This is a genomic window from Bradyrhizobium sp. SRS-191, assembly GCF_024586915.1.
In the GTDB taxonomy this organism is placed as follows: Bacteria; Pseudomonadota; Alphaproteobacteria; order Rhizobiales; family Xanthobacteraceae; genus Bradyrhizobium.
Map to the genome: position 1 here is coordinate 1 of NZ_JANBVS010000005.1, position 56,224 is coordinate 56,224.

Consider the following 56,224-nt stretch of genomic DNA (forward strand, 5'->3'; position numbering starts at 1 on the left):
ATACCCATCGCAACCTCCTCATCGAGTGTTGCGACGACCGATTGAATCCGCCCCCGGCCTTCCCTGCGCGATGGTTTTCACGCTTACTTCGCGCTCTCCTCGGTGCACCGGCTTTTGGCCACCGTCGCCCTTGGGATCATCATCACCCGCCGGCTTGGCATCAGCATCGGGATGCCGGGACCACGCGACTTCACGTCCGCGCCATGCCGTTCGTCCGCGCAAGCCAAGCCTACGCTGCGACATGTCGCGGCCACCGCCTCCCTGCCCCAACGTTCGTGACGATCGCGAAGCGCCCCTCGTGGCGAAGCAGGATGGAGGGAGTGAAGCACAATTTCCGATAAATGGAAAGATAATTATTTTTTACGGCAGGACTGGACAGGACAGATCAGCTTGGGCGGACTGATGAAATTGGCTGTTCGAACATAAGATCTGCACCGCCCGAGCCGCTGCCCCTCACCCCAGCCCTCTCCCCGTGAAGAACGGGGAGAGGGAGCGCACCGTCGCCGCGGCGATGGCTCCTTTGGTAAAGCGCGCGGAAGATCAATTGAGCCCAGCCCCTTCCACGTCGTCATGGCCGGGCTTGTCCCGGCCATCCACGTCCGTCAGCAAGCGCGGACGACAACATGGATGCCCGGGCCTTTGCTACACCGAAGCGGCTTCGGCCGCCGTTGGCAAGCGGCGCACGAGAGCTCAAATCGAGACACCCTCGGCCGCTCGCTGTGGCACAAGCTCCGGCGCGGGATCTGGCGGCCGCGTGTCCAGCTCCTCGATCATGCCGCGCGCGATCTCGCGTTCGCCCATGATGACCATGTCGGCGCCGAGCGATTTGAGATGCTCGACCTCGGCGTCGGAATGCGCGCGGGCCACGATGTGCAGCGCGGGGTTGGCGGCGCGGGCCTGCTCGACGATCTGGCCGGCCTCGAACGCCTCGGGGATGGCGATGACGAGCGCATGCGCCGCCGATGGATTGGTCGCGCGCAGCACGTTGCTGCGCGCCGCATTGCCGGTGATGGTCTCGATGCCGGCGTCCTTCAGCTGCTTGAGGATATCCTCGGAGGTCTCCACCGCCACGAACGCATGGCCGCGCTGCTGCAGCGCCTCGCCGACGAGACGGCCGACACGGCCATAACCGACGACGATGGTGTGCTCGGTCAGCCCGGTCACCGGGATCTCGGCTGGTTTCGGCGCGGCCGGCGTCGCCGGATCGGCGCGTCGGCGCTCCAGCCGCGGCAGCAGCCAGTCGAGGGCGGCGAACATCAGCGGGTTGAGCATGATCGAGATGATCGCGCCGGCCAGGATCAGGTCGCGGCCGGCTTTCGGCAGCAGGTTGGTGGCGCCGCCGATCTCGGCGAGGATGAAGGAGAACTCGCCAATCTGCGCCAGGCTTGCGGAAATCGTCAGCGCGGTCGAGACCGGATGGCGGAAGGCGACCACGATCAGGAACGCGGCGAGCGACTTGCCGAACAGGATGATGAAGAGCGTCGCGAGCAGCGGCCAGGGCTCGCGGATGATGCTGGCGGGATCGAACAGCATGCCGGCGGAGACGAAGAACAGCACCGCGAAGGCATCGCGCAGCGGCAGCGATTCCTGCGCGGCGCGCTGGCTCAGCGGCGACTCGCCGAGCATCATGCCGGCGAAGAACGCGCCGAGCGCCAGCGACACGCCGAACAGTTTCGTCGAGCCGAAAGCGACGCCGAGCGCGATCGCCAGCACCGCCAGGCGAAACAGCTCGCGCGAGCCGGTGTGGGCGACATAGTGCAGGATCCACGGGATCAGGCGGCGTCCGACCACGAGCATCACGGCCATGAACACGCCGATCTTGGCGAAGGTCAGCAGCAGCACGCCGGTCAGCCCGAGGCCGAAGCGGGCGGCGAGCGGATCGGCGGCGGCGACGTCGCCATTGCCATTCTGCAGGCTGGCGAAGGCCGGGATCAGCACCAGCGCCAGGACCATCGCGAGGTCCTCGACGATCAGCCAGCCGACCGCGATGCGGCCGCGCTCGGTGTCCATCAGCCGCCGCTCCTGCAAGGCGCGCAGCAGCACCACGGTGCTGGCGACGGACAGCGCGAGACCAAAGACGAGGCCGCCGCCGATCGACCAGCCCATGGCCCAGCTCAGCGCCATGCCCATCAGGGTCGCCACCGTGATCTGCACGACCGCGCCGGGCACGGCGATGGCCCGCACCGACATCAGGTCCTTGAGCGAGAAATGCAGGCCGACACCGAACATCAAGAGGATGATGCCGAGCTCGGCGAGCTCCGTGGCCAGCGCCTGGTCGGCGACGAAGCCGGGCGTGAACGGACCTACGGCAACGCCGGCGAGAAGATAGCCGACCAGCGGCGGGAACCGGAACCGCTGCGCGAGCGCTCCGAAGACGAAGGCCAATCCGAGGCCGGCGACAATGGTCGCAATGAGGGGTGTGTCGTGCGGCATCTGAACTTATTGCACGGCAGGCCGGATGATGCACCGCGACCAATTGTGGCAGAGTTCCCTTACGCGGATGGGGATGATGGGCGGTTGCCTGTCAAAATCGGTGGTGAAGCGCGGGATCCGTTCCGTATGATCCGACACGAGCCATCACGGGGTGCCCTGTCCCAATGCCCGCCGATCTCGTCCAGACGTTTCGTGCCTTTGCCTACAACAATGCGTGGGCCAATCACCGGCTGCTCGCCGCCTGCGGCCAGCTCAGCGCCGACGACTTCGCCGCCGAGCGCACCGGCTTCTTTCCGAGCCTGCAGAAGACACTCAATCACATCTACATCATCGATTTGTTCTACGTCGACGCGATGGAGGGCGGCTGGCTCGGCCCGATGGCATGGCAGAACGAGGTGCCGTTCCCGCGTCTCTCCGATCTCGTCAAGGCGCAGGGCGCGATGGACCGCCGCCTGATCGGCTTCTGCGAGGCGCTGACGCCGGCTCGGCTCGATGAGACCGTGCGCATCAACCGCGAGACACGGGTGCAGAACGAACGCTGCGATCGCCTGCTGCTGCATCTGTTCCAGCACGACATCCACCACCGCGGCCAGGCGCATGCGATGCTGTCAGCAACGTCCGTGAAGCCGCCGCAGCTGGATGAGTTCTTTCCAGCTGATGATGCCGGCTTGCGGGCGAAGGATTTCGCTGAGCTCGGCTTCAGCGAGGAAAAGGTGTGGCGGAGCTGACGGTGCCGTAGGGTGGGCAAAGGCGCTGCCGTGCCCTCTCCTCATACGAGATTGCAGGGGCGCCGTGCCCACCGTCTCGCATCCGAACACGCCTCCCGACGGTGGGCACGCTGCCGCCTTCGGCGGCCGCTTTGCCCACCCTACGGCGCTTCGCCTTTGGCCCATATCTCACGCGGTAGCCGGTACATCACCTGCCGGCGCAGCGGGCTGTCCGGCTCGACGCGCGGATGATCGAAATCGGACGCCTCATCCCTGATCATGCCGAGCTTGCACATGACATTCTGCGACGCCTGGTTGGCCGGCGCGGCATAGGCGATGATCTCGTCGAGACCGAGCTGACCGAAGCCGAAAGCGAGCGAGGCGCGCGCCGCCTCCGTCGCAATCCCCTGCCCCCAGGCCGCGCGCGCCAGCCGCCAGCCGATCTCGACCGCCGGCGTGAACGGGGCATCGAAGAAGACGCGGAACAGACCGGTGGCGCCGAGAAAGGTGCCGGTGGCGCGGTCCTCGACCACCCAGAAGCCGAAGCCGTGCTCGGCAAAATGCTTGATCTGGAAGTCGATCCATTGATCGCAGGCCTGCCGCGTCGGCAGCGCGCGCAAGTATCGCATCACCGCGGGATCGGCCGACATGTCGGCAAACGGCGCACGATCTTCGTCGCGCCATTCGCGCAGGGTGAGGCGCTCGGTCTGGATGATCATGACAGCATCAAACGGTCCGGCAGATACGAGCGCTGCAGCTGAGCGGAAGGCCCTTGCGGGGCACCGTCATTGCGAGGAGCCAACGGGTCCGCGCAAAGCGTGGCCCGATGACAAGCTCAGCGACGCAATCCAGAGTCGCGCACGCGGCCCTGGATTGCGTCGCTGCGCTCGCAATGACGGAAGATAGAGCTTGGACTACTTCGCCGGCTCCAGGATCGACACGTAGTTGGCGACTGCGGCGCCGCCCATGTTGAAGATGCCGCCGAGCTTGGCGTTGGGGAGCTGCATGCCTTCCGGCGCTGACCCGGTGAGCTGCATGGCGGTCATCACGTGCATGGAGACGCCGGTGGCGCCGATCGGGTGGCCCTTGGCCTTGAGGCCGCCGGACGGATTGACCGGCAGCTTGCCGTCCTTGAGCGTCCAGCCTTCCTTGATGGCGCGGGCGCCCTGCCCGCGCGGGGTCAGGCCCATCGCCTCGTACTCGATCAGCTCGGCGACGGTGAAGCAGTCATGGGTCTCGACGAAGGAGAGATCGGACAGCGTGACGCCCGCCTTCTCCAGCGCGCGCTGCCAGGCGACCGTGCAGCCTTCGAAGGCCAGGATGTCGCGCTTGGACATCGGCAGGAAGTCCTGCGCATGCGCGGTCGCACGGACGTTCACCGCCTTGGCGAACGACTTCGCGGTCTCGCTGTCGGCCAGCACTAGGGCGGCGGCGCCGTCGGACACCAGCGAGCAGTCGGTGCGCTTCAGGGGGCCGGCGACGTAGGGGTTCTTCTCGCTCTCGGAGCGGCAGAACTCGAAGCCGAAATCCTTGCGCATCTGCGCATAGGGATTGGCGACGCCGTTCTTGTGGTTCTTGGCCGCGATCAGCGCCAGCGCGTCGGACTGGTCGCCGTACTTCTGGAAATAGCCCTGGGCGATCTTGCCGAAGACGCCGGCGAAGCCGCCGACGGTGTCGCCATCCTCCGGCAGGTAGGACGCCTTCAGGAGGTTCTTGCCGATCTCCGGGCCCGGCGTCCGCGTCATCTGCTCGACGCCGACGACGAGCACGATCTTCGCGGCACCGGCCGCGATGGCGCGGATGCCCTGGTGGACGGCGGCGGAGCCGGTAGCGCAGGCGTTCTCGACGCGGGTCGCCGGCTTGAAGCGCAGCGCCGGATCGGCCTGCAGCACCAGCGAGGCGGTGAAGTCCTGCGGTGAGAAGCCCGCGTTGAAATGACCGAGCACGATCTCGTCGACATCGCCGGCCGAGATTCCGGCGTCGGCGAGCGCCTCATTGGCGACCTTGACGACGAGGCTCTCGACGGTCTCGGCGTCGAACTTTCCAAACGGCGTGTGTGCCCATCCGACGATGCTGGCGGTCATGCTGTCTCTCCCGAATGTCTCGCTGCCCTCAAATGGCGCGTTGCGCCATGCGAGTCCAGAGGCTGGTGGCGGTCTCAGGCGACGAACTTGCCGCCGAGCTCATCCTCGATGTGAATCCGGATGATGTCGTCGAAGGTCTTTTCCTCGGTGGTGAAACCGAGTTCGCGGGCCCGCTTGGCCTCGAACGTCCGCGGCCAGCCGGCGACGATGCCGATGATGAAGGGATCCGGCTCCCGCTTGATGCGGTTGGCGACGGCGTCGCCGGCGACGCGGCGGAGCGCGGCGATCTGCTCGCCGACGGTGGCCGTCAGGCCGGGCATGGTCAGGTTCCGGCGCGGCCCGATCCTGGCGGTATCCATGGTCGCGGCATGCAGCAGGAAGCCGACCGCCGAGCGCGGCGTGGCGTGCCAGTGCTGGACGTCCTCGGACACCGGCAGCACGGCCTCCTTGCCGGCCAGCGGCTCGCGCAGGATGTTGGAGAAGAAGCCGGAGGCGGCCTTGTTCGGCGCGCCGGGACGGATGCAGATGGTCGGCAGGCGGATGCCGACGCCGTCGAAGAAGCCGCGGCGGCTGTAATCGGCCAGCAGCAGCTCGCCGATCGCCTTCTGGGTGCCGTAGCTGAGCAGCGGCGCATTGACGAACTCGTCGCCGATCGCGTCGGGGAACGGCGCGCCGAACACCGCGATCGACGAGGTGAAGACCAAGCGCGGCTTGTAGCCGTCGCCGATCAGCCTGACGGCGTCGAACAGCATCCGCGTGCCGTCGAGATTGATGCGGTAACCCTTGTCGAAATCGAGCTCGGCCTCGCCGGAGACGATCGCGGCGAGATGGAAGATGACGTCGGGACGCGGAGCGACAAGCTTCTCGGCAAAGCCGGGGACGGCGAAGTCGCCGGCGATGGTCTCGACGGCAATGCTGGTATCGGGCTTCGCCGGCGCGACGATGTCCTGCAGCGTCATGCGGGAGATGGCGGTGTCGCCGAGGCGGCCGTCGCGGACCAGCCGCTCCACCAGCTTGCGCCCGACCATGCCGGCGGCGCCGAGAACGAGAATATGCAAGGGGATGCTCCTTGTTTCTTATTGTTTCCCGCGGCCGCGATGATTATCGACGCGCTGCGGTGCTCATGACTGCGCCCTCTCCCCTTGTGGGAGAGGGCTACACTGTCGGTTCCGCATACTCGCTTGGGTGAGGGGTTGGTCCCACACGCACCGCCGTTGCGGAGAGAGACCCCTCACCCGGCGGCGCGCTTCGCGCGCCACCACCCTCTCCCACCCTGGCGAAGCTTTCGCTTCGCCTTGGGGGAGAGGGTACACCGCCGTTGGGGCAACATCGAAATCAATCAAACGCCCGCCCTACTCCTTCACCGCGCCGGTCATGGCGGACACATAATGCTCGACGAAGAAGGCGTAAAGGATCACGAGCGGCAGCGAGCCGACCAGGGCGCCGGCCATCAGCGATCCCCATTTGTAGATGTCGCCGTCGACGAACTCGTTGACGATCGCGACCGGCACCGTCTTGTTGGGCGTCGACTGCAGGAAGGTCAGCGCGTAGATGAACTCGTTCCAGCACAGGGTGAACGAGAAGATGAAGGCCGAGATCAGGCCGGGGATTGCCAGGGGCACCACGATCTTGACCAGGATCTGCCAGCGGCTGGCGCCGTCGATCAGGGCGCACTCCTCAAGCTCGAACGGGATGGTCTTGAAGTAGCCCATCAGCAGCCAGGTCGAGAACGGGATGAGCAAGGTCGGATAGACCAGGATCAGCGACAACGGCGAGTCGAACAGGCCGTAGGCCTGGATCACCGAGGCCAGCGGAATGAACAGGATCGACGGCGGCACGAGGTAGGCGAAGAAGATCAGCACGCCCACGGTGTCCGCGCCCTTGAAGCGCAGGCGCACGATCGCGTAGGCCGCGAGCACCGAGGCGAAGATCGACAGCGTGGTGGCGCCGACCGCGACATACATCGTGTTCCACAGCCAGCGCGGATACTGCGTCTCGAACAACAGCTTCGAGATATGCTTGAAGGTCGGATGCACCACCCAGAACGGGTTGTACTTCTCCATGTCGATCAGCTGCTCGTCGGGTTTGATCGACGTCAGGCCCATCCAATAGAACGGGAACAGCAGCACCAGGAGAATGATCCCGAGCGGCAGGTAGAGCGTGATCAGGCGCCGCGGCAGCGACTCCAGATAGCTCATGCCCTCGGAATCGTCGCCGGCGGCGAGCGCCGCGGCGGTCTTGGTCGCATTGGATTGCGTCTTGGGCGGCAGCGCGGTGTCGGTCATTGGTCGGATCCTTGCTGCCATTTGCGACGTTGCATGCCGAACCAGGAGATCGCGATCGCCGCCATCAGGAACGGGATCATCGCGGTCGCAATCGCGGCGCCCTCGCCGAGACGGCCCGAAATGATGCCGCGCTGGTAGCTGAGCGTCGCCATCAGGTGCGTGGCATTGACCGGGCCGCCGCGGGTCAGCGCCCAGATCAACTGGAAGTCGGTGAAGGTGAACAGCACCGAGAAGGTCATGACGACCGCGATGATCGGGGTCAGCAGCGGATAGGTGATGAAGCGGAAGCGCTGCCAGCTGGTGGCGCCGTCGAGCGTCGCGGCCTCATAGAGCGAGGGCGACACGGTCTGCAGGCCGGCCAAGAGCGTGATGGCGACGAACGGTACGCCGCGCCAGATGTTGGCGATGATCACCGAGGCGCGCGCCCAGGAGGTGTCGCCGAGGAAGTTGATGTTCTGGGTGATCAGGCCGAGCTTGATCAGCGACCAGGAGATGATCGAGAACTGCGCGTCGTAGATCCACCAGAACGCGATCGCCGACAGCACCGTCGGCACGATGAAGGGGATCAGCACGATGGCGCGGATCATGGCCTTGAAAGGCATGTGCCGGTTCAGAAGCAGCGCCAGATAAAGCCCGATCGCAAATTTGATGGCGGACGCCACGATCGTGTAGAGCAGCGTGTTGAACACCGACAGCCAGAAGATCGAATCGTCCCACAGCCATTCGTAGTTCTCGACGCCGACGAAGACGCCGGCGCGGCCGATCTTCTCGTCGGTGAAGCTCATCCAGACGCCCAAGCCCAGCGGATAGGCCAGGAACAGGATCAGGAACGCCGCGGCCGGCAGCATGAACCACAGCGCGATGACGTTGCGGTTGGTCTTCAGCCGTGTCCAGGCCGATGGCTCGCCGATGGCGGCGCCCGGGGGCAACGAGGTCTGAATGGTACTCATTCTTCGTGCAGCTCCCTTCGAAGCCTGTGATGGGCTGCGCAGCGGCCCAACGGCGTTCGGGACGGATCAACGTCAATTCCGTCATTGCGAGCGAAGCGAAGCAATCCAGGGCCAAGCAAGAAGTCTGGATTGCTTCGTCGCCTTCGGCTCCTCGCAATGACGGCCGTGAGTAAGCCGTAGGGTGGGCAAAAGGCCTCGGCGCGATGCGTGCAGCGCGCTGAGGTCCGTGCCCACCATCCGGTGGTTCGACGAAGTCGGTGGGCACGGCGCGGGAAAGATCTCGGATCTCTCACTTCGCTCTCGGCGCGCCTTTGCCCACCCTACGCGGTGAACCTCGCCTCAGCGGAAGATGCGCTTGGCGGAGCGCTCGGCGCTCGCCATCGCGGTCTTCACGTCCTCGCGGCCGGTGCAGTAGTTCGCGAACATGTCGACCAGGACGAAGTCGGCGATCGCGGCCGCGGCCGCCTCGCCGAGCTTGCCGAGGCCGGCCGGCGTCGTCGCCGTCGCCGCGACGTCGCGGTACGGCGTGTTCTTCGGATCGGCAGTCCAGATCGGGTTGGCGTCGTACCCCTTGAGGAAGTGCGAGAGATAGCCCTGCGCCGCCTCGATCCACGGGTTGAACTGCTCCGGCTCCAGCATGAAGGCGGTGAACGCCTTGCAGGTCTGCGGGTACTTGGAGAAGTTGAACACCAGGATCGGGAAGCCGAGATGCATCTCGCGGGTCTTGCCGTCCAAGCCAGCCGGCAGATGCGCGTGGTTCATGTCCTCGGCGATCTGCGGCGCTTCCTTCTTGGCGGTGACGTAGATCGAGATGCCGTTGACGGTGGTGTAGAGCTGGCCGGCCAGGAACGCCTTGTTGTTCGAGGAGTCGTTCCACGACGCGGTGCCGGGCACGAAATTGTCGTACAGGCCCTTGACGTATTCGAGCGCCTTGGCGGTCTCCGGCGAGTTGATGACGACCTTGTTGTCCTTGTCGATCAAATTGCCGCCATGCGCCCACAGCGCCCAGTGCACCCAGCCATTGGCGTCGCCGGAGGCGTGGCCGAGCGCCATGCCGCCGGGCGTGCCGTTCTTGTTCATGGCCTTGAAGAACTCGGACATGCCGGCGAGGTCCTTCGGGAACTCCTTGAAGCCGGCCTTCTCGGCAGCAGCGACGCGGTAGTTGATCAGGCCGCCGGTGGCCGCCACCGGGATGCCGATCCACTTGCCGTCGAGCATGCCGTAGGCCTTGCCGGAGTCGGTCCAGCCGCCGCACTTCTTGCCGAGGTAATCGGCGACGTCGGTCATGTCGACGCATTTGTTGGAGAACAGGAAGGGCAGCGTGTAGAGGCCCCACACCATGTCGAGCCCCTGCCCGGTGTTGGCCGCGACCGAGGCCTTGGGCTGAACGTCGTCATAGGATTCGTTGGAGATGTTGATGGTGACGTTGTTGGCCTTCTGGAAGGCGTCGACGATCTTCATGAAGGCCACGTCCTCGGCCTCGACGAAGCGCTTCCAGCGCATCATGTTGACCTTGGCGCCGGGCTCCGGCTTCCAAGGCGAGGTCTGCGCCCAGGCCTTGGCGTAGCCGAGCAGTTCGTCGGCCGACATCGTGGCTGCCGCCGCCAGCAACGTCGCGCCACCCTTGAGCAGAGACCGTCGATCCGCGAGGAATTTTGTCATCTGAAGTTTTCTCCCGTTGAATATTGCTTGTTTTGCTTATTGCCGATTTTTCGGTCGTTTAGTTCTTCTTCGTTCGGCGCCGTGCGGCCGGATCAAAGTCTCCGGCCACTATCCTTATCGAACAGATGCGCCGCCGACGCGCGCGGACGCAGATGGATCTTTGCCCCGGGAACGACCTCGTGGCGATCGCGAAACACCGCGATGATGTCCTGGGTGCCGATGCGGGCGACGATCTGGGTCTCCGACCCCGTCGGCTCGACCACGATTACCTCGGCCTCGATGCCGTCGTCAGCCAGTTCGAGATGCTCCGGCCTGACACCGTAGACGACGGGGCGGCCGTCGGAGGCCGCCGGCGCGGTCAGCAGCGGCAGCTTGGCGCCGTTGTCGGTCTCGACATAGACCGAGCCATTCGACTTCAGATGGCCGTTGAGGAAGTTCATGGCCGGCGAGCCGATGAAGCCGGCGACGAACTGATTGTCCGGCTTGTCATAGAGATCGAGCGGCGAGCCCATCTGCTCGACGATGCCGTCATGCATCACGACGATCTTGTCGGCCATGGTCATGGCCTCGATCTGGTCGTGGGTCACGTAGACGGTCGTGGTCTTGAGCCGCTGATGCAGCTCCTTGATCTCGGTCCGCATCGCCACGCGCAGCTTGGCGTCGAGGTTCGACAGCGGCTCGTCGAACAGGAACACCTGGGGATCGCGCACGATCGCGCGGCCCATGGCGACACGCTGGCGCTGACCGCCGGAGAGCTGGCGCGGATAGCGATCCAGCAGCGGCGTCAGTGCCAGGATCTCGGCGGCGCGCGCCACGCCCTTCTTGATGTCCTCGGGCCGCGCGCCACGCAGCTTCAGCGAGAAGCCCATGTTATCGGCGACGGTCATGTGCGGATACAGCGCGTAGTTCTGGAACACCATCGCGATGTCGCGCTCTTTCGGCTGCACGTTGTTGACGACGCGCTCGCCGATCGAGATGGTTCCGGAGGTGATGTTCTCGAGCCCTGCCAGCATGCGCAGCAGCGTCGACTTGCCGCAGCCGGACGGACCGACCAGCACGACGAACTCGCCATCCTCGATCGGAATGGTCACGCCGTGCAGGACCTCGAATCCGCCGAACGATTTGCGCACGTCGCGAATTTGCACCGACGACATCAATTTCCTCCTCAAAGACCGACTGCATTGGCTGCAGACCGGCGGCATTCTGACCGTTGTTCGCGGCTGTTTGCTTGGACCGCTTATCGTTGTGTAGTCTTCTAAGTGTAGTCTTTTTAAGCGTAGTCTTTTGATCCGTTCGGGCTGCGCGGACGGACCGTCAGCTCGGGACGCATTGTCGGCAGTTTAGTTCTCTTTCGCAATGCTTCGCTTAGCAACCGCGTGATAGCGCTGTCAATATCGCTTGTGTACCAGACCGCCTATGCTATGAGCGACGGATGGGACGGAAACGCATCACGCCGGGCAAAGTGCGGCTGACGGAAGTTGCTGCCTTGGCGGGCGTCAGCCCGATCACGGTGTCACGCTTCTTCCGCAATCCCGACACCGTCTCGGCGGGCCGCCGGCTGCGCATCGAGAGCGCCGCCAAGGATCTCGGCTACGTCCCCAACCTCGCCGCACGCGCGCTGGCATCGCAGCGCACCGAAGTGATCGGCGTGCTGATACCGTCACTCACCAACAACGTCTTTTCCGACGTGCTGCGCGGCATCTATGATGCCTTCGAAGGCAGCCGCTACAGCATCCAGCTGGCGAACACGCGCTACAGCGTCCTGCAGGAGGAACGCCTGCTGCGGCTGTTCCTGATGCAGAAGCCGGCCGGGCTGATCGTAACAGGCGTTGACCAGACCGCGGAAGGCCGCGCCATCACGCAGGCGGCCGACTGCCCTGTCGTGCAGATCATGGAGCTCGGCCCCGATCCGATCGACATGATGATCGGCTTTTCGCACGTCGATGCCTGTTATACGGCCATTTCTCACCTTCTCGCGCAGGGCTGCCGGCGCATCGGCTTCCTCGGCGCGCGCATGGACCCAAGGGTGCAGCGGCGCCTGCAGGGCTACCAGAACGCGATGAAGAATGCCGGTTTGTTCGACCCGCGACTGATCGTCACGACCGCCGTGCCGACCTCGACGACCATGGGCGGCAATCTGTTTTCGGACCTGATGCTGAAGGCGCCGGACATCGATGCGGTGTTCTGCGCCAATGACGATCTCGCGCTCGGCGTGCTGTTCGAATGCCAGCGTCGCCACATCGCCGTGCCCGAGCAGCTCGCGATCGTCGGCTTCAACGACATGGAGTTCATGGCCGCGGCGGTTCCGACGCTGACCAGCGTCCGCACCAATCGCTATGAGATGGGCCTGCGCGCGGCGACGATGATCATGGACGAGATCGAAGGGCGCCCCGTGACCGAGCGCGTCGTCGATCTCGGCTTCGAGGTCATGGAGCGCCAGAGCTCGACGATGCAACGTTCCGCGACAGCGCGGCCGGCGCAGGCCGATCGTGCCTCAGGAACAAAATGGTAGCGCAACCAAATCCGCTGATCTAGAACCACGCTGACGACGACTTGAACGAAAGACTCGAACGAAAGACTTGAACGAAAAGCGTGGGCGAATTCGACACCGGCCCATCGAACTCAGGCGCCTTGTTTCGCGCACGTCCTGAACCGACCGGCTCGCCACGTTCGCACTGCGGGAGGAAGCACATGACAAAATCCAACGGACATGCCGGCAACGGCGCTGACAAGAGCCGCAGGCTGCGCTCGCAGGAGTGGTTCAACGATCCCCACAATCCGGGCATGACTGCGCTCTATCTGGAGCGTTATCTGAACTTCGGCCTCACCCGCGCCGAGCTGCAATCGGGCAAGCCGATCATCGGCATTGCTCAGACCGGCAACGATCTGTCGCCGTGCAACCGCCACCATCTCGAACTGGCGCATCGCGTTCGCGAGGGCATCCGCGAGGCCGGCGGTATCGCGATGGAGTTTCCGACCCATCCGATCCAGGAGACCGGCAAGCGGCCGACCGCGGCCTTGGATCGCAACCTCGCTTATCTCGGCCTTGTGGAAATCCTGTTCGGCTATCCGCTCGATGGCGTCGTGTTGACCACCGGCTGCGACAAGACCACGCCCGCCTGCCTGATGGCGGCCGCGACCGTGAACATCCCCGCGATCGTGCTGTCGGGCGGACCGATGCTCAACGGCTGGCACGAGGGCCAGCGCACCGGCTCCGGCACGGTGGTTTGGAAGTCGCGCGAGCGGCTCGCCGCAGGCGAGATCGACTACGAGGAGTTCATGCAGATCGTCGCGTCGTCGGCGCCGTCGGTCGGGCATTGCAACACCATGGGCACGGCGTCGACCATGAACGCGCTGGCGGAATCGCTCGGCATGTCCCTGCCCGGTTGCGCCGCCATTCCGGCGCCGTATCGCGAGCGCGGCCAGATCGCCTATGAGACCGGCAAGCGCATCGTCGACATGGTGTGGGAGGATCTGAAGCCGTCGGACATCCTCACCCGCAAGGCGTTCGAGAACTGCATCGTCGCGAACTCCGCGATCGGCGGCTCGACCAACGCGCCGATCCACATCAACGCGCTGGCGCGCCATGTCGGTGTCGAGCTGGATATCGACGACTGGCAGAAGGTCGGCCACGACGTGCCGCTGCTGGTCAACATGCAGCCGGCCGGGTTCTATCTGGGCGAGGAATTCCACCGCGCCGGCGGCGTGCCGGCCGTGATCGGCGAATTGATGCGGCACAAGCGCATCCACGAGGACGTCATCACCGTCAACGGCCGCAGCATGGGCGACAATTGCCGCGCCGCGCCGAAGCCCGACAATGACGTGATCTGGTCCTACGACAAGCCGCTGGTGAAGGACGCCGGCTTCCTGGTGCTGCGCGGCAACCTGTTCGACTCCGCGATCATGAAGACGAGCGTGATCTCCAAGGAATTCCGCGACCGCTATCTCGTCAATCCGAAGGATCCGAACGCGTTCGAGGGCCGCGCCATCGTGTTCGAGGGGCCTGAGGACTATCACGACCGGATCGACGATGCGTCGCTCGAGATCGACGAGCACTGCGTGCTGTTCATCCGCGGCGCCGGCCCGATCGGCTATCCCGGCGGCGCCGAGGTCGTGAACATGCAGCCGCCGGCGGCGCTGATTAAACGCGGCATCCTGTCCCTGCCCTGCATCGGCGACGGCCGCCAGTCCGGCACCTCGGGATCGCCCTCGATCCTCAACGCCTCGCCGGAAGCGGCGGCCGATGGCGGGCTTGCGATCCTCAAGACCGGCGACAAGGTGCGCATCGACCTCAACAAGGGCTCGGCCAACATCCTGATCTCCGACGAGGAGCTGGCGAAGCGCCGCGCCGAGCTGAAGGCCAAGGGGGGCTTCCCGCACCCGGCCAACCAGACGCCGTGGCAGGAGCTCTATCGCAACACCGTCGGCCAGCAGGCCACCGGCGCCTGCATGGAGCTCGCGACGCGGTACCAGAACATTGCCGGCACTGTCGGCGTGGCCAGGCATAATCACTAGACACGTCCGGCAAAGCCAGCCACCGTCATTGCGAGGAGCCCCCGGGTCTCGCCTCCGGCGAGCCCGAGGGCAGGCTCCGCGACGAAGCAATCCAGAGCGGCGCACGCAGCCCTGGATTGCTTCCGCCTTCACTCTGCGAGCTACGGCGGACGCGTCGCGGCGCTCGCAATGACGACATAAACAACGAGCATCCAGGGAGACCCCATGTCCGACCGCCTCAAGGGCAAGCGCGCCTTTGTCACCGCCGCCGCTGCCGGCATCGGCCGCGCCTGCGCTGTTGCTTTCGCGCGGCAAGGCGCAACCGTATTCGCCACCGACATCGACGAGAAGGGCCTGGCCAGCCTGAAGAGCGAGGGTATCGCCGAGGTCGCAACGCTCGACGTGCGAAACACCGCCGCGGTCAATGCCATGGCCGAGCGGGTCGGCAAGGTCGAGATCCTGCTCAATGCCGCGGGCTTCGTGCACAACGGCACCATCCTCGACTGCTCGGATGATGACTTCGATTTCTCCTTCGACCTCAACGTGAAGTCGATGCACCGCACCATTCGCGCCTTCCTGCCGAAGATGCTGGCCGAGAACGGCGGCGCCATCGTCAACATCGCCTCCGCTGCCGGCGTGTTCAAGGCAGCGCCGAACCGCTACGTCTATGCGGCGACGAAAGCGGCCGTTGCGGCGCTGACCCGCTCGGTTGCAGCCGATTTCGTGGGCAAGAAGATCCGCTGCAATTGCATCTGCCCGGGCACGATCGAGACACCGTCGCTGCTCGGACGCGCGGCGGCCGCCGGGCCGAACGGGCTCGAGATGTTCATCTCGCGCCAGCCGATGGGCCGGCTCGGCACCGCCGAGGAGATCGCGCATCTCGCCGTTTACCTGGCCAGCGACGAGAGCGCGTTCACCACCGGCGTCGCGCATACGATCGACGGCGGCTGGACGTTGTAGCTTCCCCTCATCCTGAGGAGCCGCGCAGCGGCGTCTCGAAGGATGAGGCCCCAGCGGTGGCCTCATGGTTCGAGACGCGCTGCGCGCTCCTCACCATGAGGAGCGAAAGACGGGAGTCTCAATTATGAACCACATCGACCTCACCAACCGCTGCGCTGTCGTCACCGGCGGCGCGCAAGGCTTTGGCCGTGCGATCGCCGAGCGCTTCAAGGCATCGGGCGCCAAGGTGGCGATCTGGGATCACGACATTGCGCTCGCCGAGAAGACCGCACGGGAGATCGGCCCCGAGGTGCTGGCGCTGAAGGTCGACGTCACCGACACCACGGCCGTCGAAGGCGCGCGCGATGCGACCTTGGCGGCGTTCGGCACCATCGACATCCTGGTCAACAATGCCGGGATCGCGGGCATCAACAAGACGGTGTGGGAGACCGATCTCGAGGAATGGCGCAAGGTGCTGCGCATCAATCTCGACGGTCCCTTCATCTGCGCCAAGGCGATCGTGCCGGTGATGCTGAGGCAGGGCTACGGCCGCATCGTCAACATCGCATCCATCGCCGGCAAGGAAGGCAATCCGAACGCCGCGCACTACTCCGCCTCGAAGGCCGGCCTGATCGCGCTGACCAAGTCGCTGGGCAAGGAGCTGGCGCAGCACAACATCACTGTGAACGCGGTCACGCCGGCCGCGGCGAAGACCGCGATCTTCGACCAGATGACGGACGCGCATATCAACTTCATGCTGTCGAAGATCCCCAAGGGCCGCTTCGTGCTCGTCGAGGAGCTCGCCGCGCTGGTGTCGTGGCTCGCGTCGGAGGAATGCTCGTTCTCGACCGGCGCCGTGTTCGACATCTCCGGCGGCCGCGCGACCTATTAGCTAGATGAGAACCGTAGGGTGGGCCAAGGCGCGGCCCTGCCCTCTCCTGACGCCGGATCACGGTGGCGCCGGGTCCACCGTCCCACCGAACGACATGCCGCCCAATGGTGGGGACGCGCCGCCTGACGGCGACGCAGGACCGCTGAATTTCAGCCGCTAGGCAGCGCCGGGTTTCGGCTGGTGCGCGGCCTCGGCCTTGGCGACGAAGCCCTTGGCGAGCGCGTGGTAGAGCCCCTCCTCGCAGATCACACGCGAGGTGCCGTAGGCGATCAGCGAGGCCATCATGAGCGGCACCACCATGGCGTGGTTGTCGGTCATCTCGGTGACGATGACGAAGGCGGTGATCGGCGCCTGCACCACGCCGGCGAAATACGCGACCATGCCGAGCAGCATGATCGGCGCCAGCGGCGTGCTCTGGAACAGGCTCGCGACATTGGCGCCGATGCCGGCGCCGACCGCGAGCGACGGAGCGAAGATGCCGCCGGGCATGCCGCTGATCGCAGCGAAGGTGGTGGCGAGGAATTTCAGCACGCCGAAATCGGCCGGCAGCGGCGTGCCGGTCTCCAGCGCCGCCTTCACCTGCGCGTAGCCGGTGCCATACACCATGTCCCCCGAGGCGAGGCCGCACAGCGCCACCGCCAGCCCGCAGGCGAGTGCGAACGGCAAGGGCTGACTCTTGATCGCACGGCCGGCGGCCCCGGGCAACCCGCGCGCCATGGTGATCAGGATTCGGCTGAACAGCCCGCCAGCGGCGCCGCCGATGACGCCACAGATCGGCACCGCCAGCCAGTCGATGCCCTTGCCGAGCGCGATCGGCGTCGTGCCGAAATAGGCGTAGTTGCCCATCAGCGCGAGCGAGGTCAGGCCGGCCGCGATGACGGTGGCGATGACGAGGCTCGAGGTGCGCGTCTCGAAGGCGCGGCTCATCTCCTCGATGCCGAACACGATGCCCGCCAGCGGCGTGTTGAACGCGGCGGCGACGCCGGCCGCAGCGCCGGCCAGGATCAGGCCCGGTTGCCGGCGCGGCGACAGCCGGCCGAGCGCGAACATGATGGAGGCGCCGACCTGCACCGTGGGGCCCTCGCGGCCGACCGAGCCGCCGCACAACAGGCCGAGCAAGGTCAGCAGCACCTTGCCGATGGCGATGCGGATCGAGACCAGCGGGCTGCGCGCGCTCGTGTCGGTGAGGTGCCGGGCGGCGATCGCCTGCGGGATGCCGCTGCCTTGCGCGTTGGGGAAGAAGCGCCGGGTCAGATAGACCGACAGCGCAAAGCCGGCCGGCGTGACGATCAGCGAGGCATAGCGCGATTGCGACAGCAGCCAGTTGAAGGCGAGCTGGGCCTCGTCGGCGAGCTTGGCCAGCGCCACCGCCGCGGCGCCGACCACGAGACCGCCGGCCACGAACAGCACCCGCCGCTGCCAGCGCGCCGAGGTCAGCTTCAGCCAGCGCTTGCGGCGGGGAGTGATCTTCAACAGCGGGGGGCGGCGGGCCGGGTTTTACGCGGGTGCAGCCCCCTCGACAAAAACCAACCGCCGGTCCAGCGCCTTCCAGCGCTCACCGAGCGCTTCGGCATATTCGGGCGACGCATACCATTCGCGCAGCCGCGCCATCGATGGGAACTCGACGATGATCAGCGTCTTCGCCGGCGGCCCGCCCTCGACCGCCTCGGCCGGACCGCCGCGGACCAGATAGCGGCCGCCATACTGCGCGATCGAGCGCGCCGCGAGATCGCGGTAGCGCTCCATCGCTTCGGGCTCACGAACCTCGATCTCGGAGATGACGTAGGCCGCCATGGCGGGCCTCAGGCGATGGTGTCGATGATGCCGCCCTCGGCGCGCAGCGCGGCGCCGTTGGTGGCGGAGGCCTGCGGAGAACAGGCGTAGACGACCAGGTTGGCGATCTCGTCGACGCTGGCGAAGCGCTGCAGCAGCGAAGCCGGCCGGTGCTGCTTGACGAAGGACGATGCCGCCTCCTCCTCCGACTGGCCGTTCTGACGCGCCAGATCCTTGACGAAGGTCTCGACGCCCTCCGACATCGTCGGTCCCGGCAGCACCGCGTTGACGGTGACGCCGGTGCCGCGCGTGAGTTTGGCGAGGCCGCGCGAGACCGCGAGCTGGGCCGTCTTGGTCATGCCGTAATGGATCATCTCGGTCGGAATGTTCAGCGCCGATTCCGAGGAGATGAAGACGATGCGGCCCCAGTTGCGCACGAGCATTCCCTGCATGTAGGCGCGCGCCATGCGCACGCCGGACATCACGTTGACCTCGAAGAAGCGGCTCCAGTCCTCGTCGGGAATCTCGAAGAAGTCCTTCGGCTCGAAGATGCCGGCATTGTTGACGAGGATGTCGACCTCCGGCAGCGCGGTGACGATGGCGTTGCCGCCGTCGACCTGGGCGACATCGCCGGCGACGCCGCGCAGCCTGTCGGACGGGACCGCCTGCTTCAGCCGGGTGACGGCGTCATCGACGCGCTCCTGGCTGCGGCCGTTGATGACGACCTCCGCACCGGACGCAGCCAGTCCCCTGGCGATGGCAAAGCCGATGCCGGCGGTGGAGCCGGTGACGAGGGCAGTCTTGCCCGTGAGGTCGATGTGCATGAGCAGCTCTCCGTTGTGCTGGGGAGACGGATGTGGGGCGTCGCGGCGCCGACGCCCAACGCGCTGCACGCAGAGCTGATCCTCGATCCGCCGCCAGGGGCGGCAGTCGCGATGAGACGGCGGACCCGAGAGATCGCCTATTTCACCGTCCATGGTGCAGCGCGTCATGAATTCACAACATCCGCACGGTATCTGCGTAGGAAAACCTGCCCTACCGCCCCTCCCCCCGGCACCTTCGACGTGAGAGGAATGCAGCACTCCGTCCTCCCTGAGCGCCCGTCGCGCGCGATCCTGACGTCCCGATGGCTCCGATGGCTGCGTCCCAGCCTGACCACGCAGATCGCCGCGCTGGGCACCCTCGGGGTCGTGATCGTCGGCACGTTGTGCCTCGGTGGGCTGGAACACGCGACGCGGGTCCAGCGCATCGCCGACGAGGGCATGCGATTCCGGCTGGAGATCGCCTCGCTGTCCGACGGCTTCCTCGAAACCCAGCAGCTTGCGGCCCGCTTCCTGCGGACTCATGACGAGGGCCTGATCGCCAAACATGCGGAGCGGGTCGCGGAGGAGCTGCGCGCGCTCGATGCGGTGGAAGCCTACGCGGCCACGGCCGACGGCGATCCGATCGGACAGATCGGCGCGCTGCGCAGCGGCATCAATCTCTACGCTACGCGCTTCCAGAACATCGTGGGCGCCCAGCGCATCCTCGGCTTTCGCGACGGCGAGGGCCTGCTCGGCAAGCTGCAGACCGCCGCCCGGCCATTCGAGGCACGGCTCACCGGCCTCGACGAGCCCCGGCTGACGCTCGCGATGCTGACGATGCGCCGGCTGGAGACGGAGTTCCTGCTGCGCGCAGAGGACAAGCTCAGCGACCAGTTCGACGAGCGCGAGAGCGAGTTCGAGACCGCGCTCGGCCGGTCCGCCCTTGCGCCGGCGGCCAGATCCGAGCTGCTGGCGCTGGCGCGGGCCTACAAGCAGGCCTTTGCCGGCGTCGCGGTGTCCCGGCAGGCGCTCGACGAGCAGGTCGAGGACCTCGAGCAGATCTTCGACCGGATGCGCCCGGCGCTGGTCCAGGCGGCGGCCGCGGCGCAGCTGCGCGGCCAGGCGGCGGAGCAGCGCGCCACCGAGGTCCGCAAGCTGCTGACCGGGATCACGGCGGCGACAGTGCTGGCGCTGGCCCTGGTCGCGATCCTGTTCGGACGGCGCGTGGCGCGGCTGATCCGCAGCATGAGCGCGGCGATGCATGCGCTCGCGGCAGGACGGCTCGACGTGGTGCTGCCCGAGCTCGGGCGCAGCGACGAGATCGGGGCGATGGCGCAGGCGGTGGAGACGTTCAAGCTCAAGGCCGGCGAGCGCGCCGCGGCCGAGCTCGAGGCCCGGCGCGAGGAGGACCGTCGCGCGGCGGAGCGCCACCGGACCGAGATGGCGCGGCTGGCTGCGTCGTTCGAGGCCACTGCGGGCCTTGTGATCGCTTCGGTGTCGTCGGCGTCGGAGGAGCTCACACTGTCGGCCCATGGCCTCACCGAGACGGCGCGCCATACCCAGTCGCTGTCGGCCGCGGTGTCCGCCGCCTCACAGGAGGCCTCGCTCAACGTTCAGCGGGTAGCGGCGGCGACGGAGCAGATGACGGCCTCGGCCAGCGAGATCGGGCGCCAGGTCGACGCGACAGCCGTGATCGCGCGCGATGCCGTGCTGCAGGCCCGCCAGACCGACAACCGGATGGCGCAGCTGGCCGCCGCCGCCGAGCGCATCGGCAACGTCGTGCAGCTGATCGCAACCATCGCCCAGCAGACCAACCTGCTGGCGCTGAATGCAACGATCGAGGCCGCGCGGGCCGGCGAAGCCGGCGCCGGATTTGCCGTCGTCGCCCAGGAGGTCAAGATTCTGGCCAAGCAGACCGCCGACGCCACCGAGGAGATCCGCGAGCAGATCGCCGGCATCCAGACCGCGACCCGTGACTCGGTCGGGGCGATCGGCGCCATCGTCGACATCATCGGGCGGATCTCGCAGATCGCGTCCCACGTCGCCATTGCGATCGACGGTCAGAGCCACGCCACCCGCGACATCGCCCGCAACATCCAGGGTGCCTCCGAGCGCACCGCCCAGGTCGCCCACAGCATCGGCGAGGTCACGCAAGGCGCCTCGCGGACCGGCGAGGCCTCGTCACAAGTGCTGAGCGCCGCGCAGCTGCTGACCGACGGCAACACCCGCCTCCGCCAGGAGCTCGACGCGTTTGTCCGGACGATCCGAGCAGGGTAATAGCCGATGTCGCACCGGATGAGCGAAAGCGCCATCCCGGTTCATGGGCCGCCCTTCAGCTTGTGGTCCCCGTCAGGACCGCGACCTTGCACCGGCCTTTCAGCAGCTCCTCGAAGTCGAGGGCGAAGCGGTCGAGGATCGCGTATTCGGTCAGGAAGCGGATCGAGGCGATGTTCTGCAGATCGGCATCGGGCGTGCTCTGAACGCCGGTGGCCAGATCGGCATGCACCAGCAAGTGTCCGCGAAAATCGAAAGGCTTGACGATGATCCGGACGAGGCATTGCGCGAGCCCGCCCTGGCGGTCGAAGTACCCGCCTTCGATCATCGGCGGCTGGTCCCACGACAGCGGATAGGAGCGCAGCCCCTTGACGAAATCATCCAGGTCGCGGCCGAACCACGCCTCGCCGCGCCCGGCAAACGCGCCGGCCCTGGCCGTGGCGATGATCTTGCCGGTGCCGTCCTGATCCGGCTCGTAGGCGATGTGCAGCTCTGCGGTGCTCATGCGCGGCGCTCCGGGTGTCGCATCGTATTGTAAGCAAAGCGGCCGCCGAAGGCGGCAGCGTACCCACCGTCGATCGGCGAATTCGGGAGTTAGACCGTGGGCACGGCGCCGCTCCGAGCGCGCGTGAGGAACAAGCGCAGGAGCGCCTTTGCCCACCCCTACAAGCGGCCCTCAAAACAAAAACGGCGCCCGAGGGCGCCGTTCCGTAAACCGTCCATCGGAGCGCGGCTTACGCGGCTTCCGAGGTCTCCTGCACCGGGCCCGAATCCTGGCCCTTGGCATCGACGTCGCGATCGACGAACTCGATCACGGCCATCGCGGCGTTGTCGCCGTAGCGGAAGCCGGCCTTGATGATGCGGGTGTAGCCGCCGTTGCGGTCCTTGTAGCGGGGCGCCAGCACGTCGAACAGCTTCTTGACCTGGTCGACGTCGCGCATCTCGGCGATCGCCTGGCGGCGCAGCGCGAGGCCGCCCTTCTTGCCGAGGGTGACGAGCTTCTCGACGATCGGCCGGAGCTCCTTGGCCTTGGGCAGCGTGGTGACGATCTGCTCGTGCTTGATCAGCGCGGCGCACATGTTGGCGAACATCGCCTTGCGATGCTCGGCGGTGCGGTTGAGCTTCCGATGAACCTTGCCGTGACGCATTGTGTTAGTCCTTCATTTCAATCTGCCGCGACGGTTCGTCGGACATGTTGCTCAGGTGGGCTGCCTGCGTTCGCCCGGTGGAGGTGGTCATTCCGGGGCGATGCGCAGCATCGAACCCGGAATCTCGAGATTCCGGGTCCGGTCCTACGGACCGTCCCGGAATGACGAATGCTCAGTAGTGATCCTCGAAGCGCTTGGCCAGCTCGTCGATGTTCTCCGGCGGCCAGCCGGGCACTTCCATGCCGAGATGCAGACCCATCTGGGCCAGCACTTCCTTGATCTCGTTCAGCGACTTGCGGCCGAAGTTCGGGGTGCGCAGCATCTCCGCTTCCGACTTCTGCACGAGGTCGCCGATGTAGACGATGTTGTCGTTCTTCAGGCAGTTCGCCGAACGCACCGACAGCTCGAGCTCGTCCACCTTCTTGAGGAAGGCCGGGTTGAAGGCGAGGTCCGGGATGATCTCCTGGGCGACTTCCTTGCGCGGCTCTTCGAAGTTGACGAAAACGTTGAGCTGATCCTGCAGGATGCGCGCGGCATAGGCCACCGCGTCCTCCGGCGAGATCGCGCCGTTGGTCTCGATCGTCATGGTCAGCTTGTCGTAGTCGAGGATCTGGCCCTCGCGGGTGTTCTCGACCTTGTAGGAGACCTTGCGGACCGGCGAGAACAGGCTGTCGACCGGGATCAGGCCGATCGGCGCGTCCTCGGGACGGTTGCGATCGGCGGCGACGTAGCCCTTGCCGGTGGCGACCGTGAACTCCATGCGGATCTCAGCGCCCTCGTCCAGGGTGCAGAGCGGCAGGTCGGGGTTGAGCACGACGATGTCGCCGACGGTCTGGATGTCACCGGCGGTCACGGCACCCGGACCCTGCTTCTTCACGACCATGCGCTTCGGGCCTTCGCCCTGCATCTTGATCGCGATGTCCTTGATGTTCAGAACGATGTCGGTGACGTCCTCGCGGACACCGGCGATCGAGGAGAACTCGTGCAGCACGCCGTCGATGTGCACCGACTGCACGGCGGCGCCCTGCAGCGACGACAGCAGGATGCGGCGCAGTGCGTTGCCCAGCGTCTGGCCGAAGCCGCGCTCGAGCGGCTCGGCAACCACGGTGGCGAAACGGGTCGCGTCGGAGCCCGGCGTGACCTGGAGCTTGTTCGGCCGAATCAATTCTTGCCAATTCTTCTGGATCGTCACTGTTTCACCCATGGGCCAGTCCGTAGGGTCGACTGACTGGCGTTGGAGAACCGCGCATCGGATCGCGGCAATCGAAATGGTTCAAAAGCAAGACGAGGCGGACATGCTGCCCGCCTCCTTCAGATCAGACGCGACGACGCTTGCGCGGACGGCAACCATTGTGCGGGATCGTCGTCACATCGCGGATCGAGGTGACGGTGAAGCCCGCGGCCTGCAGCGCGCGCAGCGCCGACTCACGTCCGGAACCCGGACCGGCCACCTCGACCTCGAGGGTGCGCATGCCGTGCTCCTGGGCCTTCTTGGACACGTCCTCCGCCGCAACCTGCGCGGCATACGGGGTCGACTTGCGCGATCCCTTAAAACCCATCGTGCCCGCCGACGACCAGGCAATCGTGTTGCCCTGCGCGTCGGTGATGGTGATGGTGGTGTTGTTGAACGACGAATTCACATGGGCGACGCCGGAGGCGATGTTCTTGCGCTCACGACGGCGGACACGTGCGGCTTCCTTGGCCATATAAGTACCTTTCTCGAGATCTCAACGCCGCCGTAATGCCAGCGGCTACACCAAACGAGCGAATGGTAAATGGCGAATAGCGAGAAGGGCTTCCCCTACCCGCTATCCGCACATCTGCAATTCGCCAATTACTTCTTCTTGCCGGCGATCGCCTTGGCCGGACCCTTGCGCGTGCGCGCATTGGTGTGGGTGCGCTGGCCGCGCACCGGCAGGCCGCGGCGATGACGCAGGCCGCGATAGCAGCCGAGGTCCATCAGCCGCTTGATGTTGATGCCGGTCTCACGGCGGAGGTCGCCCTCGACGACGTAGTCGCGGTCGATGATTTCGCGGATCTGCAAGACTTCCTGGTCGCTCAGCTGGTTGACGCGGCGATCTTCCGCGATCTTCACCTTCTCCACGATCTCACCGGCGATCTTCGGGCCGATGCCATGGATGTACTGGAGCGCGATCAGGACGCGCTTGTTGGTCGGGATGTTGACACCGGCAATACGGGCCACGGACTTCTCTCCTGTCACCGATCCAAGGACGGACCGGCCTTCTCTGTCGCTATCTCGGGCAGGTGTCCGCAAACGCGAACAAGACGCCCACCCCTCGATTCCTGGGGGCCCGGCATCTTTGGAAAACTATCCGACTTGGATGCGGGCTTATTAATGGATTCACACGGCGGTCGTCAACCGCCCCTACAAGATTCGATCACCCCTTGGCGCGCTTTTTTGCTGCCTTTGCAGAGGTTTTCCGAGTTCCCCTGGTCGCCTTGGCGGCAGCCTTGGGCGCCTTCTTCGAAACCTTGGAGGCCTTCTTGGGGGCGGCCTTAGCTGCCTTTTTCCCAGTCTTGACCGCCTTTTTGGCTGTCTTGCCGGCCTTTTTCGCCGGAGCAGCCGCCTTCGAAGCCGTTTTGGCGGCCTTCTTGGCCGATTTCTTGGCTGATTTCGGCTGCGCCGTCTTGGCTGGAGTCTTCGAAGCCTTGGCACTGCGCTTGGCCGGGCTCGCCTTCTTGGCCGCCCGGCTGCCGGCCTTCCCGACCGCAGCCAGGATCCGGCCGATCTCCTCGGTGACCTCCTCGATCGGCATCATGCCGTCGACGGTCGCTAGCATCCGGTGGTCGGAATAATAGTGGATCAGCGGCTCGGTCTGGTCACGATAGCTGGCCAGGCGCTTGGTCAGCACCTCCGGCGTGTCATCCGCCCGGACAGCCTCGCCACGGGCGCGGGTCTCGGCGGCGCGGCGCTCGACGCGCTCCAGCAGAACGCCCTCGTTGACCCGGAGCTCGATCACGGCGTCGAGCTTCATCTGCTTCTGCTTGAGCAGTGCGTCCAGCGCTTCGGCCTGCGGGACGGTGCGCGGGAAGCCGTCGAGGATGAAGCCGTTGGCGGCGTCAGGCTGCTCGATTCGGTCGGCAATGATGCCGACCACGACCTCGTCGGGCACGAGCCCGCCGGCCGCCATGATGTCCTTGGCCTTCAGCCCGATCGGGGTCTGCGCGGCGACCGCGGCGCGCAGCATGTCGCCGGTCGACAGCTGAACGATGCCGTGACGCTGCACCAGGCGCTGCGCCTGCGTTCCCTTGCCCGAACCGGGCGGTCCCAGAAGAATCAGTCTCATTGAATGTCCCGCCCCCCGGCACACGGTGGGCGACCTCCCGCACACCTTGTTCTTGGCTTTTTGGCTCCCGGGCCGCGATCCGCCGCTGTCAGCGGCGGCGCCCCCGCAGCTTCGACTTCCTGATCAGCCCCTCATATTGATGGGCGAGCAGATAACCCTGAACCTGCGCCACGGTATCCATCGTAACGCTGACCACGATCAGAAGCGAAGTGCCACCAAAGTAGAACGGGACGGAAGCGTAGGAAATCAGAATTTCCGGAATCAGACACACGATCGCCAGATAGATGGCGCCGAGCACGGTGATCCGCGACAGCACGTAATCGATATATTCCGCCGTGCGCTCACCGGGGCGGATGCCCGGGATGAAGCCGCCATGCTTCTTGAGGTTGTCGGCCGTCTCGGTCGGGTTGAACACGATGGCGGTGTAGAAGAAGGCGAAGAACAGGATCAGCGCCAGATACAGCACCAGGAACAGCGGCCGGCCATGGCCGAGCTGGGTGGTGATCCACTGGAACCATTCCGGGCCCTTGCCGGCGTTGAAATTGGCGACGGTGGTCGGCAGCAGCAGCAGCGACGAGGCGAAGATCGGCGGGATCACGCCCGAGGTGTTCAGCTTCAGCGGCAGATGCGAGGACTGGCCCTCGAACATCTTGTTGCCGACCTGGCGCTTCGGATACTGGATCAGGAGCCGGCGCTGGGCGCGTTCCATGAACACGATGAAGGCGATCACGGCCACCGCCATGATGATGACGATCAGGATCAGGCCGGTCGACAGCGCGCCCTGGCGGCCGAGCTCGAGCATGTTGGCGAGCGCCGAGGGCAGCTCCGCGACGATGCCGGACAGGATGATAAGCGAGATGCCGTTGCCGATGCCGCGCGAGGTGATCTGCTCGCCGAGCCACATCAGGAACATGGTGCCGCCGGTGAGCGTGATCGCGGTCGACAGGCGGAAGAACAGGCCGGGATCGGCCACGACGTTGCCGGCGCCCTCGAGGCCCACGGCGATGCCGTAAGACTGCACGGCGGCCAGAATCACCGTCAGATAGCGGGTGTACTGGTTCAGCATCTTGCGGCCCGCCTCGCCCTCTTTCTTGAGGGCTTCGAGCTGCGGCGAGACCGTGGTCAGGAGCTGGATGATGATCGATGCCGAGATGTACGGCATGATGTTCAGCGCGAAGATCGCCATGCGGTGGATGCCGCCGCCGGCGAACATGTTGAACATGCCGAGGATGCCGCCGGCCTGGGTGCGGAACACCGAATCCCAGATGTTCGGGTCGATGCCGGGCAGCGGAATATAGGTGCCGAGGCGGTAGACCAGCAGCGCGCCGAGGGTGAACCAGATGCGCTTCTTCAGCTCATCGGCTTTTGCAAGCGCGCCGAAATTGAGGTTTGCCGCAAGTTGTTCCGCTGCTGAGGCCATCTCTAGCTTTCTCCCGCCGCCCGTTCTTGACCGCATCAGCCCCGCGAGGGCTCGCGGGGCTTGGGCAGACGTCGGATATTATCTGGTGCGCAGACGCATTCTGTCCATCGCCCTGCCCGCTCAGGCTGAAGCCTGGGACCGGGCGATGACGCAGAAGTTACGCCGCTTCGCCTTCGTCCTTGGCAGGTGCCAGGAGCTTGACGGTGCCGCCGGCCTTCTCGACCGCCGCGATCGCCGACTTCGAGGCGCCATGCACCTCGATGTTGACCTTCGACGTGATCTCGCCACGGCCGAGCAGGCGCACGCCGTCCTTGGCGCGACGCAGCGCGCCCGACTTCACCAGCGCCTCGGCGTTGATCACGCTGCCGGCGTCCAGCTTCTTGGCATCGATCGCCTGCTGGATTCGGTCGAGATTGATCTCGACGAAATCGAGCGCGAAGATGTTGTTGAAGCCGCGCTTCGGCAGACGGCGATGCATCGGCATCTGACCGCCCTCGAAGCCCTTGATGCGCACGCCGGAGCGCGCGGTCTGGCCCTTGCCGCCACGGCCGGAGGTCTTGCCCTTGCCGGAGCCGATGCCGCGGCCGACGCGCATGCGCTTTTTGCGCGCGCCGGCGTTGTCGGCGATATCGCTGAGCTTCATCGCCCTTCTCCTTAATTCTCGTCGACGATGCGGACGAGATGATGAACCTTGGTGATCATGCCGCGGACCGCCGGCGTATCCGGCAGCTCGGTCACCCGGCCGATCTTGTTGAGCTTCAACCCGATCAGCGTCTCGCGCTGCGAGTGATGCCGGCGGATCGGGCTGCCGATCTGCTCGATCTTGATGGTCTTGGCGCTAGCCATTGTGCTCACTCCGAGATGCGCCAGCCACAGGCGGCGCGCGTTCGTTAGTCGGCGGCTGCCTCGGCATCGCCACCGACGCGGCGGGCCTGCAGGGTCGACACCTTGATGTTGCGGCGGGCAGCGACCGAGCGCGGGCTATCCTGGTGCTTCAGCGCGTTGAAGGTCGCGCGCACCATGTTGTACGGGTTGGACGAGCCGATCGACTTCGCCACCACGTCCTGGATGCCCAGCGTCTCGAACACGGCGCGCATCGGGCCGCCGGCGATGATGCCGGTACCGGCCGGAGCCGCACGCAGATAGACGCGGCCCGCACCGTGACGACCAAAGATGTCGTGGTGCAGGGTCCGGCCCTCGCGCAGCGCGACGCGGGTGAGGTTGCGCTTGGCGGAGTCGGTCGCCTTGCGGATCGCCTCCGGCACTTCGCGCGCCTTGCCGTGGCCGAACCCGACCCGGCCCTTCTGATCGCCGATCACGACGAGCGCCGCAAAGCCGAAGCGCTTACCGCCCTTCACGACCTTCGCGACTCGGTTGATGTGGACGAGCTTGTCGACGAACTCGCTGTCGCGCTCCTCGCGCTCCTTGCGATCGCGACCGCCTCGTTCCCGTTCACCTGCCATGGTGCTATCCAATCTTCTGAGGGGCTCTCGCGCCCAAATCCAATGATGTTAGAAGCTCAGCCCGCTCTCGCGCGCCGCATCGGCCAAAGCCTTGACGCGACCGTGATAGAGATAGCCGCCGCGATCGAACACGACTTCCTTGATGCCTGCCTTCACCGCGCGCTCGGCGAGCAGCTTGCCCACCGCCTTCGCCGCATCGATGTCGGCGCCGGTGTTGCCGGCCGAACGCATCTCCTTCTCCATCGACGACGCCGAGGCGAGCGTCTCGCCCTTCTGATCGTCGATGACCTGAGCGTAGATGTGCTTCGACGAACGGAACACCGACAGACGCGGACGGCCGCCGGCGGAGCGGCGCAGCGACAGCCTCACGCGCTGCTTGCGCCGGGCATTCGTAACCTTTGCTCTCGACATGTCCGGCTCCGTTACTTCTTCTTGCCTTCCTTGCGGAAGATGAATTCACCCGCGTACTTCACACCCTTGCCCTTGTAGGGCTCCGGCGGCCGGTAGGCGCGGATTTCGGCGGCCACCTGGCCGACGCGCTGCGGGTCGATGCCCGTGATCGTGATCTCGGTCGGCTTCGGCACGGCGATCGTGATGCCTTCCGGGATCTGGTAGACGACGTCGTGGCTGTAGCCGAGCGCGAGCTGCAGGTTCTTGCCCTGCATCGCGGCGCGGTAGCCGACGCCGGTGATCTCGAGCTTCTTCTCGAAGCCCTTGGTGACGCCTTCGACCAGATTCGCGATCTGGGCGCGGGCGGTGCCGTAGAGCGAGCGCGCGCGCTTGGTCTCGGCGCGCGGGGCAACCTTGACCTGGCCGTTCTCGAACTTCACTTCGACGTCGTCATGGACGAGGAACTGAAGCTGGCCCTTCGGGCCCTTCATCTTGACGGTCTGACCGTCGACGGTGGCGGTCACACCGGACGGCACCGTCACAGGCTTCTTGCCAATACGTGACATGGCTCAATCCTTCTTAGAACACCGTGAAGAGAACTTCACCGCCGACATTCGCGTCACGCGCGCTATGGTCGGCCATGATTCCCTTCGGCGTCGACAAAACAGAAATTCCGAGCCCGTTGTTCACGCGCGGCAGGTTCTTCACCGAGGTGTAGACGCGCCGGCCGGGCTTGGAGACGCGCTCGATCTCGCGGATCACGGGCTCGCCGTCGAAATACTTCAGCTCGATCTCGATCTCGCTGCGGCCCGACGGATGCTCCATCGTGGCATAGCCACGGATGTAGCCCTCGGACTTCAGCACTTCGAGCACGCTGGCGCGCATCTTCGAGCCGGGGGTCGTGACCTTCGACTTCGAGCGCATCTGCGCGTTGCGGATGCGGGTGATCAGATCGCTGATGGGATCGTGCGTTGACATGTTCGACCCTCCTTACCAGCTCGACTTCACGAGGCCCGGAACCAGGCCCTTGGATCCGAGCTCGCGCAGCGCGATGCGGCTCAGCTTGTTCTTGCGGTAGTTCGACCGCGGACGGCCCGTCAGCTCGCACCGGTTGCGGATGCGGGTGGTCGACGAGTTGCGCGGCATTTCCGCCAGCTTCAGGGTCGCGGCGAAGCGCTCCTCCATCGGCTTTTCCTTGTCGGCGATGATCGCCTTCAACCTGGCGCGCTTCGGGGCGGCGTTCTTCGCCATCCGCTTGCGCCGGTTGTTCTTCTCGACTGAACTCTTCTTTGCCATGCTTGGCTCCTGGGTATCCGCGTTTGAGAAGCTTTAAGTCAGCTGCTCACTGCCGGAACGGGAAATTGAATGCGGTCAGAAGGGCACGGGCCTCGTCGTCGGTCGTCGCGGTGGTGCACACCGTGATGTCCATGCCCCAGCTCTCCCCGGCCTTGTCGAAGTCGATCTCGGGGAAAATGATGTGCTCCTTGATGCCGAGCGAGTAGTTGCCGCGGCCGTCGAAGCTCTTCGGGTTCAGGCCGCGGAAGTCGCGGACGCGCGGCAGCGCGACGTTGATCAGGCGGTCGATGAACTCGTACATCTTGGTCTTGCGCAGCGTGACCTTGCAGCCGATCGGCTGGTTCTCACGCAGCTTGAAGGTCGCGATGGCGACGCGCGAATAGGTCACGACCGCCTTCTGGCCCGCGATCAGCGTGAGGTCGGCCGCAGCCGTCTCCGCCTTCTTGCGGTCGTTGACGGCCTCGCCGATGCCCATGTTGAGCACGACCTTGTCGAGCCGCGGCACCTGCATGACGTTGGCGTAGCCGAACTTCTCGGTCAGCGCGCTCTTGATCTTGCGGTCGTATTCCGTGCGGAGGCGCGGGGTGTAAGCAGTCTCAGCCATCGATCTCAACTCCCGAGCTCTTGGCAACGCGGACCTTCTTGCCGTCCGCCTGAATCTTGAATCCGATGCGCGTCGGCTTGCCGTCCTTGCCGACGTAAGCGACGTTGGACAGGTTGATCGGCGCTTCCTTGGTGACGATGCCGCCTTCCTGGTTCTGCGTCTGCTTCTGGTGACGCTTGACCAGGTTGATGCCGCGCACGAGCGCCGTGCCGGCGTCCGGACGCACTTCGAACACCTCGCCGGTGCGACCCTTGTCGCGGCCGGTCAGGACGATCACCTTGTCGCCCTTGCGGATCTTCGCAGCCATCACAGCACCTCCGGCGCGAGCGAAATGATCTTCATGTGGTTCTTGGCGCGCAGCTCGCGCGGCACCGGCCCGAAGATACGGGTGCCGACCGGCTCCGACTGGTTGTTGATCAGGACGGCCGCGTTGCGGTCGAAGCGGATCACCGAGCCGTCGGCGCGGCGGATGTCCTTGCGGACGCGCACCACGACGGCCTTCATGACGTCGCCCTTCTTCACCTTGCCACGCGGAATGGCTTCCTTGATCGACACCACGATGATGTCGCCGACGGTGGCATAGCGGCGCTTCGAGCCGCCCAGCACCTTGATACACATAACACGGCGTGCGCCGGAATTATCGGCCACGTCGAGGTTGGTCTGCATCTGAATCATTGATGCACCTCGTCCTCTTCATCTGCTGCGCAGGAAAGCTGCGCCTTTTATGATCCCGAAAGCGAAACCGGCCCCTTCGATCAGGGCCGTGTCTCCCGACTCAGGCGGTTTTCTTATGCTCTCCGCGGACCACGGTCCAGCGCTTGAGCTTGGAGATCGGCTTGCTCTCCTCGATCCACACCATGTCGCCCGGCTTGAACTCGTTGCTCTCGTCGTGAGCATGGTAGTTCTTCGAGCGGCGGATGGTCTTCTTGTAGATCGGGTGGGTGAAGCGCCGGTCGACGCGCACGACCACGGTCTTGGCCTGCTTGTCGCTGACGACCACGCCCTGGAGGGTCCGTTTCGGCATGTCGAGCCTCTTACTTCGTCTTGGCGCGCTGCTGCGCGGCGATGGTCTTGATACGGGCGATGTCGCGGCGCGCCTCACGCAGGCGGGCGGTATTCTCCAGCTGCCCGGTGGCGCGCTGGAAGCGCAGGTTGAAGCGCTCCTTCTTCAGATTGACGATCGCATCGTCCATCTGGTCCGGGCTCATCGCGCGAATGTCGGCAATCTTCATCTCGGCCATGACCATTACTCCGCAATGCGTTCGACGAAGCGCGTCTTGATCGGCAGCTTGGCAGCGGCCAGGGTCAGCGCCTCGCGCGCGATCTGGTTGCTGACGCCGTCGATCTCGAACATCACCCGGCCCGGCTTGACGCGGGCCACCCACAATTCCGGCGAGCCCTTGCCGGAGCCCATGCGGACTTCGGCCGGCTTTTTCGACACCGGCAGATCCGGGAACACCCGGATCCAGACGCGGCCCGCGCGCTTCATGTGACGGGTCAGCGCACGACGGGCGGCCTCGATCTGGCGCGCGGTGACGCGATCCGGCTCCATCGCCTTCAGCCCGAACTGGCCGAAGGCCAGCGTTGCGCCCGAGGACGCAACGCCGTGGATACGGCCCTTATGCGCCTTTCGGAACTTGGTCTTCTTTGGTTGCATCATGGCTTTGAGCCCTCAAACCTGTCTTGTCGCGGCTGAACGATCAGGCCGCGTCGCGGCGCGAACGCGGCGACGGGCTTTCGCCACCACCCTCGTTCATCCGCTTGTCCTGTGCCATCGGATCGTGCTCGAGGATCTCGCCCTTGAAGATCCAGACCTTCACGCCGCAGGTGCCGAAGGTGGTGAACGCGGTGGCCACACCGTAGTCGATGTCGGCGCGCAGCGTGTGCAGCGGCACCCGGCCCTCACGATACCACTCCATGCGGGCGATTTCCGCGCCGCCCAGACGACCCGAGCAGTTGATGCGGATGCCCTCGGCGCCGAGACGCATCGCCGACTGAACGGCGCGCTTCATGGCGCGGCGGAACGCGACGCGACGCTCGAGCTGCTGCGCGATCGATTCGGCGACCAGCGTGGCATCGAGCTCCGGCTTGCGGATCTCGACGATGTTGATCACGACGTCCGACGAGGTGATGTCGGCGACGCGCTTGCGCAGCTTGTCGATGTCGGCGCCCTTCTTGCCGATCACGACGCCCGGACGGGCCGAGTGGATCGTGACGCGGCACTTCTTGTGCGGACGCTCGATCACGATGCGGGCGACGGCCGCCTGCTTGAGCTCCTTGTGCAGGATCTCGCGGATCTTGACGTCTTCATGCAGCAGCTTGCCGTACTCGGCCTTGCCGGCGAACCAGCGCGAATCCCAGGTCCGGTTGATGCCGAGACGCAGACCGATCGGATTGATCTTTTGACCCATCGTATTCTCCCAGCGCCCGACTTTACGCGCTCGCCTCGACCTGACGAACAATGATCGTCAGCTGCGAGAACGGTTTGAAAACTCGGCCCGAACGGCCGCGGCCGCGCGGCGAGAAACGCTTCATCACGATTCCCTTGCCGACGAAAGCCTGCGAGACGACGAGATCGTCGACTTCGAGCTCGTGGTTGTTCTCGGCATTGGCGATCGCCGATTCCAGGCACTTCTTGACGTCGACCGCAATCCGCTTGCGCGAGAACTGCAGGTCGGCGAGGGCTGCCGACGCCTTGCGGCCGCGGATCATCTGCGCCACCAGGTTCAGCTTCTGCGGGCTCACCCGAAGCATCCGGGCCACAGCCTTGGCCTCGTTGTCGGGGAGGCTCCGTTCGCGCTTTGGTTTGCTCATCGCTTAATCCTCAAGCCTTCTTGGCTTTCTTATCGCCCGAATGGCCGTGGAAGGTGCGGGTCGGCGAAAACTCGCCGAACTTGTGACCGACCATCTCTTCGTTGATCGCCACCGGCACATGCTTCTGGCCGTTGTAGACGCCGAACGTCAGGCCGACGAACTGCGGCAGGATGGTCGAGCGGCGGCTCCAGATCTTGATGACGTCGTGACGGCCGGACGCGCGCGCCGCATCTGCCTTCTTGAGCAGCGACGCCTCGACGAACGGGCCTTTCCAGACTGAACGAACCATGTCCGTCGTTCCTTACTTCTTCCGCTTGTGGCGGCTCAAGAGAATGAATTTGTCGGTCGACTTGTTGGTGCGGGTCTTCTTGCCCTTGGTAGGCTTGCCCCACGGAGTGACCGGGTGACGACCGCCGGAGGTACGGCCTTCGCCGCCGCCGTGCGGATGGTCGATCGGGTTCATCGCGACACCGCGGTTGTGCGGGCGACGGCCCATCCAACGCTTGCGGCCGGCCTTGCCGATCGAGGTGTTCATGTGGTCCGGGTTCGACACCGCACCGATGGTGCCGCGGCAGCGACCGTGCACCAGACGCTGCTCGCCCGAGTTCAGGCGGACGATGACGTAGTCGTGGTCGCGGCCGACGAGCTGGGCATAGGTGCCGGCCGAACGGGCGAGCTGACCGCCCTTCCCGATCTTGACCTCGATGTTGTGCACGATCGTGCCGACCGGCATGTTGCCGAGCGGCATGACGTTGCCCGGCTTCACGTCGACATAGTTGCCCGCGACGATGGTGTCGCCCACCGCCAGGCGCTGCGGCGCCAGGATATAGGCGAGCTCGCCGTCCTGATACTTGATCAGGGCGATGAACGCGGTGCGGTTCGGATCATACTCCAGGCGCTCGACGGTCGCGGGGACGTCGATCTTGTCGCGCTTGAAGTCGACCGTGCGGTACGACTGCTTGTGGCCGCCGCCGAGGAAGCGAACCGTGATGCGGCCGGTGTTGTTGCGGCCGCCGCTCGACTGCTTGCCTTCGGTCAGAGCCTTGACCGGCTTGCCCTTGTACAGGGCCGAACGATCGACCATGACCAGCTGGCGCTGGCCCGGCGTCGTGGGGTTGAATGTCTTCAGTGCCATGGCAGCTCTGCCTTACAGTCCGGTGGTCACGTCGATGCGGTGGCCCTCTTCGAGGGTCACGATCGCGCGCTTGCTGTCCGATTGCGAACCGAAATTGCCGCGGAACACCTTGGTCTTGCCCTTGCGGACGAGCGTGTTCACGCTCTTGACCTTGACGTCGAACAGCTTCTCGATCGCTTCCTTGATCTGCGGCTTGGTCGCCTTGGCGGCCACCTTGAACAGAACCTTGTTCTGCTCGGAGGCGAACGTCGCCTTCTCGGTCACGACCGGCGCGATGATGATGTCGTAGTGGCGCGGATCGATGGTCTTCATTTGAAGCGCGCCTCCAGCGCATCGATCGCCGCCTTGGTCAGAACGAGCTTCTGCCGGCGGAGAATGTCATAGACGTTGATGCCCTGGATCGGCAGCACGTCCAGGTTCGGAATGTTGCGGGCCGCAGCGGCAAAGCCGTTGTGCAGCTCGGCGCCGTCGATGATCAGCGCGTTGGTCAGGCCGAGACCGGAGAAATGGCCGATCAGCGCCTTGGTCTTCGCCGCCTCGAGGGTGGCGTTCTCCAGGACGACCAGATCACCGTCCTTGGCCTTGGCCGATAGCGCATGCTTCAGCGCCAGCGCACGGACCTTCTTCGGCAGGTCGGTCGCATGCGAACGCACGACCGGACCGAAGGCGCGGCCACCGCCACGGAACTGCGGCACGCGGGCCGAGCCGTGACGAGCACCGCCGGTGCCCTTCTGCTTGTACATCTTCTTGCCGGTGCGCCAGATCTCGGCGCGGCCCTTGGCCTTATGGGTGCCGGCCTGACGCTTGTTCAGCTGCCACTGAACGCAACGCTGGATGATGTCGGCGCGCGGCTCGAGACCGAAGATGGCGTCGGACAGCTGGACCGAGCCGGCTTCCTTGCCCTCAAGCGTGGTGACTTTCAGTTCCATTTATGCGCCCTCCTGCACGGCCGGCGCTTCGGCAGCCTGCTCACCCGCGACCTTGAACTTGCCGGGCTTCGGCGCTTCCTTCGGCAGCGGCTTCTTCACGGCGTCGCGCACCGAGATCCAGCCACCCTTGGAGCCGGGCACCGCGCCTTCGACCAGGATCAGGCCGCGCTCGACGTCCGTCTGCACCACACGCAGGTTCAGCGTGGTGATGCGGTCGACGCCCATGTGACCGGGCATCTTCTTGTTCTTCCAGGTCTTGCCGGGGTCCTGACGGCCACCGGTCGAACCGATCGAACGGTGCGAGATCGACACACCGTGCGTGGCGCGCAGACCGCCGAAGTTCCAGCGCTTCATGCCGCCCGCGAAGCCCTTACCGACCGAGGTGCCGGTGACGTCGACGAACTGGCCGACGACGAAGTGGTCGGCCTGGATCTCGGCGCCGACCGGGATCAGCGAGTCCTCGCTGACGCGGAATTCGGCGAGCTTGCGCTTCGGCTCGACCTTGGCGACCGCGAACTGGCCGCGCTCCGCCTTCGGCATGTAGACCGTCTTGCGGCTGCCGCTGCCGAGCTGCAGCGCGACGTAGCCGTTCTTCTCGGTGGTGCGATGACCGACCACCTGGCAATTGCCGAGCTTCAGCACGGTCACAGGGATATGCTCGCCGGTCTCCGTAAAGACCCGCGTCATCCCGACCTTTTGTGCGATCACTCCGGAGCGCATCGGCGTGCTTCCTGTTCTTCTCTATGTCCGCGATGAGGCGAACGTGAATCCAAAAACTTAGAGCTTGATCTCGACGTCGACGCCGGCAGCCAGGTCGAGCTTCATGAGAGCATCGACGGTCTGCGGGGTCGGATCGACGATGTCGAGGAGACGCTTGTGGGTGCGCATCTCGAACTGCTCGCGGCTCTTCTTGTCGACGTGCGGCGAACGGTTGACGGTGAACTTTTCGATGCGGGTCGGCAGCGGAATGGGTCCGCGAACCTGCGCGCCGGTCCGTTTCGCCGTGTTGACGATCTCGCGCGTCGACGTATCGAGGATACGATGGTCAAACGCCTTGAGACGGATGCGGATATTTTGGCCGTTCATTGCCGTATCTTTCTTTGAGTAGTGAGTGGCGAGTAGCGAACGGCGAATGGATCTCCATTCGCCACCCGCCATTCCCTATTCGTGTTGTTACTCGATGATCGAGGCGACGACGCCGGCGCCGACGGTGCGGCCGCCTTCACGGATGGCGAAGCGCAGCTTCTCTTCCATCGCGATCGGCACGATCAGGTGCACTTCCATCGCGATGTTGTCGCCCGGCATCACCATCTCGGTGCCTTCCGGCAGGTGAACGACGCCGGTCACGTCGGTCGTGCGGAAGTAGAACTGCGGACGATAGTTGGTGAAGAACGGAGTGTGGCGGCCGCCCTCTTCCTTGGTGAGGATGTAAGCCTCAGCCTTGAACTTGGTGTGCGGCTTGACCGAACCCGGCTTGCAGAGAACCTGGCCGCGCTCGACGTCCTCGCGCTTGGTGCCGCGGAGCAGCGCACCGATGTTGTCGCCAGCCTGGCCCTGATCGAGCAGCTTGCGGAACATTTCGACGCCGGTGACGGTGGTCTTCTGGGTCGGACGGATGCCGACGATCTCGATTTCCTCACCGACCTTGATGATGCCGCGCTCGACACGACCGGTCACCACGGTGCCGCGGCCCGAGATCGAGAACACGTCTTCAACCGGCATCAGGAAGGGCTGGTCGATCGGACGCTCCGGCTGCGGAATGTACTCGTCGACATTGCGCATCAGCTCGAGGATGGCGTCGTGGCCGAGCTTCTTGTCCGAATCTTCGAGAGCGGCCAGCGCCGAGCCCTTGATGATCGGGATCTTGTCGCCCGGGAATTCGTACTTCGAGAGCAGCTCGCGAACTTCGAGCTCAACCAGCTCGAGCAGCTCCGGATCGTCGACCATGTCGCACTTGTTCAGGAACACGACGAGCGCGGGAACGCCGACCTGACGGGCGAGCAGGATGTGCTCGCGGGTCTGCGGCATCGGGCCGTCAGCGGCCGACACGACCAGGATCGCGCCGTCCATCTGGGCAGCGCCGGTGATCATGTTCTTCACGTAGTCGGCGTGGCCGGGGCAGTCGACGTGGGCGTAGTGGCGGTTCTTGGTCTCGTACTCGACGTGGGCGGTCGAGATGGTGATGCCGCGAGCCTTCTCTTCCGGCGCCTTGTCGATCTGGTCGTAGGCAGTGAACGTCGCACCGCCCGTTTCGGCCAGGATCTTGGTGATGGCAGCCGTCAGCGACGTCTTGCCATGGTCGACGTGACCAATGGTGCCGATGTTGCAGTGGGGCTTGTTACGTTCAAATTTAGCTTTGGCCATTTGACTCTCCGTTCAGTCGCTAACTTGAGCTCGCGACAATCAGGCAAACTTCTTCTGGACTTCAGCCGACACGTTGGCCGGCGCTTCAGCGTAGTGCGAGAACTGCATCGTGAAGGTCGCGCGACCCTGGCTCATCGAGCGCAGATTGTTCACGTAACCGAACATGTTCATGAGCGGCACCATCGCGTTGATGACGTTGGCGTTGCCGCGCATGTCCTGGCCCTGGATCTGGCCACGACGGGAGTTCAGGTCGCCGATGACCGAGCCGGTGTAGTCTTCCGGGGTCACGACCTCGACCTTCATGATCGGCTCAAGCAGAACGGACTTGCCCTTCTGCAGCGCCTCACGGAAGGCCGCGCGCGACGCGATTTCGAAGGCCAGAGCCGACGAGTCGACGTCGTGATACTTGCCGTCGACCAGCGACACCTTGACGTCGACCACCGGGAAGCCGGCGACCACGCCTGCGCCGAGCACGCTCTCGATGCCCTTTTCGACGCCGGGGATGTATTCCTTCGGAACCGCACCGCCGACGATCTTGGACTCGAACACGTAGCCACCGCCCGGCTCGTTCGGCTCGACCACGATGCTCACGGCCGCGAACTGGCCGGTACCACCGGTCTGCTTCTTGTGGGTGTAGTCCACATTGGCCGGCTTGGTGATGCGCTCACGGAACGCCACCTGCGGCGCGCCGATGTTCGCATCGACCTTGTAGGTGCGCTTCAGGATGTCGACCTTGATGTCGAGATGGAGCTCGCCCATGCCCTTCAGGATGGTCTGGCCCGACTCGTGATCGGTCGACACGCGGAAGGACGGATCTTCGGCGGCGAGCTTCGCCAGCGCGATGCCCAGCTTCTCCTGGTCGGCCTTCGACTTCGGCTCGATCGCGATCTCGATGACCGGCTCCGGGAATTCCATCTTTTCCAGGATGACCTGGTTGTTCGGATCGCACAGCGTGTCACCGGTGCGCGCTTCCTTGAGGCCGGCGAGAGCGACGATGTCGCCCGCATAGGCTTCCTTGATGTCCTCGCGGTTGTTGGCGTGCATCAGCAGCATGCGGCCGATGCGCTCCTTCTTCTCGCGGGTCGAGTTCACGACGCCGGTGCCCGAGGTCAGGATGCCCGAATAGATGCGGCAGAAGGTGATGGTGCCGACGAACGGGTCGTCCATGATCTTGAACGCGAGCAGCGACAGCGGCTCCTTGTCGTCCGCCTTGCGCACGACCTCGTTGCCCTCGTCGTCGGTGCCCTTGATCGCGGGCACGTCGAGCGGCGACGGCAGATAGTCGACGACGGCGTCGAGCAAGGGCTGCACACCCTTGTTCTTGAAGGCCGAGCCGCACAGCACCGGATAGAAGGCGCCGGTCAGAACGGCCTTGCGGATCAGGCGCTTCAGGGTCGCTTCGTCCGGCTCCTTGCCGTCGAGGAACGCAGCCAGGGCGTCGTCGTCGAGCTCGACGGCGGCTTCCACCAGCTTCTCGCGATATTCGGCAGCCTGGTCGGCGAGATCAGCAGGGATCTCGACATGGTCGAACTTCGCGCCGAGCGACTCGTCGTTCCAGACGATCGCCTTCATGGTCACGAGATCGATGCAGCCCTTGAAGTTGTTCTCGGCGCCGATCGGCAGCTGGATCGCAACCGGCTTCGCGCCCAGGCGGTCGACGATGTCGGCCAGGCACTTGAAGAAGTCGGCACCGGTCTTGTCCATCTTGTTGGCGAAGACGATGCGCGGCACCTTGTACTTGTCGCCCTGGCGCCAAACGGTCTCGGTCTGCGGCTCGACGCCCTGGTTGGAGTCGAGCACGCACACGGCGCCGTCGAGCACGCGCAAGCTGCGCTCGACCTCGATGGTGAAGTCGACGTGGCCGGGGGTGTCGATGATGTTCAGGCGCTTGCCGTTCCAGAACGCGGTGGTGGCAGCGGAGGTGATCGTGATGCCACGCTCCTGCTCCTGCTCCATCCAGTCCATCGTCGCGGCACCTTCGTGCACTTCGCCGATCTTGTGGCTCTTGCCGGTGTAATACAGGATGCGCTCGGTCGTCGTCGTCTTACCGGCGTCGATATGCGCCATGATACCGAAGTTACGATAGTCTTCGATGGCGTGTTGGCGGGGCATGGATCTGTTCCCTGATTTCCGTTCGGGCCGCTGTTACCAGCGGTAGTGCGAGAAGGCGCGGTTGGCTTCAGCCATCCGGTGCACGTCTTCACGCTTCTTCACGGCGTTACCCCGGTTGTTCGAGGCATCGAGCAGCTCCGCCGAAAGCCGCTCGGTCATGGTCTTCTCGTTGCGGTCGCGCGCAGCCGAGATCAGCCAGCGAATGCCCAGCGCCTGGCGGCGGGTGGAACGAACCTCGACCGGCACCTGGTAGGTCGCGCCACCGACGCGGCGCGAGCGCACTTCGATCGTCGGCATGACGTTTTCCAGCGCCTGCTCGAACACCGTCAGGGGGCTCTGCTTGGTCTTGGCCTCGATGATGCCAAACGCGCCGTAGACGATTCCTTCGGCGACCGACTTCTTGCCGGCGTACATCACCGAGTTCATGAACTTGGTGACGATGATGTTCCCGAACTTCGGATCCGGAAGCACTTCACGCTTTTCGGCTGAATGGCGACGCGACATGTGATCTGTTCCCGCTTTATCTCGAACGTCTTACTTCGGACGCTTCGCGCCGTACTTCGAACGACGCTGCTTACGGTTCTTGACGCCCTGGGTATCCAGCACGCCGCGGAGGATGTGGTAGCGCACGCCAGGCAAGTCCTTGACGCGGCCGCCGCGGATCATGACCACCGAGTGCTCCTGCAGGTTATGGCCTTCACCCGGGATGTAGCCGATCACCTCGAAGCCGTTGGTCAGGCGCACCTTGGCGACCTTACGAAGCGCCGAGTTCGGCTTCTTCGGGGTCGTGGTGTAGACGCGCGTGCAAACGCCACGCTTCTGCGGCGACTGCTGCAGCGCCGGCACCTTCTTGCGCGACTTCTGCACTTCGCGCGGATTTGCGATCAGCTGGTTGATCGTCGGCATCTTGGCCTTCACCCTTCTCAACGTTCGCACGGAAACCGCGATGGATTTCCGCAAATTCTGTTCGAGGTTCCCCGCCTCACCCGGGCCGCATCGCGCGAAAACCCGCGCAAAACGAAATCGCGCCAACCATTCATCGCTGAACGGAAAGCGCTTGACGCCACAGAGGACCGCGATCACCACCCTTCAGCTTGCGCTGACAGCGGTCTACCGAGGTCATGCATCCGAAATTGGTCTCAAGAGAACGAGCTCGAGAGATCTAAAATCGTTCTGGCATTGCCTAGCTATGATCGACAGCGTTTGAGCGGCATTCGTCGAGGTTGGTGCCCGTTCTGCCCTGTTCGGAGCCGTCCGGGTGATCCGTACCGACGCTGGCGAAGCTCACCGCCTGTCGTTGAGTGCGGGCCTTTTATAAGCGGTAAATACCCAAGTCAAGCAAAACGACGCCGCAGCACGCGCAATCCAGTCGTTTGTATGTCGGGTGCCCGCCACGCTGGGCCGACGCCGGGCAGCCGATACCTGCAGCTTACCTATTCACTCAAGTAGACCAGTCAAGCCCCTGACGATGTTGAGAGATTGAGGTGCCGTAGGGTGGGCAAAGCAGCCGGCCCGAAGGGGCGGCAGCGTGCCCACCATCTCACCGCAATGAATGCCGCCCGACGGTGGGCACGGCGCGGCCGACAGCTCGGGCGCGGAGACGGCACGGCCGCGCCTTTGCCCACCCTGCGGCCTCTCCGATTCTCCGTTCACCCTCCGCAACGATCTGAAACAGGGCGGCTAAGGCTTTGTTCGGCTTTAGGAGCCAAGGATGGCGCGACGAAGAGACGCCGCATGCCCCACTATACCGACATCGCGATCATCGGCGGCGGACTGGCCGGTTCGATCACGGCGGCCATGCTGGGGCGTGCCGGCATTGCGGCGATTCTGGTCGATCCCCACGCGGTTTACCCGCCGGACTTCCGAATCGAGAAGATCTCGGGCGTCGAGCAGATCGCGCGGTTCCGGCGCACCGGGACGGCGGACAAGGCGCTGCGGGGCGCGACGCTCACGGCCGAGAATTGGATCGCCCGATTCGGCTACGTCCTCGACAAGGCGCCGGTGCACCAATACGGCATCCGCTACGACGCGCTGGTCGCCGGCGTGCGGGAGGAGATCCCGGCGCCGATCCTGCGAATCGTAGCCAAGGCCACCGCGATCACCCCGGGAGACGATCGCCAGTCCGTCGTCCTCTCCACCGGCGAGTCGATCTCCGCCCGGCTGGTCGTGCTCGCCAACGGTCTGAATGTCGGCCTGCGGCATCAGCTGGGAATCACCCGGACGATCACCAGCCCGGCCCATTCGATCTCGGTCGGCTTCGATCTGGAGCCGGTCGGCCGCCCGGCCTTCCCGTTCCCGGCCATGACCTATTTCCAGGAGCGGGCGAACGCTCGGGTGCCCTACGTCACCCTGTTTCCGATCGGCGAGCGGATGCGCGCCAACCTGTTCGCGTATCGGGAGGTTGACGATCCCTGTGTCCGCGCAGTGCGGCGCAGTCCGGCCGAGACGCTGGACGCCGCCCTGCCCGGCCTCAAGCGGATCACCGGTGCTTACGCTGTGACCGGCGAGGTCAAGGTCCGGCCGGCCGACCTCATCGTCAACAGCGGCCAACGCATGCCCGGCGTGGTGCTGGTCGGCGATGCCTTCTGCACCACCTGCCCGGTGACCGGCACCGGCTCCGACAAGGTGTTCACGGACGTCGAGCGCCTGTGCAACGTCCACATCCCGCGCTGGCTGGCGACCGACGGCATGAGCGAAGGCAAGATCGCCGCGTTCTATGACGACCCGGTCAAGGCCGCCTGCGATGCGTGGTCGTTGGACAAGGCCTGGCGCTTCCGCGATGTCTCGATCGGCAGTGGCCCCTATTGGCTGGCGCAGCGCTGGGCGCGCTTTGCGGTCTCACTGGGCCGCGGCGTGCGGCACCGGCTGGCGAGCACACCGCTCCACGCCTATTCCTCCTCGTCGTCGTCCTCGTCATCCTCGAGGTCGTCTTCGTCATCCTCATCGTCGCTGTCGTCGTCGACCTGATCCTGCCGGCTCGGCTGGTGGCCCTGGTCGTCCCAGAGCTTACGGTACGTGCCGTTCTTGGCGAGCAGTTCGGCGTGGCTGCCGCGCTCGATGGCGCGGCCGCCGGAGATGACGATGATCTCGTCCATCTCGACAACTGACGTGAGGCGGTGGGTCGACCAGATCATGGTGCGGCCCTTGGCGACCTTGAGCAGCGTGCGGTTGATCGCGGCTTCAGTGGTCTGGTCGAGCGCCGAGGTGGCCTCGTCGAGCAGCAGGACGGAGGGATTGCGGATGATGGCGCGGGCGATGGCGATGCGCTGGCGCTGGCCGCCCGATAGCGTGTCGCCGCGCTCGCCGACCAGGGTGTCGTATTTCTGCGGCAGGCTCATGATGTAGCGGTGAATCTCGGCCTTCTTGGCCGCCTCCTCCACCTCCTCGTCGGTCGCGCCCTCCTTGCCGAGCCGGATGTTCTCCCGCAGCGACATGTTGAACAGCATGTTCTCCTGGAACACGACCGCCATGCTGCCGCGGAGCGAATCGCGGGTCACCTTGCGGATATCGACGCCGTCGATGGTCACGCGGCCCTCGTCGGGCACGTAGAGCCGCAGGATCAGGTTGAGCAGCGTGCTCTTGCCGGAGCCGGACGGACCGACGATGGCGATGCGCTTGCCGACGTCGAGCTTCAGGCTGAGATTGTCCAGCACCGGGGTCTGGCTGCCCTCGTATTGGAAGCCGACGCGCTCGAAGGTGATGTCGTGGCTGATGCGCGGCAGGTCCGGCGCGCCCGGCCGGTCGGCGCCCCGCGTAGGCTCGTCCAGCAGCTCCTGCATGTGCCGGATCGCGGCGGCCGAGGAGATCGACACCGGGATGAAGTGCATCACATGGGCGATGTTGTAGGACACCTCCCAGAACGCGCTCTCGAAGGTGACGAAGGTGCCGACGGTGATCTGCCCCTTGGTGGCGAGATAGGCGCCGATCGCGAGCACCACCAGGTGCAGCAGCAGCACCGCGATGGTCACCGTGCGCTCGACCATGGTCGAGAGGAACATCGCATCGGCCATCTTGCGCCGCGCCGCGTCATTGCGGAACGAGAACCAGCCGAACACCTTGCGATGCAGACTGAAGGCCTTGATGACCGCTTGCGCCGCGATGTTCTCCTGGATCACGCCGAGCAGCGAGGCCTCGTTGAGCTTCTGCTCGTAATTGGCCTGCACGGCCTTGGGCGTCAGGATGCGCGGGCCGATCAGGGTGATCGGAAATACCAAGAGCGCGATCGCGGCGAGCTGCCAGTTGAGGAACAGCATCAGGATGATGCCGGCGATGAGCTCGAGCAGCGGCAGCGCGGCGCTGTTGGCGAAGGTCTTCACCACGCCCTCGAACGCCGACATGTCGACCGAGAAGCGCGACAGGATCTCGCCGCGCTTGGTGCGCTGGAAATACGCCGCCGGCAGGTTCTGCACGTGGTCGAACAGCCGCGTGCGGACGTCGGAAATGACGCAGGCCGCCAGCCGCGCATCCCAGCGCTCGTAGAGCACGGCGACGATCGAGGTGAAGATGCCGGCGACCGCGAGCACGCCGAGGATGCGGTAGAGCGCCTCGAAATCCTCCTCGCCGAGCGCGTCGTCGATCAGGAACTTGAGGCTGAGCGGCATGATGACGTTGAACAGCGTCTCGATCAGAACGCCGATCGACACGAAGGCCAGCATCTTCTTGTACTTGCCGAGCAGCGGCGAGACGAAGCCGTAGATCGTCGCAAGCGCGCCGGCGGCCTCGCGGGCCGAGTAGACGACGAGGTCCTCGTCGTCGTCATCATCGTCGAGATCGTCGTCCTCGCCGTCATCATCGTCGTCCTCGTCGGAGGGCGGCGGCGGCTTACTGGTCTCAGGGGGCTTAGCGGCCGCCGGCGGCTTGGTGGCCTGCGGCGGCTTGGCTGCCTCAGGCAATTTGCCCGCCTGCAACTGCTCGGAGGGCTGCGCCGCCTCGGACGTCCGCGGCACGTTGGCGGCAACGGGTGCTTCAGGTGCCTGCGCGGATTCGGGCGCCTGCGGCGGTTCCGGCGCCTGTGCAGCCTGAGGCGCGCTGGCTTCAGAAAGCCGCTTTGCGATCTCGGCTGCAGCACCGGCGGCAGCCGCGATTCGCTTGCCGGCGATCCGATCGTCGGCGGTCTGACCGGGCGCAGCCGAGGTCGAACCCGATTTCGAACCTCGCTTCGAGCCCGATTTGGAGGCCGGTCTCGACTCTGATCCTGGTTTCTTGGGCGCCATGCAACCAACCGAAGCAGCGCGGCCGACGAGAGCGCCGGCCTTGCGCGTCAGGCATTTAACATCTGCACAGCGCCGCGGCCAGCGTCCTCAGTCTTCGTCCTCGACCTTGTCGAAGAACGAGTAGCGCAGGCTGTCCGCGTCGGCATACCACTGGCCGGGGCCCTTGTTGGCGGCGAGAGTCGCGGCCCACACTTCGTCGGTGCAGTCGCGGCGGTGCATCGCGAGATCGAAGCCGTTGCCGAAGAACAGCTCGGACCATTCCCACCATGTGCCGAGCTTCTTGACGCCGCGCAGCAGATCGTAACGGTCGACCAGCGCCGGCGCCATGTCCGAGGTGATCGAGCCGAACACGAGGCCGGTCTTGACCACGCGGTTGAGCTCGCGAATCGCGCGCGCAACCTGCTTGTCGCCGAGGTGGCAGAGGCTGGTCTCGAACACGAAGTCGAACTCGCCCGACTTGAACGGCAGATCGGCAATCGAGCCGAGCTTGTTGTACTTCCTGAGCGCCTTCGGCGTCTTGCCGTGGATATAGCGGTTGTTCTCGATGCCCCAGGCATCGATGCCGCGCTCGCGCAGCGCGCCGACCAGCTCGCCGCTCGCGGAGCCGGCGACCAAGAGCTTGTAGCCCTTGCCCTTGCTCTTGTTCCAGACGATCTTGATCAGGCCGAGCAGATAGTCCGGGTCAGTGAAATGCGACCAGGCATCCGCGTACGGCCCCTGCCCGCGATAATTGTCGAAATAGTCGCGGTCGATCTTGTCCGACAGCGGCTTCTCCGCCTGCGATTTGACGCGGCGCAGCCGCATCATCTCGGTGAGGATGATGTCGGTCGCGGCATCCGAGGAGTCGAGCAGGCCGTTGAGGGTCGAATCGAACAGATAGTCGCCGACCACCACGATCCCCGGATGCTCCTTCGGCTCCGGGCGGTGATTGGTCATGACGTCGCGCACCGGCAGGCCGCCGGGCAGCGCGTTCACCGACGACAGCCAGCGATGGATCTTGCCTTCCATGAAATGCGCCCTGGAATCGCCGAGCGCCGCCGGCAGCGACTTCAGCGCGGCGTCGATCAGCTCCTGGTCGGACAGGTTGGCGAAGGCCAGCGCGTCGGAGCCGGCGATCAGCCAGTTCAGCACGCCATGCTTGCCGACATCGTGGCGCGAGCCCTCATTGTAGATGCAGCAGCCGCCGAACGCCTCCGACATGAACCAGGAGCCCGGGATCTTGTCGCCCCAGAACGGGGAATCGAACAGGATCGAGACGCGCAGATAGTGCGCGGGACGATCGAAATAGGCGACGTGCTTGACCATCGACTGGCGCAGCTTCTCGCCGTCCCAGCCGACGGTGGACAGCCAGGAATGCGGCAGGCAGACCAGCACGAGATCGAACTCGCGCGTCTCCGGCCCCTTGCCGTTCATCATGTTGAGGCGGTAGCGGCCCTGCTCGGTCTTGCCGATGCGCAGGACACGGTGGTTGAGCTGGATGTCGGCGTCGACCTCCGAGCGCAGGCACTCGATCAGCTGCTCATTGCCGTTCTGGATCGAATACAGACCGATGTAGTCGTCGATATCCATCACGAAGTTCTTGAGCGCGTTGAGGCCGTTGGTGTTGTGGGCCTCGGTGGCGATGTCGGAGCGCGACATCACCTTGAAGAAGCGCTTGGCGGTCGGGTCCTCGACCTCTTCGTCGAGCAGCTCCTCGCAGGTCTTGTAGGCCCAGGGGTGCTCATTGTCGTGCGCGCCGACGCCCTCATAGTATTCGACCGGCGACATCACGTCGGAGCAGCGCTTGCGAAACGCCTCGACGGCCGCGGCAGTCTTCGGTCCATATTTGCGGCGCAGGCCCGGAACGTCGTCGAGCAGCTCGCCGTCGAGCTGCACCTGCAACGCGTCCATCGGAATCGTCTGCAGGCCGAAATGCTGGATCAGCTCGCGCAAAGGATCAGGGCCGGTCATCGAGTAGTCGTAGATCTCGGCGACGCCGGCTTCGTACATGGCCGGCGCCGTGTCGAACTTGCGCGTGACGATCTTGCCGCCGAGCCGGTCGGACGCCTCGAAGATGGTCACCTTGCAGAGATCGCCGAGCTTTCGCCTGAGATACCAGGCGCTCATCAGGCCGCCCGGACCGCCACCAACAATCGCAAGGTCAAGCATCGAAGTTCCGCCATCTCCGGCTGTCTGCGACACCGCCGGTCGTCCGTGTTTCGGGTCTGCCACCCTTGGGGCTCGATCGGCCATAGCCTACCCGGCCCGCACAGGGTTTGCGCCCGAGCAAATCGGCGCAGCGCCACGCGCGGTGGACGGACATCAGCTCAGCGGATCTGATGCTCCCAGAAGCGCCTTTGTGCCTGAAGGGAAGATGAACAACGGGGCAGCAGCGCGGCAGCAGGAGAAAATCTTGTCAAAAAAAGGCCGGCGAGCGCCGGCCTTTTCTATGTCACATGAACGAGCGGCGGAACCTGACACCGTCAGGCCTCGCCGCAACGCTCTGCTTACTCTGCGGGCGGCAGCGCCAGCGGCTGCGGCTCGGGCTGCGACGGCACGATCGCCGCCTGCTTCTCGCGCTCGTCGAGAATCAGCTTGTCGCGCTTGAGAGCGACTTCGCGGATGCGGGCCATGGAGGCGCCGGTGCCGGCCGGGATCAGGCGGCCGACGATGACGTTCTCCTTGAGACCCTCGAGCGGATCGATCTTGCCGTTGACCGCAGCCTCCGTGAGGACGCGGGTGGTCTCCTGGAACGAGGCCGCCGAGAAGAACGACCGTGTCTGCAGGCTCGCCTTGGTGATGCCGAGCAGAACCGGATTGCCGGTGGCGGGCTTCTTGCCCTCCTCCTGCGCCTTCAGGTTCAGCGCGTCGAACTCGATCTTGTCGACCTGCTCGCCCGAGATCATGTCGGTGTCGCCCTGGTCGGTGACCTCGATCTTCTGCAGCATCTGACGGACAATCACCTCGATGTGCTTGTCGTTGATGAGCACGCCCTGGAGCCGGTAGACCTCCTGGATCTCGTTGACCAGATAGGCCGCGAGTTCCTCGATGCCCTTGATCGCCAGGATGTCGTGCGGCGCCGGGTTTCCTTCGACGATGAAGTCACCCTTCTCGACGATGTCGCCATCCTGGAGATGGATGTGCTTGCCCTTCGGGATCAGGTACTCGCGCGCCTCTTCGGTCTTGTCCACCGGCTCGATCGAGATGCGACGCTTGTTCTTGTAGTCGCGGCCGAACCGGATGGTGCCGGCGATCTCAGCGATGATCGCGGCATCCTTCGGCTTGCGCGCTTCGAACAGCTCCGCCACCCGCGGCAGACCGCCGGTGATGTCGCGCGTCTTGGCGCTCTCGGTCGAGATACGCGCCAGGATGTCGCCCGGCTTCACCGTCGCCCCGATGTCGACCGACAGAATCGCGTCGACCGACAGCATGTAGCGGGCATCGCCACCGCGGGCGAGCTTGAGCACCTTGCCGTCCTTGCCCTTGATCACGATCGCCGGACGCAGATCCGCGCCACCGCGCGTTCCACGCCAGTCGATGACCACGCGCTTGGCGATACCGGTGGACTCGTCGAGCGTTTCCGAGATCGACAGACCTTCGGTCAGATCCTCGAACCCGATCGTGCCCTCCGCTTCCGTGAGGATCGGGCGGGTGTAAGGATCCCACTCGGCGATGCGCTGGCCGCGCTTGATCATGTCGCCGTCGTCGACATGCATGCGCGAACCGTACTGGATACGGTGCGTCGCACGCTCGCTGCCGTCGGGGTCGACGATCGTCACGACCATGTTGCGGACCATCGCGATCAGGTGACCCTCGCTGTTGCGAGCGATCGCCTTGTTGCGGATGACCACCTTGCCTTCGAAGTTCGATTCGACGAAGGACTGCTCGTTCAGCTGCGCCGCACCGCCGATGTGGAAGGTACGCATCGTCAGCTGGGTGCCGGGCTCACCGATCGACTGCGCGGCGATGACGCCGACAGCCTCACCGTGGTTGACCGGCGTACCGCGCGCGAGGTCGCGGCCGTAGCACATCTTGCAGATGCCGTTGACCAGCTCGCAAGTCAGCGCCGAGCGGATCTTCACCTCCTGCACGCCAGCCTGCTGGATGGCGTCGATGTGGCTCTCCTCCATCAGCGTGCCGGCCTTGACCAGCACGGCGTTGGTGGCGGGATCGCGCACGTCGTCGCAAGGCACGCGGCCCAGGATGCGCGAGCCGAGCGACGCCACCAGGGTGCCGGCGTCGACGATCGCACGCATCTTGATGCCGAGATGGGTGCCGCAATCGTCCTGCGTGATGATGCAGTCCTGCGCGACGTCCACCAGACGGCGGGTGAGGTAACCCGAGTTCGCGGTCTTCAACGCCGTGTCCGCGAGACCCTTGCGGGCGCCGTGAGTCGAGTTGAAGTACTCGAGAACCGAGAGGCCTTCCTTGAAGTTCGAGATGATCGGCGTCTCGATAATCTCACCCGACGGCTTGGCCATCAGGCCGCGCATGCCGGCGAGCTGACGCATCTGGGCCGGCGAACCACGCGCACCGGAGTGCGACATCATGTAGATCGAGTTGATGTCGGCATCCGCGCCCGTCGCCGTCTTCTTGGTGACGGAGATCTCCTTCATCATCTCCTTGGCGATCTCTTCCGAGGCCTTCGACCAGGCGTCGACGACCTTGTTGTACTTCTCGCCATGGGTGATCAGACCGTCATTGTACTGCTGCTCGAAATCCTTCGCCAGCGTACGCGTCGTGTCGACGATCTTCCACTTGCCCGCCGGCACGACCATGTCGTCCTTGCCGAACGAGATGCCCGCCTTGAAGGCGTTGTAGAAGCCGAGCGCCATGATGCGGTCGCAGAAGATCACCGTCTCCTTCTGGCCGCAGTGACGGTAGACCTGATCGATGACGCCCGAGATCTCGCGCTTGGTCATCAGCTTGTTGATGACCTCGAAGGTCACGCGCGGATGCTTCGGCAGCAGGTTGCCGAGCATGACGCGGCCCGCGGTGGTTTCGATCCAGCGCTTGGAGATCTTGCCTTCCTCGTTCATCCCCTCCCAGCGATACTTAATCTTGGTGTGGAGATGGATCGCCTTGGCGTGCAGCGCATGCTCGAGCTCGGCCATGTTGCCGAACGCCATGCCCTGGCCGTTCATGCCCTCGCGCATGATCGAGACGTAGTAGAGGCCGAGCACGATGTCCTGCGACGGCACGATGATCGGCTGGCCGTTCGCCGGATGCAGGATGTTGTTGGTCGACATCATCAGGACGCGCGCTTCCAGCTGCGCTTCGAGCGACAGCGGAACGTGCACGGCCATCTGGTCGCCGTCGAAGTCGGCGTTGAACGCCGAGCAGACCAGCGGATGCAGCTGGATCGCCTTGCCCTCGATCAGCACCGGCTCGAACGCCTGAATGCCGAGACGATGCAGCGTCGGCGCGCGGTTCAGCAGCACCGGATGCTCGCGGATGACCTCGTCCAGGATGTCCCAGACCTCCGGACGCTCCTTCTCGACCAGCTTCTTGGCCTGCTTGACCGTCGTCGACAGACCCTTGGCGTCGAGCCGCGAGTAGATGAACGGCTTGAACAGCTCGAGCGCCATCTTCTTCGGCAGGCCGCACTGATGCAGGCGCAGCTCGGGACCGACCACGATGACCGAACGGCCGGAGTAGTCGACGCGCTTGCCGAGCAGGTTCTGACGGAAGCGGCCCTGCTTGCCCTTGAGCATGTCGGCGAGCGACTTCAGCGGCCTCTTGTTGGCGCCGGTGATGACGCGGCCGCGACGGCCGTTGTCGAACAGCGCATCCACCGCCTCCTGAAGCATGCGCTTCTCGTTGCGGATGATGATGTCCGGCGCGCGCAGCTCCATCAGCCGCTTCAGGCGGTTGTTGCGGTTGATGACGCGGCGGTAGAGGTCGTTGAGGTCGGAGGTCGCGAAGCGGCCGCCGTCGAGCGGCACCAGCGGACGCAGGTCCGGCGGGATGACCGGCACGACGGTCATGATCATCCATTCCGGCTTGTTGCCGGAGTGGCGGAAGGCCTCGACGATCTTCAGGCGCTTGGCGAGCTTCTTGTGCTTGATGTCGGAGTCGGTCTCCTGCATCTCGGCACGCAGCGTCTGCTCGAGCTTCTCCAGCTCGAGGCCGCGCAGCAGCTCACGGATGGCTTCCGCGCCGATCATGGCGGTGAAGCTGTCCTGGCCGTACTCGTCCTGCGCCTTGAGGTACTCGTCCTCGGACAGCAGCTGACGGTCCTTCAGCGCGGTCAGACCCGGCTCGAGGACGACGTAATATTCGAAGTACAGGATCCGCTCGAGATCCTTCAGCGTCATGTCGAGCAGCAGGCCGATGCGCGAGGGCAGCGACTTCAGGAACCAGATGTGCGCGACGGGGGCGGCGAGCTCGATGTGGCCCATGCGCTCGCGCCGGACGCGCGACAGCGTCACCTCGACCGAGCACTTCTCGCAGATGATGCCCTTGTACTTCATCCGCTTGTACTTGCCGCACAAGCACTCGTAATCCTTGATCGGCCCGAAGATGCGGGCGCAGAACAGGCCGTCGCGCTCCGGCTTGAAGGTGCGGTAGTTGATCGTTTCCGGCTTCTTGATCTCGCCGTAGGACCAGGACAGAATCTTTTCCGGCGACGCGATCGAGATGCGGATCTGGTCGAAGACCTGAGCCGGCGTCGTCGGGTTGAAGAGATTCATAATTTCTTGGTTCATCGTATTCTCCTCGCGGACCGATCGGGGGTCGGCCGCAAATTCGAAAATCTCTTGGCAGACGGCGCCCTGCCCGACCCGCGGGAGGAAGGCGCCGGCACCCGGCCGCTCGAGGGCGGCCGGGCCTGAAGTCTTGAACTACTCGGCGGCTTCCGACGTCGGCGCCGGTCCGAGCTTGGAGTTGTGCAGGTCGACGTTGAGGCCGAGCGAGCGCATTTCCTTGACCAGCACGTTGAACGATTCCGGAATACCGGCCTCGAACGTGTCGTCGCCGCGCACGATGGCTTCGTAGACCTTGGTGCGGCCGGCGACGTCGTCCGACTTCACCGTCAGCATCTCCTGCAGCGTGTAGGCCGCGCCATAGGCTTCGAGCGCCCACACCTCCATTTCGCCGAAGCGCTGGCCGCCGAACTGGGCCTTGCCGCCCAGCGGCTGCTGGGTGACCAGCGAGTACGGGCCGATCGAACGCGCATGGATCTTGTCGTCGACCAGATGGTGCAGCTTGAGCATGTAGATGTAGCCGACGGTCACCTTGCGGTCGAACGCATCGCCGGTGCGGCCGTCATAGACGGTCGACTGGCCCGAGGCGTCCATGCCGGCGAGCTTCAGCATCTCCTCGATGTCGGCCTCCTTGGCGCCGTCGAACACCGGCGTGGCGATCGGCACGCCGCGGCTCAGATTGTGACCCAGCTCGATCAGCTCATTGTCGTTGAGCGTCTTGATGGTCTCGTCCTCGCCGTAGATCCGCTTCAGGGTTTCCTTCAGCGGCTTGATGTCCTGCTTCGCGAGATACGCATCCACGGTCTGCGCGATGCGCCGGCCGAGGCCCGCGCAGGCCCAGCCGAGATGGGTCTCGAGGATCTGACCGACGTTCATGCGCGAGGGCACGCCCAGCGGGTTCAGCACGATGTCCGCATGCGTGCCGTCCTCGAGGAACGGCATGTCCTCGATCGGCACGATCTTGGAGACGACGCCCTTGTTGCCGTGACGGCCGGCCATCTTGTCGCCCGGCTGAATCTTGCGCTTCACGGCCACAAAGACCTTGACCATCTTCATCACGCCGGGCGGCAGTTCGTCGCCACGCTGCAGCTTCTCGACCTTGTCGAGGAAGCGCTGTTCCAGCCCCTTCTTCGACTCGTCGTACTGCTTCCGCATGGCCTCGATCTCGGCCATCAGCTTGTCGTTCGGCGAAGCGAACATCCACCACTGCGACTTCGGATACTCGTCGAGCACCGCACGGGTGATCTTGGTATCCTTCTTGAAGCCCTTCGGGCCGGAGATGCCCTGGCGGCCATCCAGCATGTCGGCGAGGCGGCTGTAAACGTTGCGGTCCAGGATCGCCTGCTCGTCGTCACGGTCCTTGGCGAGACGCTCGATCTCTTCCCGCTCGATCGCCAGCGCACGCTCGTCCTTGTCGACGCCGTGGCGGTTGAACACGCGGACCTCGACGATGGTGCCCTGCACGCCCGGCGGCACCCGCAGAGAGGTGTCGCGAACGTCCGAGGCCTTCTCGCCGAAGATGGCGCGCAGCAGCTTCTCTTCCGGCGTCATCGGGCTCTCGCCCTTCGGCGTGATCTTGCCGACCAGGATGTCGCCGGCGCGCACTTCCGCACCGATATAGACGATGCCGGCTTCGTCGAGATTCTTCAGCGCCTCTTCCGACACGTTCGGAATGTCGCGCGTGATTTCCTCCGGACCCAGCTTGGTGTCGCGGGCCATCACCTCGAATTCCTCGATGTGGATCGAGGTGAAGACGTCCTCCTTCACGATCCGCTCGGAGAGCAGGATGGAGTCCTCGAAGTTGTAGCCGTTCCACGGCATGAACGCGACCAGCACGTTGCGGCCGAGCGCGAGCTCGCCGAGGTCGGTCGACGGACCGTCGGCGATGATGTCGCCCTTCTTGACGATGTCGCCGACCTTCACCAGCGGACGCTGATTGATGCAGGTCGACTGGTTCGAGCGCTGGTACTTCATGAGCCGGTAGATATCGACGCCCGACTTGGTCGGATCGAGATCTTCCGTGGCGCGGATGACGACGCGGGTGGCGTCGATCTGGTCGATCACGCCCGAGCGGCGCGCTGCGATCGCAGCGCCCGAGTCACGAGCCACAACGCCTTCCATGCCGGTGCCGACGAACGGCGCCTCGGCGCGAACCAGCGGCACCGCCTGGCGCTGCATGTTCGAGCCCATCAGCGCGCGGTTGGCGTCGTCGTTCTCGAGGAACGGGATCAGCGCCGCGGCAACCGAAACCAGCTGCTTCGGCGACACGTCCATGTAGTCGACCTTGTCCGGCGTCATCGGCACGACTTCGCCGGCATGACGGCAGACCACGAGGTCCTCGGTGAAGCGGCCCTTGGCATCGAGCGGCACGTTGGCCTGCGCGACGCGGTAGCGCCCCTCCTCCATCGCGGACAGATACACCACCTCGTCGGTGACGCGGCCGTCCTTGACCTTGCGGTACGGCGTCTCGACGAAGCCATACTTGTTGACGCGGGCGAACGTGGCCAGCGAGTTGATCAGACCGATGTTCGGACCTTCCGGCGTCTCGATCGGGCAGATGCGGCCGTAATGCGTCGGATGCACGTCGCGCACCTCGAAGCCGGCGCGCTCGCGGGTCAGACCGCCCGGTCCAAGCGCCGACAGGCGGCGCTTGTGGGTGATCTCCGACAGCGGGTTGGTCTGGTCCATGAACTGCGACAGCTGCGACGAGCCGAAGAACTCGCGCACGGCAGCCGCGGCGGGCTTCGCGTTGATCAGGTCCTGCGGCATCACGGTGTCGATGTCGACGCTCGACATACGCTCCTTGATGGCGCGCTCCATGCGGAGCAGACCGATGCGGTACTGGTTCTCCATCAGCTCACCGACCGAGCGGACGCGGCGGTTGCCGAGATGGTCGATGTCGTCGATCTCGCCCTTGCCGTCGCGCAGGTCGACCAGGGTCTTGATGACCGCCAGGATGTCTTCCTTGCGCAGCGTACGCTGCGTGTCCGGCGCATCGAGCTCGAGGCGCATGTTCATCTTGACGCGGCCGACCGCGGAGAGGTCGTAGCGCTCGGCATCGAAGAACAGCGACTGGAACATCGCCTGCGCGGAATCGAGCGTCGGCGGCTCACCCGGACGCATCACGCGGTAGATGTCGAACAGCGCGTCCTCACGCGTCATGTTCTTGTCGGCCGAGAGCGTGTTGCGGATGTAGGGGCCGACATTGACGTGGTCGATGTCGAGCAGCGGCAGGTCCTTGTAGCCCTGCTCGTTCAACACCTTGAACAGCTTGTCGGTGATCTCCTCGCCGGCCTCGGCGTAGATCTCGCCGGTCTTCGGATTGACGAGATCCTCGGCGATGTAGTTGCCGAGCAGCTCCTCGTCCGACATGCGCAGCGCCTTCAGCCCCTTCTCCTGGAGCTGGCGGGCGGCACGGACGGTGAGCTTCTTGCCGGCCTCGAGCACGACCTTGCCGGTGTCGGCATCGATCAGGTCGTTGACGGTCGAATAGCCGCGGAAGCGGTTGGCGTCGAACGGAACGCGCCAGCCTTCCTTGATGCGCTTGTAGATCAGCTTCTTGTAGAAGGTCGACAGGATCTGCTCGCCGTCGAGGCCGAGCGCGAACATCAGCGACGTCACCGGCAGCTTGCGGCGACGGTCGATGCGCGCGAACACGATGTCCTTGGCGTCGAACTCGATGTCGAGCCAGGAGCCGCGATACGGGATGACGCGGGCGGCGAACAAAAGCTTGCCCGAGGAGTGGGTCTTGCCCTTGTCGTGATCGAAGAACACGCCCGGCGAACGGTGCATCTGCGAGACGATGACGCGCTCGGTGCCGTTGACGATGAAGGTGCCGTTCATGGTCATGAGCGGAATGTCGCCCATGTACACGTCCTGCTCCTTGATGTCCTTGACCGACTTGGCACCGGTTTCCTCGTCGATATCGAACACGATGAGGCGCAGCGTCACCTTGAGCGGCGCAGCGAAGGTCATGCCGCGCTGGCGGCACTCGTCGACGTCGTATTTCGGCGGCTCGAACTCGTAGCGGACGAACTCCAGCATCGAGG

At 65.0% G+C, this 56,224-nt stretch carries 54 protein-coding genes (1 of these 54 cut by a window edge); 7 read left to right on the forward strand and 47 right to left on the reverse strand.

Features of this window, described 5'->3' with window-relative positions:
• Positions 1–690 precede the first annotated feature (690 nt).
• Positions 691–2,433, reverse strand: coding sequence for a YbaL family putative K(+) efflux transporter (gene ybaL / locus NLR35_RS10775; protein WP_257166546.1), 1,743 nt, complete (start codon positions 2,431–2,433; stop codon positions 691–693).
• A 164-nt stretch (positions 2,434–2,597) separates the two neighbouring features.
• Between ybaL and NLR35_RS10780 the strand changes: the two genes are divergently transcribed.
• The gene (locus NLR35_RS10780; protein ID WP_257166547.1) at positions 2,598–3,161 is read left to right on the forward strand and encodes a DinB family protein; all 564 of its coding nucleotides are present in this window, start codon (positions 2,598–2,600) and stop codon (positions 3,159–3,161) included.
• Positions 3,162–3,301: 140 nt separating this feature from the next.
• On the opposite strand, the gene NLR35_RS10785 is transcribed toward NLR35_RS10780, so the two are convergent.
• The 7 genes from NLR35_RS10785 to NLR35_RS10815 form a co-directional block, all read right to left on the reverse strand.
• Positions 3,302–3,859, reverse strand: a complete 558-nt coding sequence (locus tag NLR35_RS10785; protein ID WP_257166548.1) for a GNAT family N-acetyltransferase — start codon at positions 3,857–3,859, stop codon at positions 3,302–3,304.
• 195 nt (positions 3,860–4,054) lie between these two features.
• Positions 4,055–5,224 carry an acetyl-CoA acetyltransferase gene (locus NLR35_RS10790; RefSeq protein WP_257166549.1) on the reverse strand — a complete coding sequence of 390 codons (1,170 nt, stop codon included), beginning with the start codon at positions 5,222–5,224 and terminating at the stop codon, positions 4,055–4,057.
• Between the two features lie 74 nt (positions 5,225–5,298).
• A complete protein-coding gene (gene denD / locus NLR35_RS10795) occupies positions 5,299–6,282 on the reverse strand; it encodes a D-erythronate dehydrogenase (protein WP_257166550.1) in 984 nt (327 codons plus the stop codon).
• Between the two features lie 294 nt (positions 6,283–6,576).
• Complete coding sequence (locus NLR35_RS10800; protein WP_257166551.1) at positions 6,577–7,509, reverse strand: carbohydrate ABC transporter permease; 933 nt, start codon at positions 7,507–7,509, stop codon at positions 6,577–6,579.
• Positions 7,506–8,459: a carbohydrate ABC transporter permease gene (locus NLR35_RS10805; protein WP_257166552.1), complete on the reverse strand. Its 954-nt coding sequence runs from the start codon at positions 8,457–8,459 to the stop codon at positions 7,506–7,508. The genes NLR35_RS10800 and NLR35_RS10805 overlap by 4 nt, the downstream gene beginning before the upstream one ends.
• A 339-nt stretch (positions 8,460–8,798) precedes the next feature.
• A complete protein-coding gene (locus NLR35_RS10810; RefSeq protein ID WP_257166553.1) occupies positions 8,799–10,121 on the reverse strand; it encodes an ABC transporter substrate-binding protein in 1,323 nt (440 codons plus the stop codon).
• A 92-nt stretch (positions 10,122–10,213) separates the two neighbouring features.
• Entirely contained in the window at positions 10,214–11,275 is a 1,062-nt protein-coding gene (locus NLR35_RS10815) for an ABC transporter ATP-binding protein (protein ID WP_257166554.1), read from the reverse strand.
• A gap of 278 nt (positions 11,276–11,553) precedes the next feature.
• On the opposite strand from NLR35_RS10815, the gene NLR35_RS10820 reads away from it, so the two are divergent.
• From NLR35_RS10820 to NLR35_RS10835, 4 genes are all read left to right on the forward strand, one after another.
• On the forward strand, positions 11,554–12,633 hold the full coding sequence (locus NLR35_RS10820; RefSeq protein WP_257166555.1) for a LacI family DNA-binding transcriptional regulator: 1,080 nt from the start codon (positions 11,554–11,556) through the stop codon (positions 12,631–12,633).
• 179 nt (positions 12,634–12,812) lie between these two features.
• Positions 12,813–14,636: an IlvD/Edd family dehydratase gene (locus NLR35_RS10825; protein WP_257166556.1), complete on the forward strand. Its 1,824-nt coding sequence runs from the start codon at positions 12,813–12,815 to the stop codon at positions 14,634–14,636.
• Positions 14,637–14,840: 204 nt separating this feature from the next.
• On the forward strand, positions 14,841–15,575 hold the full coding sequence (locus NLR35_RS10830) for an SDR family oxidoreductase (protein ID WP_257166557.1): 735 nt from the start codon (positions 14,841–14,843) through the stop codon (positions 15,573–15,575).
• A 124-nt stretch (positions 15,576–15,699) separates the two neighbouring features.
• The gene (locus tag NLR35_RS10835; RefSeq protein ID WP_257166558.1) at positions 15,700–16,446 is read left to right on the forward strand and encodes an SDR family NAD(P)-dependent oxidoreductase; all 747 of its coding nucleotides are present in this window, start codon (positions 15,700–15,702) and stop codon (positions 16,444–16,446) included.
• A gap of 156 nt (positions 16,447–16,602) precedes the next feature.
• Here the strand turns inward: NLR35_RS10835 and NLR35_RS10840 are convergent, their stop codons facing one another.
• From NLR35_RS10840 to NLR35_RS10850, 3 genes are read right to left on the reverse strand one after another with little or no spacing between them, the layout of a single operon-like run.
• A complete protein-coding gene (locus tag NLR35_RS10840) occupies positions 16,603–17,922 on the reverse strand; it encodes a chloride channel protein (RefSeq protein WP_257166847.1) in 1,320 nt (439 codons plus the stop codon).
• Positions 17,923–17,943: 21 nt separating this feature from the next.
• Positions 17,944–18,240, reverse strand: a complete 297-nt coding sequence (locus NLR35_RS10845; protein ID WP_257166559.1) for a DUF1330 domain-containing protein — start codon at positions 18,238–18,240, stop codon at positions 17,944–17,946.
• 8 nt (positions 18,241–18,248) lie between these two features.
• Entirely contained in the window at positions 18,249–19,043 is a 795-nt protein-coding gene (locus tag NLR35_RS10850; protein WP_257166560.1) for an SDR family NAD(P)-dependent oxidoreductase, read from the reverse strand.
• Between the two features lie 249 nt (positions 19,044–19,292).
• Between NLR35_RS10850 and NLR35_RS10855 the strand changes: the two genes are divergently transcribed.
• Positions 19,293–21,299: a methyl-accepting chemotaxis protein gene (locus NLR35_RS10855; RefSeq protein WP_257166561.1), complete on the forward strand. Its 2,007-nt coding sequence runs from the start codon at positions 19,293–19,295 to the stop codon at positions 21,297–21,299.
• Between the two features lie 55 nt (positions 21,300–21,354).
• On the opposite strand, the gene NLR35_RS10860 is transcribed toward NLR35_RS10855, so the two are convergent.
• From NLR35_RS10860 to rpsL, 32 genes are all read right to left on the reverse strand, one after another.
• Entirely contained in the window at positions 21,355–21,801 is a 447-nt protein-coding gene (locus NLR35_RS10860) for a hypothetical protein (protein WP_257166562.1), read from the reverse strand.
• A 229-nt stretch (positions 21,802–22,030) separates the two neighbouring features.
• A complete protein-coding gene (rplQ, locus tag NLR35_RS10865; protein WP_006611863.1) occupies positions 22,031–22,444 on the reverse strand; it encodes a 50S ribosomal protein L17 in 414 nt (137 codons plus the stop codon).
• Between the two features lie 172 nt (positions 22,445–22,616).
• Positions 22,617–23,648, reverse strand: a complete 1,032-nt coding sequence (locus NLR35_RS10870; protein ID WP_006611862.1) for a DNA-directed RNA polymerase subunit alpha — start codon at positions 23,646–23,648, stop codon at positions 22,617–22,619.
• A 112-nt stretch (positions 23,649–23,760) separates the two neighbouring features.
• Complete coding sequence (gene rpsK / locus NLR35_RS10875) at positions 23,761–24,150, reverse strand: 30S ribosomal protein S11 (RefSeq protein ID WP_006611861.1); 390 nt, start codon at positions 24,148–24,150, stop codon at positions 23,761–23,763.
• 128 nt (positions 24,151–24,278) lie between these two features.
• Positions 24,279–24,647 (reverse strand): 30S ribosomal protein S13, encoded by a 369-nt coding sequence (rpsM, locus tag NLR35_RS10880; protein WP_006611860.1) that lies wholly within the window; start codon positions 24,645–24,647, stop codon positions 24,279–24,281.
• 196 nt (positions 24,648–24,843) lie between these two features.
• The gene (locus NLR35_RS10885; RefSeq protein WP_257166563.1) at positions 24,844–25,752 is read right to left on the reverse strand and encodes an adenylate kinase; all 909 of its coding nucleotides are present in this window, start codon (positions 25,750–25,752) and stop codon (positions 24,844–24,846) included.
• A gap of 88 nt (positions 25,753–25,840) precedes the next feature.
• Positions 25,841–27,172, reverse strand: a complete 1,332-nt coding sequence (gene secY, locus NLR35_RS10890; protein WP_009031842.1) for a preprotein translocase subunit SecY — start codon at positions 27,170–27,172, stop codon at positions 25,841–25,843.
• A 157-nt stretch (positions 27,173–27,329) separates the two neighbouring features.
• Positions 27,330–27,815 (reverse strand): 50S ribosomal protein L15, encoded by a 486-nt coding sequence (rplO, locus tag NLR35_RS10895; RefSeq protein ID WP_006611857.1) that lies wholly within the window; start codon positions 27,813–27,815, stop codon positions 27,330–27,332.
• Between the two features lie 11 nt (positions 27,816–27,826).
• On the reverse strand, positions 27,827–28,018 hold the full coding sequence (gene rpmD, locus NLR35_RS10900; protein ID WP_257166564.1) for a 50S ribosomal protein L30: 192 nt from the start codon (positions 28,016–28,018) through the stop codon (positions 27,827–27,829).
• 44 nt (positions 28,019–28,062) lie between these two features.
• Positions 28,063–28,635, reverse strand: coding sequence for a 30S ribosomal protein S5 (gene rpsE, locus NLR35_RS10905; RefSeq protein ID WP_006611855.1), 573 nt, complete (start codon positions 28,633–28,635; stop codon positions 28,063–28,065).
• A gap of 48 nt (positions 28,636–28,683) precedes the next feature.
• Positions 28,684–29,046, reverse strand: a complete 363-nt coding sequence (gene rplR / locus NLR35_RS10910; protein WP_006611854.1) for a 50S ribosomal protein L18 — start codon at positions 29,044–29,046, stop codon at positions 28,684–28,686.
• Between the two features lie 11 nt (positions 29,047–29,057).
• On the reverse strand, positions 29,058–29,591 hold the full coding sequence (gene rplF, locus NLR35_RS10915) for a 50S ribosomal protein L6 (protein WP_008963473.1): 534 nt from the start codon (positions 29,589–29,591) through the stop codon (positions 29,058–29,060).
• Between the two features lie 13 nt (positions 29,592–29,604).
• Positions 29,605–30,003: a 30S ribosomal protein S8 gene (gene rpsH / locus NLR35_RS10920; RefSeq protein WP_006611852.1), complete on the reverse strand. Its 399-nt coding sequence runs from the start codon at positions 30,001–30,003 to the stop codon at positions 29,605–29,607.
• Positions 30,004–30,015: 12 nt separating this feature from the next.
• Entirely contained in the window at positions 30,016–30,321 is a 306-nt protein-coding gene (rpsN, locus tag NLR35_RS10925; protein ID WP_257166565.1) for a 30S ribosomal protein S14, read from the reverse strand.
• Positions 30,322–30,367: 46 nt separating this feature from the next.
• Positions 30,368–30,925, reverse strand: coding sequence for a 50S ribosomal protein L5 (gene rplE / locus NLR35_RS10930; RefSeq protein ID WP_257166566.1), 558 nt, complete (start codon positions 30,923–30,925; stop codon positions 30,368–30,370).
• Entirely contained in the window at positions 30,918–31,232 is a 315-nt protein-coding gene (gene rplX, locus NLR35_RS10935) for a 50S ribosomal protein L24 (protein WP_257166567.1), read from the reverse strand. Before rplX ends, rplE begins: the two co-directional genes overlap by 8 nt.
• Positions 31,232–31,600, reverse strand: coding sequence for a 50S ribosomal protein L14 (gene rplN, locus NLR35_RS10940; RefSeq protein WP_006611848.1), 369 nt, complete (start codon positions 31,598–31,600; stop codon positions 31,232–31,234). The genes rplX and rplN overlap by 1 nt, the downstream gene beginning before the upstream one ends.
• Before the next feature lie 100 nt (positions 31,601–31,700).
• Positions 31,701–31,949, reverse strand: coding sequence for a 30S ribosomal protein S17 (rpsQ, locus tag NLR35_RS10945; protein WP_006611847.1), 249 nt, complete (start codon positions 31,947–31,949; stop codon positions 31,701–31,703).
• A gap of 10 nt (positions 31,950–31,959) precedes the next feature.
• Positions 31,960–32,166, reverse strand: coding sequence for a 50S ribosomal protein L29 (gene rpmC, locus NLR35_RS10950; protein WP_006611846.1), 207 nt, complete (start codon positions 32,164–32,166; stop codon positions 31,960–31,962).
• 5 nt (positions 32,167–32,171) lie between these two features.
• Positions 32,172–32,585, reverse strand: a complete 414-nt coding sequence (gene rplP, locus NLR35_RS10955) for a 50S ribosomal protein L16 (protein WP_006611845.1) — start codon at positions 32,583–32,585, stop codon at positions 32,172–32,174.
• Between the two features lie 40 nt (positions 32,586–32,625).
• On the reverse strand, positions 32,626–33,336 hold the full coding sequence (gene rpsC / locus NLR35_RS10960) for a 30S ribosomal protein S3 (RefSeq protein WP_006611844.1): 711 nt from the start codon (positions 33,334–33,336) through the stop codon (positions 32,626–32,628).
• A 22-nt stretch (positions 33,337–33,358) separates the two neighbouring features.
• Positions 33,359–33,739 carry a 50S ribosomal protein L22 gene (gene rplV, locus NLR35_RS10965; RefSeq protein WP_006611843.1) on the reverse strand — a complete coding sequence of 127 codons (381 nt, stop codon included), beginning with the start codon at positions 33,737–33,739 and terminating at the stop codon, positions 33,359–33,361.
• Between the two features lie 10 nt (positions 33,740–33,749).
• Complete coding sequence (gene rpsS, locus NLR35_RS10970) at positions 33,750–34,028, reverse strand: 30S ribosomal protein S19 (RefSeq protein ID WP_006611842.1); 279 nt, start codon at positions 34,026–34,028, stop codon at positions 33,750–33,752.
• Positions 34,029–34,040: 12 nt separating this feature from the next.
• Positions 34,041–34,874, reverse strand: coding sequence for a 50S ribosomal protein L2 (rplB, locus tag NLR35_RS10975; RefSeq protein ID WP_257166568.1), 834 nt, complete (start codon positions 34,872–34,874; stop codon positions 34,041–34,043).
• A 12-nt stretch (positions 34,875–34,886) separates the two neighbouring features.
• A complete protein-coding gene (locus NLR35_RS10980; RefSeq protein WP_006611840.1) occupies positions 34,887–35,186 on the reverse strand; it encodes a 50S ribosomal protein L23 in 300 nt (99 codons plus the stop codon).
• Positions 35,183–35,803 (reverse strand): 50S ribosomal protein L4, encoded by a 621-nt coding sequence (gene rplD, locus NLR35_RS10985; RefSeq protein ID WP_006611839.1) that lies wholly within the window; start codon positions 35,801–35,803, stop codon positions 35,183–35,185. Before rplD ends, NLR35_RS10980 begins: the two co-directional genes overlap by 4 nt.
• Complete coding sequence (gene rplC / locus NLR35_RS10990; protein ID WP_006611838.1) at positions 35,804–36,523, reverse strand: 50S ribosomal protein L3; 720 nt, start codon at positions 36,521–36,523, stop codon at positions 35,804–35,806.
• Positions 36,524–36,580: 57 nt separating this feature from the next.
• A complete protein-coding gene (gene rpsJ / locus NLR35_RS10995) occupies positions 36,581–36,889 on the reverse strand; it encodes a 30S ribosomal protein S10 (protein ID WP_002712302.1) in 309 nt (102 codons plus the stop codon).
• A gap of 87 nt (positions 36,890–36,976) precedes the next feature.
• A complete protein-coding gene (gene tuf, locus NLR35_RS11000; RefSeq protein WP_006611837.1) occupies positions 36,977–38,167 on the reverse strand; it encodes an elongation factor Tu in 1,191 nt (396 codons plus the stop codon).
• A gap of 39 nt (positions 38,168–38,206) precedes the next feature.
• Positions 38,207–40,279: an elongation factor G gene (gene fusA, locus NLR35_RS11005; RefSeq protein ID WP_257166569.1), complete on the reverse strand. Its 2,073-nt coding sequence runs from the start codon at positions 40,277–40,279 to the stop codon at positions 38,207–38,209.
• A 33-nt stretch (positions 40,280–40,312) separates the two neighbouring features.
• Positions 40,313–40,783 carry a 30S ribosomal protein S7 gene (gene rpsG / locus NLR35_RS11010; RefSeq protein WP_006611835.1) on the reverse strand — a complete coding sequence of 157 codons (471 nt, stop codon included), beginning with the start codon at positions 40,781–40,783 and terminating at the stop codon, positions 40,313–40,315.
• 30 nt (positions 40,784–40,813) lie between these two features.
• A complete protein-coding gene (gene rpsL / locus NLR35_RS11015; protein WP_006611834.1) occupies positions 40,814–41,185 on the reverse strand; it encodes a 30S ribosomal protein S12 in 372 nt (123 codons plus the stop codon).
• Between the two features lie 828 nt (positions 41,186–42,013).
• Between rpsL and NLR35_RS11020 the strand changes: the two genes are divergently transcribed.
• A complete protein-coding gene (locus NLR35_RS11020; protein ID WP_257166570.1) occupies positions 42,014–43,246 on the forward strand; it encodes an NAD(P)/FAD-dependent oxidoreductase in 1,233 nt (410 codons plus the stop codon).
• Here the strand turns inward: NLR35_RS11020 and NLR35_RS11025 are convergent.
• The 4 genes from NLR35_RS11025 to rpoB all read right to left on the reverse strand — a co-directional run.
• Positions 43,168–45,492 (reverse strand): ABC transporter ATP-binding protein, encoded by a 2,325-nt coding sequence (locus tag NLR35_RS11025; RefSeq protein WP_257166571.1) that lies wholly within the window; start codon positions 45,490–45,492, stop codon positions 43,168–43,170. The genes NLR35_RS11020 and NLR35_RS11025 overlap by 79 nt on opposite strands.
• An 87-nt stretch (positions 45,493–45,579) precedes the next feature.
• A complete protein-coding gene (locus tag NLR35_RS11030) occupies positions 45,580–47,640 on the reverse strand; it encodes an FAD-dependent oxidoreductase (protein ID WP_257166572.1) in 2,061 nt (686 codons plus the stop codon).
• A 338-nt stretch (positions 47,641–47,978) separates the two neighbouring features.
• Positions 47,979–52,178 carry a DNA-directed RNA polymerase subunit beta' gene (rpoC, locus tag NLR35_RS11035; protein ID WP_257166573.1) on the reverse strand — a complete coding sequence of 1,400 codons (4,200 nt, stop codon included), beginning with the start codon at positions 52,176–52,178 and terminating at the stop codon, positions 47,979–47,981.
• A gap of 135 nt (positions 52,179–52,313) precedes the next feature.
• A protein-coding gene (rpoB, locus tag NLR35_RS11040) for a DNA-directed RNA polymerase subunit beta (RefSeq protein WP_257166574.1) crosses the window boundary here: on the reverse strand, positions 52,314–56,224 show its 3' portion. The gene runs 208 nt beyond the window's last position; only the last 3,911 of its 4,119 coding nucleotides appear in the window; its start codon lies beyond the right edge, outside the window; its stop codon occupies positions 52,314–52,316.

What these genes read in the sequence shown, in the direction of transcription:
- ybaL (WP_257166546.1), bottom strand. Translation starts at nt 2,433, where the DNA reads ATGCCGCACGACACACCCCTCATTGCGACCATTGTCGCCGGCCTCGGA.
- NLR35_RS10780 (WP_257166547.1), top strand. Translation starts at nt 2,598, where the DNA reads ATGCCCGCCGATCTCGTCCAGACGTTTCGTGCCTTTGCCTACAACAAT.
- NLR35_RS10785 (WP_257166548.1), bottom strand. Translation starts at nt 3,859, where the DNA reads ATGATCATCCAGACCGAGCGCCTCACCCTGCGCGAATGGCGCGACGAA.
- NLR35_RS10790 (WP_257166549.1), bottom strand. Translation starts at nt 5,224, where the DNA reads ATGACCGCCAGCATCGTCGGATGGGCACACACGCCGTTTGGAAAGTTC.
- NLR35_RS10800 (WP_257166551.1), bottom strand. Translation starts at nt 7,509, where the DNA reads ATGACCGACACCGCGCTGCCGCCCAAGACGCAATCCAATGCGACCAAG.
- NLR35_RS10805 (WP_257166552.1), bottom strand. Translation starts at nt 8,459, where the DNA reads ATGAGTACCATTCAGACCTCGTTGCCCCCGGGCGCCGCCATCGGCGAG.
- NLR35_RS10810 (WP_257166553.1), bottom strand. Translation starts at nt 10,121, where the DNA reads ATGACAAAATTCCTCGCGGATCGACGGTCTCTGCTCAAGGGTGGCGCG.
- NLR35_RS10815 (WP_257166554.1), bottom strand. Translation starts at nt 11,275, where the DNA reads ATGTCGTCGGTGCAAATTCGCGACGTGCGCAAATCGTTCGGCGGATTC.
- NLR35_RS10820 (WP_257166555.1), top strand. Translation starts at nt 11,554, where the DNA reads ATGGGACGGAAACGCATCACGCCGGGCAAAGTGCGGCTGACGGAAGTT.
- NLR35_RS10825 (WP_257166556.1), top strand. Translation starts at nt 12,813, where the DNA reads ATGACAAAATCCAACGGACATGCCGGCAACGGCGCTGACAAGAGCCGC.
- NLR35_RS10830 (WP_257166557.1), top strand. Translation starts at nt 14,841, where the DNA reads ATGTCCGACCGCCTCAAGGGCAAGCGCGCCTTTGTCACCGCCGCCGCT.
- NLR35_RS10835 (WP_257166558.1), top strand. Translation starts at nt 15,700, where the DNA reads ATGAACCACATCGACCTCACCAACCGCTGCGCTGTCGTCACCGGCGGC.
- NLR35_RS10845 (WP_257166559.1), bottom strand. Translation starts at nt 18,240, where the DNA reads ATGGCGGCCTACGTCATCTCCGAGATCGAGGTTCGTGAGCCCGAAGCG.
- NLR35_RS10850 (WP_257166560.1), bottom strand. Translation starts at nt 19,043, where the DNA reads ATGCACATCGACCTCACGGGCAAGACTGCCCTCGTCACCGGCTCCACC.
- NLR35_RS10855 (WP_257166561.1), top strand. Translation starts at nt 19,293, where the DNA reads ATGCAGCACTCCGTCCTCCCTGAGCGCCCGTCGCGCGCGATCCTGACG.
- NLR35_RS10860 (WP_257166562.1), bottom strand. Translation starts at nt 21,801, where the DNA reads ATGAGCACCGCAGAGCTGCACATCGCCTACGAGCCGGATCAGGACGGC.
- rplQ (WP_006611863.1), bottom strand. Translation starts at nt 22,444, where the DNA reads ATGCGTCACGGCAAGGTTCATCGGAAGCTCAACCGCACCGCCGAGCAT.
- NLR35_RS10870 (WP_006611862.1), bottom strand. Translation starts at nt 23,648, where the DNA reads ATGGGTGAAACAGTGACGATCCAGAAGAATTGGCAAGAATTGATTCGG.
- rpsK (WP_006611861.1), bottom strand. Translation starts at nt 24,150, where the DNA reads ATGGCCAAGGAAGCCGCACGTGTCCGCCGTCGTGAGCGCAAGAACATC.
- NLR35_RS10885 (WP_257166563.1), bottom strand. Translation starts at nt 25,752, where the DNA reads ATGAGACTGATTCTTCTGGGACCGCCCGGTTCGGGCAAGGGAACGCAG.
- secY (WP_009031842.1), bottom strand. Translation starts at nt 27,172, where the DNA reads ATGGCCTCAGCAGCGGAACAACTTGCGGCAAACCTCAATTTCGGCGCG.
- rplO (WP_006611857.1), bottom strand. Translation starts at nt 27,815, where the DNA reads ATGAAGCTCAGCGATATCGCCGACAACGCCGGCGCGCGCAAAAAGCGC.
- rpmD (WP_257166564.1), bottom strand. Translation starts at nt 28,018, where the DNA reads ATGGCTAGCGCCAAGACCATCAAGATCGAGCAGATCGGCAGCCCGATC.
- rpsE (WP_006611855.1), bottom strand. Translation starts at nt 28,635, where the DNA reads ATGGCAGGTGAACGGGAACGAGGCGGTCGCGATCGCAAGGAGCGCGAG.
- rplR (WP_006611854.1), bottom strand. Translation starts at nt 29,046, where the DNA reads ATGTCGAGAGCAAAGGTTACGAATGCCCGGCGCAAGCAGCGCGTGAGG.
- rplF (WP_008963473.1), bottom strand. Translation starts at nt 29,591, where the DNA reads ATGTCACGTATTGGCAAGAAGCCTGTGACGGTGCCGTCCGGTGTGACC.
- rpsH (WP_006611852.1), bottom strand. Translation starts at nt 30,003, where the DNA reads ATGTCAACGCACGATCCCATCAGCGATCTGATCACCCGCATCCGCAAC.
- rpsN (WP_257166565.1), bottom strand. Translation starts at nt 30,321, where the DNA reads ATGGCAAAGAAGAGTTCAGTCGAGAAGAACAACCGGCGCAAGCGGATG.
- rplE (WP_257166566.1), bottom strand. Translation starts at nt 30,925, where the DNA reads ATGGCTGAGACTGCTTACACCCCGCGCCTCCGCACGGAATACGACCGC.
- rplX (WP_257166567.1), bottom strand. Translation starts at nt 31,232, where the DNA reads ATGGCTGCGAAGATCCGCAAGGGCGACAAGGTGATCGTCCTGACCGGC.
- rplN (WP_006611848.1), bottom strand. Translation starts at nt 31,600, where the DNA reads ATGATTCAGATGCAGACCAACCTCGACGTGGCCGATAATTCCGGCGCA.
- rpsQ (WP_006611847.1), bottom strand. Translation starts at nt 31,949, where the DNA reads ATGCCGAAACGGACCCTCCAGGGCGTGGTCGTCAGCGACAAGCAGGCC.
- rpmC (WP_006611846.1), bottom strand. Translation starts at nt 32,166, where the DNA reads ATGGCCGAGATGAAGATTGCCGACATTCGCGCGATGAGCCCGGACCAG.
- rplP (WP_006611845.1), bottom strand. Translation starts at nt 32,585, where the DNA reads ATGATGCAACCAAAGAAGACCAAGTTCCGAAAGGCGCATAAGGGCCGT.
- rpsC (WP_006611844.1), bottom strand. Translation starts at nt 33,336, where the DNA reads ATGGGTCAAAAGATCAATCCGATCGGTCTGCGTCTCGGCATCAACCGG.
- rplV (WP_006611843.1), bottom strand. Translation starts at nt 33,739, where the DNA reads ATGAGCAAACCAAAGCGCGAACGGAGCCTCCCCGACAACGAGGCCAAG.
- rpsS (WP_006611842.1), bottom strand. Translation starts at nt 34,028, where the DNA reads ATGGTTCGTTCAGTCTGGAAAGGCCCGTTCGTCGAGGCGTCGCTGCTC.
- rplB (WP_257166568.1), bottom strand. Translation starts at nt 34,874, where the DNA reads ATGGCACTGAAGACATTCAACCCCACGACGCCGGGCCAGCGCCAGCTG.
- NLR35_RS10980 (WP_006611840.1), bottom strand. Translation starts at nt 35,186, where the DNA reads ATGAAGACCATCGATCCGCGCCACTACGACATCATCATCGCGCCGGTC.
- rplD (WP_006611839.1), bottom strand. Translation starts at nt 35,803, where the DNA reads ATGGAACTGAAAGTCACCACGCTTGAGGGCAAGGAAGCCGGCTCGGTC.
- rplC (WP_006611838.1), bottom strand. Translation starts at nt 36,523, where the DNA reads ATGCGCTCCGGAGTGATCGCACAAAAGGTCGGGATGACGCGGGTCTTT.
- rpsJ (WP_002712302.1), bottom strand. Translation starts at nt 36,889, where the DNA reads ATGAACGGCCAAAATATCCGCATCCGTCTCAAGGCGTTTGACCATCGT.
- tuf (WP_006611837.1), bottom strand. Translation starts at nt 38,167, where the DNA reads ATGGCCAAAGCTAAATTTGAACGTAACAAGCCCCACTGCAACATCGGC.
- fusA (WP_257166569.1), bottom strand. Translation starts at nt 40,279, where the DNA reads ATGCCCCGCCAACACGCCATCGAAGACTATCGTAACTTCGGTATCATG.
- rpsG (WP_006611835.1), bottom strand. Translation starts at nt 40,783, where the DNA reads ATGTCGCGTCGCCATTCAGCCGAAAAGCGTGAAGTGCTTCCGGATCCG.
- rpsL (WP_006611834.1), bottom strand. Translation starts at nt 41,185, where the DNA reads ATGCCGACGATCAACCAGCTGATCGCAAATCCGCGCGAAGTGCAGAAG.
- NLR35_RS11020 (WP_257166570.1), top strand. Translation starts at nt 42,014, where the DNA reads ATGCCCCACTATACCGACATCGCGATCATCGGCGGCGGACTGGCCGGT.
- NLR35_RS11025 (WP_257166571.1), bottom strand. Translation starts at nt 45,492, where the DNA reads ATGGCGCCCAAGAAACCAGGATCAGAGTCGAGACCGGCCTCCAAATCG.
- NLR35_RS11030 (WP_257166572.1), bottom strand. Translation starts at nt 47,640, where the DNA reads ATGCTTGACCTTGCGATTGTTGGTGGCGGTCCGGGCGGCCTGATGAGC.
- rpoC (WP_257166573.1), bottom strand. Translation starts at nt 52,178, where the DNA reads ATGAACCAAGAAATTATGAATCTCTTCAACCCGACGACGCCGGCTCAG.